This window comes from Hydrogenophaga intermedia, assembly GCF_023715105.1.
Classification (GTDB): Bacteria; Pseudomonadota; Gammaproteobacteria; order Burkholderiales; family Burkholderiaceae_C; genus Hydrogenophaga; species Hydrogenophaga intermedia_A.
Window position 1 is genome coordinate 1 of sequence record NZ_JAMBNO010000009.1, and the last position, 55629, is coordinate 55629.

Annotated in this window: 57 protein-coding genes (1 of these 57 only partly in view); 46 read left to right on the forward strand and 11 right to left on the reverse strand. The window is 67.0% G+C overall.

Annotation, left to right across the window (positions count from 1 at the left end; translation table 11 throughout):
- Window positions 1-170 precede the first annotated feature (170 nt).
- The 5 genes from groL to metK all read right to left on the reverse strand — a co-directional run bounded on the left by groL (window position 171) and on the right by metK (window position 6461).
- Window positions 171-1817: a chaperonin GroEL gene (gene groL / locus M3149_RS09680; protein ID WP_251709100.1), complete on the reverse strand. Its 1647-nt coding sequence runs from the start codon at window positions 1815-1817 to the stop codon at window positions 171-173.
- A 37-nt stretch (window positions 1818-1854) separates the two neighbouring features.
- Window positions 1855-2145: a co-chaperone GroES gene (gene groES, locus M3149_RS09685; RefSeq protein ID WP_251709101.1), complete on the reverse strand. Its 291-nt coding sequence runs from the start codon at window positions 2143-2145 to the stop codon at window positions 1855-1857.
- Between the two features lie 145 nt (window positions 2146-2290).
- A complete protein-coding gene (locus M3149_RS09690) occupies window positions 2291-3055 on the reverse strand; it encodes an SDR family oxidoreductase (protein WP_251709102.1) in 765 nt (254 codons plus the stop codon).
- 32 nt (window positions 3056-3087) lie between these two features.
- On the reverse strand, window positions 3088-5112 hold the full coding sequence (locus M3149_RS09695; RefSeq protein WP_251709103.1) for a PAS domain-containing sensor histidine kinase: 2025 nt from the start codon (window positions 5110-5112) through the stop codon (window positions 3088-3090).
- Window positions 5113-5276: 164 nt separating this feature from the next.
- Window positions 5277-6461 (reverse strand): methionine adenosyltransferase, encoded by a 1185-nt coding sequence (gene metK / locus M3149_RS09700; RefSeq protein WP_251709104.1) that lies wholly within the window; start codon window positions 6459-6461, stop codon window positions 5277-5279.
- A gap of 154 nt (window positions 6462-6615) precedes the next feature.
- Here metK and M3149_RS09705 point away from each other — a divergent pair, with 154 nt between their 5' ends.
- Window positions 6616-7449, forward strand: a complete 834-nt coding sequence (locus M3149_RS09705; protein ID WP_251709105.1) for a lysophospholipid acyltransferase family protein — start codon at window positions 6616-6618, stop codon at window positions 7447-7449.
- Window positions 7446-8369 carry a lipid A biosynthesis acyltransferase gene (locus M3149_RS09710; protein WP_251709106.1) on the forward strand — a complete coding sequence of 308 codons (924 nt, stop codon included), beginning with the start codon at window positions 7446-7448 and terminating at the stop codon, window positions 8367-8369. Before M3149_RS09705 ends, M3149_RS09710 begins: the two co-directional genes overlap by 4 nt.
- On the opposite strand, the gene M3149_RS09715 is transcribed toward M3149_RS09710, so the two are convergent.
- Together M3149_RS09715 and yihA are read right to left on the reverse strand one after the other, a co-directional pair.
- Window positions 8354-9289: an alpha/beta fold hydrolase gene (locus tag M3149_RS09715; protein WP_251709107.1), complete on the reverse strand. Its 936-nt coding sequence runs from the start codon at window positions 9287-9289 to the stop codon at window positions 8354-8356. The two genes, M3149_RS09710 and M3149_RS09715, sit on opposite strands and share 16 nt — an antisense overlap.
- Window positions 9290-9317: 28 nt before the next feature.
- Window positions 9318-10028 (reverse strand): ribosome biogenesis GTP-binding protein YihA/YsxC, encoded by a 711-nt coding sequence (gene yihA / locus M3149_RS09720; RefSeq protein WP_251709108.1) that lies wholly within the window; start codon window positions 10026-10028, stop codon window positions 9318-9320.
- A gap of 108 nt (window positions 10029-10136) precedes the next feature.
- On the opposite strand from yihA, the gene M3149_RS09725 reads away from it, so the two are divergent.
- From M3149_RS09725 to M3149_RS09745, 5 genes are all read left to right on the forward strand, one after another.
- On the forward strand, window positions 10137-10751 hold the full coding sequence (locus M3149_RS09725; protein WP_251709109.1) for a c-type cytochrome: 615 nt from the start codon (window positions 10137-10139) through the stop codon (window positions 10749-10751).
- A 96-nt stretch (window positions 10752-10847) separates the two neighbouring features.
- Window positions 10848-12989 carry a cytochrome c biogenesis protein ResB gene (locus tag M3149_RS09730; RefSeq protein ID WP_251709110.1) on the forward strand — a complete coding sequence of 714 codons (2142 nt, stop codon included), beginning with the start codon at window positions 10848-10850 and terminating at the stop codon, window positions 12987-12989.
- Complete coding sequence (ccsB, locus tag M3149_RS09735; RefSeq protein WP_251709111.1) at window positions 12986-14347, forward strand: c-type cytochrome biogenesis protein CcsB; 1362 nt, start codon at window positions 12986-12988, stop codon at window positions 14345-14347. Before M3149_RS09730 ends, ccsB begins: the two co-directional genes overlap by 4 nt.
- 94 nt (window positions 14348-14441) lie before the next feature.
- A complete protein-coding gene (msrP, locus tag M3149_RS09740) occupies window positions 14442-15431 on the forward strand; it encodes a protein-methionine-sulfoxide reductase catalytic subunit MsrP (RefSeq protein WP_251709112.1) in 990 nt (329 codons plus the stop codon).
- Window positions 15431-16069, forward strand: a complete 639-nt coding sequence (locus tag M3149_RS09745; protein ID WP_251709113.1) for a sulfite oxidase heme-binding subunit YedZ — start codon at window positions 15431-15433, stop codon at window positions 16067-16069. Before msrP ends, M3149_RS09745 begins: the two co-directional genes overlap by 1 nt.
- On the opposite strand, the gene lysA is transcribed toward M3149_RS09745, so the two are convergent.
- Window positions 16039-17304, reverse strand: a complete 1266-nt coding sequence (gene lysA / locus M3149_RS09750) for a diaminopimelate decarboxylase (protein ID WP_251709114.1) — start codon at window positions 17302-17304, stop codon at window positions 16039-16041. The two genes, M3149_RS09745 and lysA, sit on opposite strands and share 31 nt — an antisense overlap.
- Window positions 17267-17461 (reverse strand): LPS translocon maturation chaperone LptM, encoded by a 195-nt coding sequence (lptM, locus tag M3149_RS23170; protein ID WP_353056810.1) that lies wholly within the window; start codon window positions 17459-17461, stop codon window positions 17267-17269. Before lptM ends, lysA begins: the two co-directional genes overlap by 38 nt.
- A 12-nt stretch (window positions 17462-17473) precedes the next feature.
- Between lptM and cyaY the strand changes: the two genes are divergently transcribed.
- Window positions 17474-17803 carry an iron donor protein CyaY gene (gene cyaY, locus M3149_RS09755; protein WP_251709115.1) on the forward strand — a complete coding sequence of 110 codons (330 nt, stop codon included), beginning with the start codon at window positions 17474-17476 and terminating at the stop codon, window positions 17801-17803.
- On the opposite strand, the gene M3149_RS09760 is transcribed toward cyaY, so the two are convergent.
- Window positions 17793-20216: a penicillin-binding protein 1A gene (locus tag M3149_RS09760; protein WP_251709116.1), complete on the reverse strand. Its 2424-nt coding sequence runs from the start codon at window positions 20214-20216 to the stop codon at window positions 17793-17795. The genes cyaY and M3149_RS09760 overlap by 11 nt on opposite strands.
- A gap of 265 nt (window positions 20217-20481) precedes the next feature.
- On the opposite strand from M3149_RS09760, the gene M3149_RS09765 reads away from it, so the two are divergent.
- The 36 genes from M3149_RS09765 to tatC all read left to right on the forward strand — a co-directional run bounded on the left by M3149_RS09765 (window position 20482) and on the right by tatC (window position 53362).
- Window positions 20482-21561 carry a pilus assembly protein PilM gene (locus M3149_RS09765; protein WP_251709117.1) on the forward strand — a complete coding sequence of 360 codons (1080 nt, stop codon included), beginning with the start codon at window positions 20482-20484 and terminating at the stop codon, window positions 21559-21561.
- Window positions 21558-22196: a PilN domain-containing protein gene (locus M3149_RS09770; RefSeq protein ID WP_251709118.1), complete on the forward strand. Its 639-nt coding sequence runs from the start codon at window positions 21558-21560 to the stop codon at window positions 22194-22196. The genes M3149_RS09765 and M3149_RS09770 overlap by 4 nt, the downstream gene beginning before the upstream one ends.
- A 10-nt stretch (window positions 22197-22206) precedes the next feature.
- Window positions 22207-22878, forward strand: a complete 672-nt coding sequence (locus M3149_RS09775) for a type 4a pilus biogenesis protein PilO (RefSeq protein WP_251709119.1) — start codon at window positions 22207-22209, stop codon at window positions 22876-22878.
- A complete protein-coding gene (locus M3149_RS09780; RefSeq protein WP_251709120.1) occupies window positions 22878-23420 on the forward strand; it encodes a pilus assembly protein PilP in 543 nt (180 codons plus the stop codon). Before M3149_RS09775 ends, M3149_RS09780 begins: the two co-directional genes overlap by 1 nt.
- Window positions 23421-23437: 17 nt before the next feature.
- Window positions 23438-25546 (forward strand): type IV pilus secretin PilQ, encoded by a 2109-nt coding sequence (gene pilQ / locus M3149_RS09785; protein WP_435370736.1) that lies wholly within the window; start codon window positions 23438-23440, stop codon window positions 25544-25546.
- A complete protein-coding gene (locus M3149_RS09790; RefSeq protein ID WP_251709121.1) occupies window positions 25543-26100 on the forward strand; it encodes a shikimate kinase in 558 nt (185 codons plus the stop codon). The genes pilQ and M3149_RS09790 overlap by 4 nt, the downstream gene beginning before the upstream one ends.
- Before the next feature lie 36 nt (window positions 26101-26136).
- Window positions 26137-27264 carry a 3-dehydroquinate synthase gene (gene aroB, locus M3149_RS09795; RefSeq protein ID WP_251709122.1) on the forward strand — a complete coding sequence of 376 codons (1128 nt, stop codon included), beginning with the start codon at window positions 26137-26139 and terminating at the stop codon, window positions 27262-27264.
- The gene (locus M3149_RS09800; protein WP_251709123.1) at window positions 27261-28424 is read left to right on the forward strand and encodes a deoxyguanosinetriphosphate triphosphohydrolase; all 1164 of its coding nucleotides are present in this window, start codon (window positions 27261-27263) and stop codon (window positions 28422-28424) included. The genes aroB and M3149_RS09800 overlap by 4 nt, the downstream gene beginning before the upstream one ends.
- Window positions 28421-29605 (forward strand): MFS transporter, encoded by a 1185-nt coding sequence (locus tag M3149_RS09805; protein ID WP_251709124.1) that lies wholly within the window; start codon window positions 28421-28423, stop codon window positions 29603-29605. Before M3149_RS09800 ends, M3149_RS09805 begins: the two co-directional genes overlap by 4 nt.
- A gap of 24 nt (window positions 29606-29629) precedes the next feature.
- A complete protein-coding gene (locus M3149_RS09810; RefSeq protein ID WP_251709125.1) occupies window positions 29630-30316 on the forward strand; it encodes an REP-associated tyrosine transposase in 687 nt (228 codons plus the stop codon).
- A gap of 143 nt (window positions 30317-30459) precedes the next feature.
- On the forward strand, window positions 30460-35241 hold the full coding sequence (locus M3149_RS09815) for a glutamate synthase-related protein (RefSeq protein ID WP_251709126.1): 4782 nt from the start codon (window positions 30460-30462) through the stop codon (window positions 35239-35241).
- A gap of 39 nt (window positions 35242-35280) precedes the next feature.
- Window positions 35281-36747 carry a glutamate synthase subunit beta gene (locus M3149_RS09820; protein ID WP_251709127.1) on the forward strand — a complete coding sequence of 489 codons (1467 nt, stop codon included), beginning with the start codon at window positions 35281-35283 and terminating at the stop codon, window positions 36745-36747.
- Window positions 36748-36807: 60 nt separating this feature from the next.
- A complete protein-coding gene (locus M3149_RS09825; protein ID WP_435370737.1) occupies window positions 36808-37662 on the forward strand; it encodes an ABC transporter ATP-binding protein in 855 nt (284 codons plus the stop codon).
- Window positions 37659-38441 carry a lipid asymmetry maintenance ABC transporter permease subunit MlaE gene (mlaE, locus tag M3149_RS09830; RefSeq protein WP_251709129.1) on the forward strand — a complete coding sequence of 261 codons (783 nt, stop codon included), beginning with the start codon at window positions 37659-37661 and terminating at the stop codon, window positions 38439-38441. The genes M3149_RS09825 and mlaE overlap by 4 nt, the downstream gene beginning before the upstream one ends.
- Window positions 38442-38461: 20 nt before the next feature.
- Complete coding sequence (gene mlaD / locus M3149_RS09835) at window positions 38462-38959, forward strand: outer membrane lipid asymmetry maintenance protein MlaD (RefSeq protein WP_251709130.1); 498 nt, start codon at window positions 38462-38464, stop codon at window positions 38957-38959.
- Between the two features lie 36 nt (window positions 38960-38995).
- Complete coding sequence (locus tag M3149_RS09840) at window positions 38996-39727, forward strand: MlaA family lipoprotein (protein WP_251709131.1); 732 nt, start codon at window positions 38996-38998, stop codon at window positions 39725-39727.
- A 123-nt stretch (window positions 39728-39850) separates the two neighbouring features.
- Window positions 39851-40480, forward strand: a complete 630-nt coding sequence (locus tag M3149_RS09845; protein WP_251709132.1) for an MlaC/ttg2D family ABC transporter substrate-binding protein — start codon at window positions 39851-39853, stop codon at window positions 40478-40480.
- On the forward strand, window positions 40480-40758 hold the full coding sequence (locus M3149_RS09850; RefSeq protein ID WP_251709133.1) for an STAS domain-containing protein: 279 nt from the start codon (window positions 40480-40482) through the stop codon (window positions 40756-40758). Before M3149_RS09845 ends, M3149_RS09850 begins: the two co-directional genes overlap by 1 nt.
- A gap of 106 nt (window positions 40759-40864) precedes the next feature.
- Window positions 40865-41812, forward strand: a complete 948-nt coding sequence (locus M3149_RS09855) for an ABC transporter ATP-binding protein (RefSeq protein ID WP_251709134.1) — start codon at window positions 40865-40867, stop codon at window positions 41810-41812.
- Window positions 41809-42564 carry an ABC transporter permease gene (locus tag M3149_RS09860; protein WP_251709135.1) on the forward strand — a complete coding sequence of 252 codons (756 nt, stop codon included), beginning with the start codon at window positions 41809-41811 and terminating at the stop codon, window positions 42562-42564. Before M3149_RS09855 ends, M3149_RS09860 begins: the two co-directional genes overlap by 4 nt.
- A gap of 4 nt (window positions 42565-42568) precedes the next feature.
- Complete coding sequence (locus M3149_RS09865; RefSeq protein WP_251709136.1) at window positions 42569-42808, forward strand: BolA family protein; 240 nt, start codon at window positions 42569-42571, stop codon at window positions 42806-42808.
- Window positions 42809-42815: 7 nt separating this feature from the next.
- A complete protein-coding gene (gene murA / locus M3149_RS09870; protein WP_251709137.1) occupies window positions 42816-44096 on the forward strand; it encodes a UDP-N-acetylglucosamine 1-carboxyvinyltransferase in 1281 nt (426 codons plus the stop codon).
- Entirely contained in the window at window positions 44093-44731 is a 639-nt protein-coding gene (gene hisG / locus M3149_RS09875) for an ATP phosphoribosyltransferase (protein ID WP_251709138.1), read from the forward strand. Before murA ends, hisG begins: the two co-directional genes overlap by 4 nt.
- A gap of 23 nt (window positions 44732-44754) precedes the next feature.
- Entirely contained in the window at window positions 44755-46140 is a 1386-nt protein-coding gene (hisD, locus tag M3149_RS09880; protein WP_251709139.1) for a histidinol dehydrogenase, read from the forward strand.
- Window positions 46137-47237, forward strand: a complete 1101-nt coding sequence (gene hisC, locus M3149_RS09885) for a histidinol-phosphate transaminase (protein ID WP_251709140.1) — start codon at window positions 46137-46139, stop codon at window positions 47235-47237. The genes hisD and hisC overlap by 4 nt, the downstream gene beginning before the upstream one ends.
- Window positions 47234-47863 carry an imidazoleglycerol-phosphate dehydratase HisB gene (gene hisB, locus M3149_RS09890; RefSeq protein ID WP_251709141.1) on the forward strand — a complete coding sequence of 210 codons (630 nt, stop codon included), beginning with the start codon at window positions 47234-47236 and terminating at the stop codon, window positions 47861-47863. Before hisC ends, hisB begins: the two co-directional genes overlap by 4 nt.
- Window positions 47864-47882: 19 nt before the next feature.
- Window positions 47883-48530 carry an imidazole glycerol phosphate synthase subunit HisH gene (gene hisH, locus M3149_RS09895; protein WP_251709142.1) on the forward strand — a complete coding sequence of 216 codons (648 nt, stop codon included), beginning with the start codon at window positions 47883-47885 and terminating at the stop codon, window positions 48528-48530.
- Between the two features lie 18 nt (window positions 48531-48548).
- A complete protein-coding gene (hisA, locus tag M3149_RS09900; RefSeq protein ID WP_251709143.1) occupies window positions 48549-49289 on the forward strand; it encodes a 1-(5-phosphoribosyl)-5-[(5-phosphoribosylamino)methylideneamino]imidazole-4-carboxamide isomerase in 741 nt (246 codons plus the stop codon).
- Between the two features lie 6 nt (window positions 49290-49295).
- A complete protein-coding gene (gene hisF / locus M3149_RS09905) occupies window positions 49296-50075 on the forward strand; it encodes an imidazole glycerol phosphate synthase subunit HisF (RefSeq protein WP_251709144.1) in 780 nt (259 codons plus the stop codon).
- Window positions 50075-50464, forward strand: a complete 390-nt coding sequence (gene hisI, locus M3149_RS09910) for a phosphoribosyl-AMP cyclohydrolase (RefSeq protein WP_251709145.1) — start codon at window positions 50075-50077, stop codon at window positions 50462-50464. Before hisF ends, hisI begins: the two co-directional genes overlap by 1 nt.
- A gap of 4 nt (window positions 50465-50468) precedes the next feature.
- On the forward strand, window positions 50469-50837 hold the full coding sequence (locus M3149_RS09915; RefSeq protein ID WP_251709146.1) for a phosphoribosyl-ATP diphosphatase: 369 nt from the start codon (window positions 50469-50471) through the stop codon (window positions 50835-50837).
- A 16-nt stretch (window positions 50838-50853) separates the two neighbouring features.
- Window positions 50854-51243, forward strand: a complete 390-nt coding sequence (locus M3149_RS09920; protein WP_251709147.1) for a DUF4870 family protein — start codon at window positions 50854-50856, stop codon at window positions 51241-51243.
- Between the two features lie 15 nt (window positions 51244-51258).
- Entirely contained in the window at window positions 51259-51621 is a 363-nt protein-coding gene (locus M3149_RS09925; protein WP_251709148.1) for a histidine triad nucleotide-binding protein, read from the forward strand.
- 111 nt (window positions 51622-51732) lie between these two features.
- Window positions 51733-51972 (forward strand): Sec-independent protein translocase subunit TatA, encoded by a 240-nt coding sequence (tatA, locus tag M3149_RS09930; protein ID WP_251709149.1) that lies wholly within the window; start codon window positions 51733-51735, stop codon window positions 51970-51972.
- A gap of 89 nt (window positions 51973-52061) precedes the next feature.
- Complete coding sequence (gene tatB / locus M3149_RS09935) at window positions 52062-52559, forward strand: Sec-independent protein translocase protein TatB (protein ID WP_251709150.1); 498 nt, start codon at window positions 52062-52064, stop codon at window positions 52557-52559.
- Window positions 52559-53362, forward strand: coding sequence for a twin-arginine translocase subunit TatC (gene tatC / locus M3149_RS09940; protein ID WP_251709151.1), 804 nt, complete (start codon window positions 52559-52561; stop codon window positions 53360-53362). Before tatB ends, tatC begins: the two co-directional genes overlap by 1 nt.
- A 71-nt stretch (window positions 53363-53433) precedes the next feature.
- Here the strand turns inward: tatC and M3149_RS09945 are convergent, their stop codons facing one another.
- Window positions 53434-54591, reverse strand: coding sequence for a Do family serine endopeptidase (locus tag M3149_RS09945; RefSeq protein WP_251709152.1), 1158 nt, complete (start codon window positions 54589-54591; stop codon window positions 53434-53436).
- A gap of 92 nt (window positions 54592-54683) precedes the next feature.
- Here M3149_RS09945 and M3149_RS09950 point away from each other — a divergent pair, with 92 nt between their 5' ends.
- Both M3149_RS09950 and pdxA read left to right on the forward strand, forming a co-directional pair.
- Window positions 54684-55439 (forward strand): Nif3-like dinuclear metal center hexameric protein, encoded by a 756-nt coding sequence (locus M3149_RS09950; RefSeq protein ID WP_251709153.1) that lies wholly within the window; start codon window positions 54684-54686, stop codon window positions 55437-55439.
- Window positions 55436-55629, forward strand: partial view of a 4-hydroxythreonine-4-phosphate dehydrogenase PdxA gene (gene pdxA, locus M3149_RS09955; RefSeq protein WP_251709154.1) — the beginning only. It continues 850 nt past the right edge of the window; the window shows 194 of its 1044 coding nt (coding positions 1-194); the start codon lies at window positions 55436-55438; the stop codon falls past the right edge of the window. Before M3149_RS09950 ends, pdxA begins: the two co-directional genes overlap by 4 nt.

Here is a 55629-nt window from a genome sequence, read left to right on the forward strand (position 1 = left end):
GGGGTCTGCCCCCTCTCCTCCCGGAGAAGATTTCTCCTCGACCATGAAAAACGCCCCAAGTGTGACCTTGGGGCGCATTGTGGGGTCCGAAGACCCCTTGAATCAACTCCTTAACCGAACGGCTAGGATCTCTCGCGGGGCTTTTGTTTGCAGGGGACCTGCGGTCGGGCTTACATGCCCATGCCGCCCATGTCGCCCATGCCGCCCATGCCACCACCAGGCATCGCGGGCGCTTCGTCCTTCGGTGCCTCGGCGACCATGCACTCGGTCGTGAGCATCAGCGAAGCCACGGACGCGGCGTTCTGCAGCGCGGTGCGGGTCACCTTGGTCGGGTCCAGGATGCCCATCTCGATCATGTCGCCGTAGGTGTCGTTGGCGGCGTTGAAGCCGTAGTTGCCCTTGCCACCCAGCACGGCGTTGATCACCACGCTCGGCTCGCCACCGGCGTTGGCCACGATCTCGCGCAGCGGGGCTTCGATGGCCTTGAGGATCAGTTTGATGCCGGCTTCCTGGTCGGGGTTGTCACCCTTGATGGTGCCAGCGGCCTGACGGGCGCGCAGCAGGGCCACGCCACCACCGGCCACAATGCCTTCTTCCACCGCAGCGCGGGTGGCGTGCAGGGCGTCTTCCACGCGGGCCTTCTTCTCCTTCATCTCGACCTCGGTGGCGGCACCGACCTTGATGACGGCCACGCCGCCAGCCAGCTTGGCCACGCGCTCCTGCAGCTTCTCGCGGTCGTAGTCGCTGGTGGCTTCCTCGATCTGGATGCGGATCTGCTTGACGCGGGCTTCGATGTCCGCGGCAGCGCCAGCGCCGTCGATGATGGTGGTGTTTTCCTTGCCCACTTCGATGCGCTTGGCCTGGCCCAGGTCGGCCAGGGTCACCTTCTCGAGCGTCAGGCCCACTTCTTCAGCGATGACCTTGCCGCCGGTGAGGATCGCGATGTCCTCCAGCATGGCCTTGCGGCGGTCGCCGAAGCCCGGGGCCTTGACGGCGACGACCTTCAGGATGCCGCGGATGGTGTTGACCACCAGGGTCGCCAGGGCTTCGCCTTCGACTTCCTCGGCAATGATCAGCAGCGGACGACCGGCCTTGGCGACCTGCTCCAGCACGGGCAGCAGGTCACGGATGTTGCTGATCTTCTTGTCGAACAGCAGCACGAAGGGGTTGTCCAGAAGGGCAGCCTGCTTCTCGGGGTTGTTGATGAAGTAGGGCGAGAGGTAGCCACGGTCGAACTGCATGCCCTCGACGACGTCGAGTTCGTTGTCGAGCGACTTGCCGTCTTCGACGGTGATCACGCCTTCCTTGCCGACCTTGTCCATCGCGTCGGCAATGATCTTGCCGATCGATTCGTCGGAGTTGGCGGAGATGGCGCCGACCTGGGCAATCTCTTTGCTGGTGGTGGTGGCCTTGGAGGCCTTCTTGAGCTGCTCGGTCAGGGCGATCACCGCCTTGTCGATGCCGCGCTTGAGGTCCATCGGGTTCATGCCGGCGGCCACGTACTTCATGCCTTCGCGCACGATGGCCTGGGCCAGCACGGTGGCGGTGGTGGTGCCGTCACCGGCGTTGTCGCTGGTCTTGGAAGCGACTTCCTTGACCATCTGCGCGCCCATGTTCTGGAGCTTGTCCTTGAGTTCGATCTCTTTCGCGACCGACACACCGTCCTTGGTGACGGTGGGGGCGCCGAACGAGCGCTCGAGCACCACGTTGCGGCCCTTGGGGCCCAGGGTCACTTTCACTGCGTTGGCCAGGATGTTCACACCCTCGACCATGCGGGCACGGGCGTCACCGCCGAAAACCACGTCTTTAGCTGCCATGTTGAGGCTCCTTCAATTCAAACCGGGGGGAAGTGCTTTATTTCTCGACAACCGCGAACAGGTCGTCTTCCTTCATGACGAGCAGCTCGTCGCCGTCGACCTTGACGGTCTGGCCGCTGTACTTGCCGAACAGGACGCGATCGCCCACCTTGACGGTCAGGGCCTTGGTCTCGCCCTTGTCGTTGGTGCGGCCCGGGCCGACGGCAACGACCTCGCCCTGATCGGGCTTCTCGGCGGCGTTGTCGGGGATGACGATGCCCGAGGCGGTCTTGGTTTCGCTCTCGACGCGCTTGACAATCACGCGGTCGGCGAGGGGACGAAGTTTCATTGCATCTCCTGATAGGGATAGGACGGAAAAGGGTTTCGCACGGCGGTCCCGCCGTGGCCTTGGACCCGTTGTTAGCACTCAGATCCAGCGAGTGCTAATCATAAGGGCGCCAGGGGGTGTTTTCAAGAATGCGACTGGCCGGCGGTCAGAAATGGGCCAGGTAGCCGCCGTCGACCACGATCACCTGGCCGGTGACGTAGCTGGCGGCGGGGGAGGCCAGGAACACCGCCGCCCCGGCGATCTCCTGGGGTCGGCCCCAGCGCCCGAGGGAGGTGCGCCGGGCCAGCCAGTCGGCCACACCGTGGTCGTCCACCATGGCGGCGTTGGCCTCGGTGGCGAAGTAGCCCGGCGCGATGGCGTTGGCGGTGATGCCGTGCGGGCCGAGTTCGGCCGCCAATGCGCGGGTCATGGCTTCCAGCGCGCCTTTGGAGGTGGTGTAGGCGGCGTCGCCCGCGCGGGCAATCGGCCCGGCGATGGAGGTGAGGTTGATCAGCCGCCCGCGGCCCTGGCGGCGCATGGGCACGCTGGCCTCGCGGCACAGGTGCCAGGCGGCCACCAGGTTGGTCTCCAGCAGTTCGCGCAGCGCCTGTGGCGGCAGCGCGTCCAGCGGTTCGCGGCGACGCTGGCCGACGGCGTTGACCAGAATATCGATGCGCCCCGTCCTGTCCAGCACCGTGGCCAACGCCGCGCTGGCCGCGGCTTCGTCGGCCACGTCGAACGGCAGCGGGTGGGCGCGCTCGCCCATCCCGGCGGCCGCGGCCTGCAGCGTGCCGGGATCGCGCCCGCCCAGCCAGACCTCGGCGCCATGGACCACCAGGGCCTGCGCGATGGCCAGGCCCAGGCCGCGGCCGGCACCGGTGACCAGGGCCACCTGACCGCGCAGGTCGAACAACGGGCTGGGGACGGACATGGGCCGGGATTATCCCGGGCCGGCCCGACGACTCAGGCGCTGAGCGCAGCCATCGCCGAGGGCGTGAAGTCCAGCGTCGGGTCGACGCCCTCGAAGGGCAGGGTGAAGTAGAAGGTGCAACCGCGACCGGGCGCGCTTTCGCACCAGATGCGTCCGCCGTGGCGTTCGACGATGCGCTGCGACAGCGCCAGGCCGGTGCCGTTGCCTTCGAAGTCCATCGAATGGTGCTGGCGCTGGAACATGACGAACAGGTTGTGGGCCTTCTCCATGTCGAAGCCGGCGCCGTTGTCGCTGACGAAGAACATGTGCCCGCCCACCGGGTTGACCTTGCATCCCAGCTCGATGCGCGCCTTCGGGTGCTTGCGGGTGTACTTCACCGCGTTGTCCAGCAGGTTGCCCCAGGCCTGTGCCAGCAGCATGGCGTCGCCGCGCACCATGGGCAGGTCGGGGTCGACCACCCACTCGATGTTGCGCTGGGTGTTCTCCTGGCGCAGGTGCGCGATCACGCCGTGCAGCAGCGGGCCCAGCGGCACTGGCTGCGACTCGATGGCGACGCGGCCCAGGCGGGCGTACTCCAGCAGACCTTCGATCATCTGGCCCATGCGCTTGCTCGACTTGGTGATCGACTGCAGGCACTGCTGCACCATCGGGTCCTCGGCCTCGCCCAGCTGCTCGTGCAGCAGCGCGGTGAAGCTGGCAATGTGGCGCAGCGGTGCGCGCAGGTCGTGCGAGACCATGTGCGAGAAGACGTCGAGATCCTTGTTGGCGGCCACCAGCTGGCGCGTGCGCTCGGCAACGCGCTTCTCCAGCTCGCGGTTGAGGTCGTTCATCACGTCCTCGAGGTTCTTGGCGGCGGTCATGTCGCGCGTGATGCACGAGAGGCCGCGCAGCTCGCCTTGCTGGCTGCGCAGCGCGGTCACCACGCTGTGGGCCCAGAAGCGCGTGCCATCCTCGCGCAGCCGCCAGCCGCGGGTTTCCCACTGGCCGTGGGCCGTGGCCAGGCGCAGCGTCTGTGCTGCGTCGATCTCGTCCTCGCCGGCGTTCTCGGTGCACATGAGTGCACCAAAGGCCTGGCCCGTCATCTGCGCGGCGCTGTGGCCGTGCAGCCGCTGGGCACTCTCGGTCCACTCGGTCACGCGGCCCTGCTCGTCGATGAAGTAGATGCAATAGTCCTGCAGCGCACCGACCATGAGCCGGTAGCGCTGCTCGCTCTCGAACAGCTCGCTGGTGCGCTCGCGCACGCGGTCTTCGAGGTCGCGGTTGGCGTTGAGCACCAGTTCCTCGGTGTGGCGTCGTTCGCTGATGTCGTGCAGCTCGATGAAGATGCCCTTGATCTCCTGGCCCTGGTGGTCCGGCAGGTAGTGGATCTCGTAGTAGTGGCGCTGACCGGCGGCGTCCACGCGCTCCGCCTCGAAATGCTGTGCCTGCCCGCTCAGGGCCGCAGCCACGCGAGGCAGGATTTCGTGCAGCACGTCGGGCCGCACCACCTCGCTCAGGTGCGAGCCCACCATCTGTTGCGGCGATTTGCCGTAGCGCCCCGCGTGCGCGGCGTTCGCGAAGCGGCACACCAGGTCCTTGTCGTAGTAAGCCAGGCGCGCAGGAATTCGGTCGGTGATGCTGCGCAGCAGCATTTCCGCCGGCGTTGCCGCGTCGGGGCTCACCGGCGTGGTGTCCGGCGCCGGTAGCACGAGCGAGGTGCTGTGCAGGAAGTGCCCGTGGGCATCGAACACCGCGCGAGACTGCAGGCGCACGTGCAGCACCGATCCGTCTGCCTTGCGCAGGCTCAGGTCAAGCGCTTGTGGCTCGCGGGTCTGACGCAGCATGTCCAGGTGGGAGCGCAGCTGGTCCAGGCTGCCATGGTCGGCGGGCTCGATCACGTGCGCCAGCGCTTCGGCACCGGCCTGCTCGTGCCCGAGCCAGTGCAGCAGGGTGCTGTTGGCGCGCACGCAGTGCAGTTGCGCATCGAGCGCCAGCAGGCCGCAGGGGGCCTGGTCGAACGGATCGTGGCCGCCAGACGCCGTAGGGCAGGCGTCGGTGAAGGACAGGTCGAGTTCCATGAAGGCTCCGGCGTTGGGCACAGGCAAAGGGGTTCTTGCCCGTCCATATCGGCGTCGTCACGAAAAAATTCATCTCGGGTGCTGTCCCGGGCGCAATGAGCGGAAAACCGCACGAAAAAGCCCCGGGGGCTCGCGCCGCCGGGGCTGATGTTGATGCTTTCGACTTACTTCAGGCCCGCCGCTGCACGCAGCGCGGCTGCTTTGTCGGTCTTTTCCCAGGTGAACTCGGGTTCCTCGCGGCCGAAGTGGCCGTAGGCAGCGGTCTTGCTGTAGATCGGGCGCAGCAGGTCGAGCATCTGGATGATGCCCTTCGGACGAAGGTCGAAGTGCTCGTTGACCAACTTGGCAATCTGCTCGTCGGGGATCACGCCCGTGCCTTCGGTGTAGACGGTGATGTTCATCGGACGCGCCACGCCGATCGCGTAGGCGACCTGGATCTGGCACTGCTTGGCCAGGCCCGCTGCCACGATGTTCTTGGCCACATAGCGTGCGGCGTAGGCGGCCGAGCGGTCGACCTTGGACGGGTCCTTGCCGGAGAACGCGCCGCCGCCGTGCGGGCAGGCGCCGCCATAGGTGTCGACGATGATCTTGCGCCCGGTCAGGCCGCAGTCGCCCTGCGGGCCGCCGATGACGAAGCGCCCGGTCGGGTTGATCAGGTAGCGGGTGTCCTTGAGCCACTCCTTGGGCAGCACCGGCTTGATGATTTCTTCGATCACCGCGTCGATGAAGCTTTGCTTCATCTTCGTGGGCGTTTCGGACTGGTCGGGACTGTGCTGGGTCGAGAGCACCACGGTGTCGATGCTGTGCGGCTTGCCGTCCACGTAGCGCATCGTGACCTGGCTCTTGGCGTCCGGGCGCAGGAAGGGCAGGCGGCCGTCCTTGCGCAGCTGTGCCTGGCGCTCCACCAGACGGTGCGCGTAGTAGATCGGTGCGGGCATCAACTCGGGCGTCTCGTCGCAGGCGTAGCCGAACATCAGGCCCTGGTCACCAGCGCCGGTGTTGAGGTGGTCGTCGGACGCGTGGTCCACGCCCTGGGCGATGTCGTTGGACTGCTTGTCGTAGGCCACGAGCACGGCACAGCCCTTGTAGTCGATGCCGTATTCGGTGTTGTCGTAGCCGATGCGCTTGATGGTGTCGCGGGCGACCTCGATGTAGTCGACGTGCGCGTTGGTGGTGATCTCGCCGGCCAGCACCACGAGGCCGGTGTTGGTCAGCGTCTCGGCCGCCACGCGGCTGCGCGGGTCTTGCGCAAAGATCGCATCGAGGATGGCGTCGGAAATCTGGTCCGCCACCTTGTCGGGGTGGCCTTCGGACACGGATTCGGACGTGAAGAGGAAATCGCTCGCCATTTAAACTCCTGAGGGTTTGCTGATCGGCGTTGCCGGTCTGTCAGAAGTCGGCGAACGCTTTAGCGGAATTTGTGAATCGCCCCGCAATCAGTTCATCAACTCGGCGATGGCGCGATTTTAGTGCACCGCGCCGCATGCCAGACACCTGCCCCCCTTGGCCACGCTGATCCGTACCCTTTTCGCCCTCGGCAGCCGCCTGCCCCTGCTCGTGCTGCACGCGCTGGGCAGCGCACTGGGCTGGCTGAGTTTCCTGCTCTCCCCCACCTACCGCCAGCGCCTGCTGGCCAACGCGCAGCAGGCCGGCCAGCCGCGTGCCGTGGCACTGCGCTCGGTCGCCCAGGCCGGACGTCTGGTCACGGAGTTGCCACGCCTGTGGCTCGGCGCGCCGGTGTCGCTGCGCTGGCAGGGCGCCGAGCACATCGAGGCCGCACAAGCGGCCGGGCGGGGACTGCTGTTCCTCACGCCGCACCTCGGCTGCTTCGAGGTCACGGCGCAGGCCTACGCGGCGCGTTTCGGGGCCGCGCGGCCCATGACGGTGCTCTACCGCCCCTCTCGCCAGGCCTGGCTGCGCGACCTCGTCGACCACGCGCGCGAGCGCCCCGGCTTGCGCACCGCGCCCACCACCCTGTCGGGCGTGCGACAGCTGATCGCGGCGCTCAAGGCTGGCGAGGCCGTCGGTCTGCTGCCCGACCAGGTGCCGCCGCAGGGTCTGGGCGTGTGGGCGCCGTTCTTCGGCCGCGACGCCTACACCATGACGCTGTCGGCGCGGCTGGCGCGCTCGGCCGACGCCACCGTGCTGCTGAGCTGGGGCGAGCGGCTGTCCTGGGGGCGGGGTTACGTGATCCACGTGCGCCCGCTCGGTGCGGCGCTGCCCGGCGAGCCGGAGGCCGCGGCGCGGGTGGTGAACGCGGCCATGGAGTCGCTGGTGCGAGAATCGCCCGCCCAGTACCTGTGGTCGTACGACCGCTACAAGGCCCCGCGCCGATGACCGAACCCGCGCCCGCCGCCACCCCCCCCGTCCCCGAATCGCGCCTGAGCAACCGGCTGGGCGTGGGCTTCATGCGATTGCTGGCCCACCTGCCCCTGCCCTGGGTGCGTGCGCTGGGTTGGGCGCTCGGCCGGGTGCTGCACGCGGTGGCCGCGCGGCGCCGGCGCATCGCCCAGACCAACTGGGCGGCGTGCTTCCCCGACCATTCCGAAGCCGAGCGTGACGCTGCGGTGCGCCGGCATTTCGTGTGCTTCGCCCAGGCGTGGCTCGATCGCAGCTGGCTGTGGGAAGCGCCGGCGCACGTGGTCAGGCGCCGCCTGTTGCTCAAGGGCGATCTCGCCGCGCTGGAGGGCAGCGAGCCGACCGTGATCTTCGCGCCGCATTTCGTGGGCATGGACGCCGGCTGGACGGCCATCACTGCGCACCTGCCGCGGCGCTTCTGCGGTGTCTACGCCGAGCAACTCAACGCCGACGTGGACCGCTGGATGTTCCAGGGGCGCCAGCGTTTCAACAACCCGCTGGCGGTTGGCAAGCGCCAGGGCCTGCGCGCCATCGTGTCTGCCTTGCGCGACGGCCTGCCGCTGTACCTGCTGCCCGACATGGACCACGGCGAACGTGACGCGGTGTTCGTGCCGTTCTTCGGTGTCACCGCAGCCACCGTCACCTCGCTGCCGCGGCTGGCGCGGCTGGGCAAGGCACGGGTGGTGCCGGTGCTCACGCGCCTGGTGCCCGACGGCTATGAGGTCACGGTGCACTCGCCATGGGAGGGCTACCCGGGCGGCACGGTGGAGGAAGACACCGCCGCCATGAACCGCGCGCTCGAGGGCTACATCCGCACCATGCCCGAGCAGTATTACTGGGTGCACAAGCGCTTCAAGACGCGCCCGAGCGGCGCGCCGCCGTTCTACATCGGCGTCTGAACAAACCCCTCGATCAGCGCCGCCACCCGTTGCGGCTGCTCGTGCACCAGCCAATGGGTGCAGCCGGGCAGGCGCTCGATGCGCAGGTCGGGTACCACGTCCGTCAGCCCGTCCAGCAAGGTGGGCGGTAGCGCGGTGTCGCCCATGCCCCAGATCACCAGCGTGGGCACCCGCACCGTCACCGCTTCCGGGGGCAGGGTCACAGCGGTGGCGCCCGGGTCGGCCGGCGTGGGCGGGCGCAGCGGCGAGGCTGCGTAGTAGTTGCAGCCGCCCTGCAGGCCCTGGCGCCAGACCGCGCGGTAGCGCTCGCGCATGGTGTCATCGAGCCAAGCGGGCTCGGCGGGTGCAGTGCCCTGGGCCGCGAAGGCGGTGAAGAACGGCCACAGCCGGGCGAAGTCGTTCTCGGCCAGGAGCGCCGGCGCGTCGGGGCGCGCCAGGAAGTTCATGTAGGCGCTGGCGGCCTGTTGTGCGGGCGACTGCGCGAGTTCGCGCTGGAATGGCAGCGGGTGCGGGGCGTTGAGAATGACCAGGCGGGCCAGGCGCTGTGGATGCCGTGCCGAGAAGCCCCAGGCCAGTGCGCCGCCCCAGTCGTGGGCGACCAGTGCGGCCAGCCGGCCCGGCGTGGGGCTGTCGGCGCTGACGGCCTCGATCAGGGCGTCGATGTCCTGCATCAGGGGTTTGGCCCGGTACGCTGCCACTTCGGGGGGTGCGCTGGAGCGCTCGAAGCCACGCAGGTTGGGGGCCACGCACCTGAAGCCCCCGTGCGTGGGGTGGGCGAAGTGTTCGAGCAGTTCGTCCCACACGAAGGCGGCCTCCGGGAAGCCGTGCAGAAACAACAGCACCGGTCGGCCGCGTTCGCCCGCGGCACGGCAACTCAGGGTGATGCCGTGCGGCAGCACGGCGTCGAAGGCTTCGATCACGGCGGGCTCCATCGGGCCCGGCGCGGTCTCAGTCGGCGGCGGGCGGTTCGTCGTCGGTGGGGGTGGCCGGCGCCTGCGGCGCACCGTCCTCGCGGGCCCAGCGCATCAGCAGCGTCGCCACCTCGTCCAGGCCCTGCTTCTTCAGGGCCGAGAACAGTCTGACCTCGCCACCGGCGGTCTGCAGTCGCGCGATCGACAGTGCCTTGTTGGCTTCGGTGCGGGTGAGCTTGTCGGCCTTGGTGAGGAGCACCAGGAATTTCAGGCCATCTTCCACCCGCGGGCGGATGGCTTCGAGCAGGGCCTCGTCGAGTTCGGTCAGGCCCAGGCGCGGGTCGACCAGCATCACCACGGCACGCAGGTTGGGTCGGGTGAGCAGGTAGTTCGCCATCACGCGTTGCCAGCGCAGCTTGGCCTCGCGTGGCACGGCGGCATAGCCGTAGCCGGGCAGGTCGGCCAGCACTGCGTCGGTGATGCCCTGCTTTCCCAGTGTGAACAGGTTGATGCTTTGGGTGCGTCCCGGCGTCTTGGAGGCGAAGGCCAGGCGCTTTTGCTGCGCCAGGGTGTTGATGGCCGTGGACTTGCCCGCGTTGGAGCGGCCCACAAAGGCGATTTCCGGCACGTCGAGCGTGGGCAGCGTCTCCAGCGTGGGGGCGGTGGTCAAAAAGCGTGCCGTGTGCAGCCAGGCGTGGGCCAGGCGGGCATCGGCGGCGGCAGAGGCCGCAGTGGAGTGGTGGGTCATCTGAGGGGGTCTTGGTGGCGCATTGTAAAATCTGTGGGTTTTGACCGGCCGACCCTCGACAAGTCCCCACACCGAACGAACCCGTCCGACCGCGACGCACGCCCCGACATGAAATTGCCTGCCTCCTTCCTGATGGCCGCTGCCGCCGCAGCCCTCTCCCTGAACGTGCACGCGCAGCCCGCCAAGCCGGATCTGGCCAAGGGCGCTGCCGTCTATGGCAATGTCTGTGTGGCCTGCCACGCCGCCGACGGCAACTCGACCACGCCGGCCAACCCCAAGCTCGCGGGCCAGCACCCCGAGTACCTGATCAAGCAGCTTCAGGAATACAAGAGCGGCAAGCGCGCCAACGCCATCATGCAGGGCATGGCGGCCACGCTGTCGGACGATGACATGCGTAACGTGTCGTACTGGCTGGCCTCGCAGAAGCCGGCGCCGGGGTTTGCCTCCGATGCCGCGCTGGTGAAACTTGGTGAGCGCATCTACCGCGGCGGTCTGGCCGACCGAGGCATTGCCGCCTGTGCCGGCTGCCACAGCCCCAATGGCGCCGGCATCCCGTCGCAATACCCGCGCCTGGCCGGCCAGCATGCCGACTACACCAAGGCCCAGCTGGAGCAATTCCGCAGCGGTGCGCGCGCCAACAACGCGCAGATGACCGGCGTCGCCGCCAAGATGACGGATCGCGAGATCCAGGCGGTGTCGGACTACATCGCCGGCCTGCGCTGATTTTTCGCGCCGGGCATTGAACCGGCGCCGCGCATCCGCATCAGAACAAGGCGCTTGTCGAATCCCGCAAGCGCCTTTTTTCATCCCCCACCCCACATGACTGCTTCGACCCAGGGCCTGGAACTTCAGCGCGGCCCGCGCCCGCTGGCCGCGACGGTCGAGTTGCTGTCGTCGATGCGCTTTGCCATCGCGCTGCTGACGGTGATCTGCATCGCCTCTGTGATCGGCACGGTGGTCAAGCAGGCCGAGCCTTACAACAACTACGTGAACCAGTTCGGCCCGTTCTGGGCGGAGGTGTTTGCGTCGGCAAACCTGTTCACGGTCTACAGCGCCTGGTGGTTCCTGCTGATCCTGGCGTTCCTGGTGGTGAGCACCAGCCTGTGCATCGCGCGCAACACGCCCAAGATCCTGGCCGATTTCAAGGCGTTCAAGGAAAACATCCGCGAACAAAGCCTCAAGGCGTTTCCCCACCGGGCACAAGGCGAACTGGCCGAGACCCCGCAGGCAGCAGCCAACCGCATCGGTCAGGCATTGCTGGGCTCGGGCTGGAAGGTGCGCCTGCAGTCGCGCCCGCTGCCCGAGGGCGAGGGCTGGATGGTGGCGGCCAAGAAGGGCGCGGCCAACAAGTGGGGCTACCTGGCGGCGCACAGCGCCATCGTGCTGGTGTGCGTGGGCGGCCTGCTCGACGGCGACCTCATGGTGCGCGCGCAGACCTGGTTCAACGGCAAACAGATCTTCGAGGGTGGCGGCATGATCGCCGACGTGCCCCCTCAGCACCGACTCTCGGCCAGCAACCCCACCTTCCGTGGCAACCTGCTGGTCACCGAGGGCACGGCATCCAGCACGGCCATCATTTCCCAGCCCGGTGGCGTGCTGCTGCAGGAGTTGCCGTTCTCGGTGGAGCTCAAGAAGTTCATCGTCGAGTACTACGACACCGGCATGCCGCGCTTGTTCGCCAGCGAAATCGTGATCCACGACCACGACACGGGCGAAAAAAAGGAAGCGCGAGTCGAGGTGAACCACCCGGCGTTCCACCGCGGTGTGGCGATTTATCAATCGAGCTTCGATGACGGCGGCTCGCGCGTGAAGCTGCAGGCCGTGCCATTCACGCGTGGAGCCCGTCCGTTCGAGGTCGAGGGCACCATCGGCGGCTCCACCGAACTCAGCAACGGGGAGCAGAAGCTCACATTGGAGTACAGCGGCCTGCGCGTGATCAACGTGGAGAACTTCGCGGGGCAGGGCGCAGCCGGCACCGATGTGCGCAAGGTCGACCTGCGCGAGGCGGTGGAGAGCCGTCTGGGTGCTGCGCACAAGACCACGACGGAGAAGACGCTGCGCAACGTGGGCCCAAGCGTGACCTACAAGCTGCGCGACAGCGCCGGGCAGGCCGTGGAGTACCACAACTACATGCTGCCCGTGGAGCTCGATGGCCAGCGCGTGTACCTGCTTGGCCTGCGCGAGACACCGCAAGACGCGTTTCGCTACCTGCGCGTGCCGGTCGACGAGAACGACGCGATGGATGGTTTCGTGCGCTTGCGCGCTGCGCTCGACGATCCCGGCCTGCGCGCCGAGGCGGTGCGCCGCTACGCAGAGCAGTCGGTGGAGGGCGGCCGCGCCGATCTGGCCGAAGCGCTGGAAGCGTCGGCAACGCGTGCCCTGGCGCTCTTTGCCGGCGCCGAACCCGTGGCGATCCCGGCGGCTGCCGCCAATGGCTCCGCGGCGCGCGACGTCGTCGGTGGCCTGCAGGCCATCTCGTCCTTCCTGGAATCCAACGTGCCCGAGGCCGAGCGCGAACGCGCGAGCGACGTGCTGGTGCGCATCCTCAACGGCACGCTGTTCGAATTGATGCAGCTCAGCCGCGAACGCGCGGGCCTGGCGCCGTTGCCGCGCGACGAGGCCACGCAGCGCTTCATGACGCAGGCCGTCATCAGCCTGTCGGACAGCTTCTTCTACCCGGCACCCATGGCCCTGCAGCTGAAGGATTTCACTCATGTGCAGGCCAGCGTGTTCCAGGTGGCGCGCGCTCCGGGCAAGACCATCGTCTATCTCGGGTGCCTGTTGCTGATTCTGGGCGTCTTTGCCATGCTCTACGTTCGCGAACGCCGCGTGTGGGTGTGGCTGGCACCGCAAGGGCAGGGCGCCCAGGCCAGCCTGGCCCTGTCGTCGAACCGCAAGACGCTCGACACCGACCATGAATTCGAGTTGCTCAAGACCCAATTGCTGCAGGTGAAGCCATGAACACCGCCACCCAGACCATCGATCTCAAGAAGTCCAGCCACGGCGGCGGGTTGCAGCCAGGCTACTTTGCGCGCCGCGACCTTTGGGACTGGCTGTTTGCCGCCCTGGTGCTGGCGGCCGGTGCGGTCGCCTTCTGGCAATACGGCAGCGCCATGGACGTCTACGAAAAGTCCATCCTCGCCGGCACCGTGCCGACGATGGTATGGCTGGGCTGGTTCTGGCGCCCGCTGCGCGTGCTCACCGTGGTGGTGGGGGCGCTGGCGCTACTGGCCATCTGGCTTTATCAGGCCCCGGGCGGCGGTGCCGACTTGGCGCGTGCGGAGCAGGTGTTCCTGCTCAAGTATTTCATCTCCAGCCAGTCGGCCATTCTGTGGATGTGTGTGCTGTTCTTCATGAGCACCGCCTTCTATTGGGTCGGCATGTTCACGCGCGCGGGCGCCACCTTCGAGACGCTGGGCTCGCGCCTGGCCTGGGTGGCCATCGCCCTCGCGCTCATCGGTTCGCTGGTGCGCTGGTATGAAAGCCACCAGATCGGCCCCGGCATCGGTCACATTCCGGTCAGCAACCTCTACGAGGTGTTCGTGCTGTTCTGCTGGATGACGGCCGCGTATTACCTCTACTACGAAGACCGCTATGCGACGCGCGGCATGGGCGCCTTCGCCATGCTGATCGTCAGCGCGGCGGTGGGCTTCCTGCTCTGGTACACGGTGGTGCGCGAGGCGCATGAGATCCAACCGCTGGTGCCCGCGCTGCAGAGCTGGTGGATGAAGCTGCACGTGCCGGCCAACTTCATCGGGTACGGCACCTTCGCGATCGCGGCCATGCTGGCGTTCGCCTACCTCATCAAGCAGAGCGCGGGCGAGACCCGCTGGTACAAGCTCGCCCCGCTGTGGTTGCTGGGCGTGGTGCTGTGCTTCGAGCCGATCGTGTTCCGCCAAGGCGCACAGGACCAGGGGGGCAGCTACTGGTTCGTCTACTTCGGCATCTCCGCCTTGATCGTCGCCGCGATCTTGCTGGGCCGCCGTCGCATCGCCGAGCGGCTGCCTTCGTTCGAGGTGCTCGACGACGTGATGTACAAGGCCATCGCTGTCGGCTTTGCGTTTTTCACCATCGCCACCGTGCTCGGGGCCCTCTGGGCCGCCGAAGCCTGGGGCGGCTACTGGAGCTGGGACCCGAAGGAAACCTGGGCCCTGATCGTGTGGCTGAACTATGCAGCGTGGCTGCACATGCGGCTCATGAAGGGCTTGCGCGGCACCGTGGCGGCCTGGTGGGCGCTGGTGGGTCTGGCCATCACCACCTTCGCCTTCCTGGGCGTCAACATGTTCCTGTCGGGTTTGCACAGTTACGGCGAACTCTGATCGCGGAACCGGTAAGACTTCCGGGTATCACACGACCGATACCCCAGCGGGCGCGATTTCCGTCGCGCCCGTGCCTTTTTCAGGAGTGACTGCCATGATCATCCGCACCGGCCAGGACGGTTTCATCCACCCGCACAGCAGCGAGATCACGCCGCGTACAGCCTATCTGCAGCGCCGGCAGTGGCTGTTGGCCGCGGCGGCGGCAGGCGCTGCCTGGGCTGCGCGCGACGCCCATGCGCAAGGCGCGCAGCGCCCGGGCAAGCTGGCTCCGCTCACGGGCCGCCCCAGCGCGGTGGCCGGGGCCAGCACGGTGGAAAAGCCCGCGAGTTACGAGGACGCCACCACCTACAACAACTTCTACGAGTTCGGCACCGACAAGAGCGATCCGGCGCGCTACGCCAAGACGCTCAAACCCCGGCCATGGACGGTGGAAGTCGAAGGGCTGGTGAACAAGCCCGGCCGCTTCGACCTGGACGCGCTGCTCAGGCTGGCCCCGATGGAGGAGCGTATCTACCGCCTGCGCTGCGTGGAAGGCTGGTCCATGGTGATCCCCTGGGTCGGTTACTCCGTGTCCGAACTGATCAAGCGCGTGGAGCCGCAGGGCAGCGCGAAGTACGTCGAGTTCGTGACCCTGGCCGACGACAAGCAGATGCCGGGCCTGCGTTCCAACGTGCTCGACTGGCCCTATGTGGAAGGCCTGCGCATGGACGAAGCCATGCACCCGCTCACCCTGTTGGCCTTCGGCATGTACGGTGAGGTGCTGCCCAACCAGAACGGCGCGCCGCTGCGCCTGATGGTGCCGTGGAAGTACGGCTTCAAGAGCGGCAAGTCGATCGTGAAGATCCGCTTCACCGAAAGCCAACCCAAGACTTCCTGGAATGTGTCGGCACCGCAGGAGTACGGCTTCTATTCCAACGTGAACCCCGAGGTGTCGCACCCGCGCTGGAGCCAGGCGACCGAGCGCCGCATCGGCGAGGACGGTGGCGGTCTGTTCGCCAAGCGCCGCCAGACGCTGAAGTTCAATGGCTACGAGCCACAGGTGGGGCAGCTCTACGCGGGCATGGACCTGCGCAAGTTCTACTGATGAATCGCGCCGTGGTTCAGCGGGCACTGTTGCACCCGCTGGCCAAGCCCCTGGTGTTCACCGTCTGGCTCCTGCCGTTCGCCTGGCTGGTGTGGGCGGCCGTGGCCGACCGCCTGGGTGCCAACCCGGCCGAGGCGCTCATCCGAGGGCTGGGGGACTGGTCCTTGCGCGCCCTGGTGCTGGTGTTGTTGGTGACACCACTGCGCACGACGCTGGGCATGCCCGCTCTCGCGCGCTTTCGTCGCATGCTGGGCTTGTTCGTGTTTTTCTACGCGTCGATGCACTGGGTGGCCTACGTCTGGTTCGACATGGGCTTCGACTGGCAAGCGGTGCTGGTCGACATTCCCAAGCGTCCGTTCATATTGGTGGGGACGCTGGCCTGGCTGATGTTGCTGGCGCTCGCAGCCACCTCGTTCAACCGCGTGATCCGTGCGCTCGGCGCGCCGCGCTGGCAGGCGCTGCACCGGCTGGTGTACGCAGTGGCCGTGCTGGCCGTGCTGCACTTCTTCTGGATGCGCGCGGGCAAGAACGATTTCAACGAGGTGGCGGTGTACGCCGCCATCCTGGGCGCATTGCTGGGCTGGCGCCTGTGGCGCCGCCTGCGACCTCAGGCCAGCGGCATCTCCAGCCGCATCTGATCGGCCGGGCTCTCGCGGCGGCGGATCGAGGTAGCACGGGCGCCGTCAACCAGCACCTCCGCGGCGCGGCCGCGGGTGTTGTAGTTGCTGGCCATGCTCATGCAGTAGGCACCTGCCGACAGCACCGCCAGCAAGTCGCCCGGGTGCACCGCGAGCGTACGCTCACGGCCGAGCCAGTCGCCGCTTTCGCAGACCGGGCCGACGACATCCCACACCGCCGGCCGCTCGTTCTCGCGCGCACGCACGGGCTCGATGCGGTGATAAGCCTCATACATGGCGGGTCGCGGCAGGTCGTTCATGGCCGCATCGACGATCAGGAAATTCTTGTGTTCGCCGGGCTTGGTGTAGAGCACCTCGGTGAGGCACACACCGGCGTTGCCGACGATCGAGCGGCCCGGCTCGATCATCACGGTGCGATCGCCGTAGCCACGTGCATCCAGCTTGGCCAGCAGGCGCGGCCACAGGGTGTCCGCGGCGGGTGGCGTGTCGCCGTTGTAGTCGATGCCCAGGCCGCCACCGAAATCGAGGTGGTGCAGGCGCAGGCCGTCGACTTCGATCGCGGCGACCAGATCGAGCACGCGGTCCATCGCGTCGAGGTAGGGCGCCGCCTCGGTGATCTGGGAGCCGATGTGGCAATCGATGCCGACCACCTCCAGGCCGGCGCAAGCGGCGGCGTGGCGATAGGTAAGCAGCACCTCGCCATGGGCGATGCCGAACTTGTTGTCCTTGAGGCCCGTGGAGATGTAGGGGTGCGTCTTCGCGTCCACATCGGGGTTGACGCGGATGCTCACGCGCGCACGCCGGCCCATCGAGCGCGCCACCTCATCCAGCACGTCGAGTTCGCCACGGCTCTCGACGTTGAAGCAGCCGATGCCCGCGTCAAGTGCGCGGCGCATCTCGGCGCGCGTCTTGCCGACGCCCGAGAACACGATCCGCTCGGGCGCGCAGCCCGCAGCCAGTGCGCGCTCGAGCTCGCCGCCCGAGACGATGTCGAGCCCGCAACCGGCGTTCACCAACGTCTGCAGGATGGCCAGCGAGGAGTTGGCCTTCATCGCATAGCAGATCAGGTGCGAGCGGCCCGCCAGCCCGCGCTGGTAGGCTGCCAGCGACTGCAGCATGGCAGCGCGGCTGTACACGAAGAGGGGGGTGCCGTGTTCGCGGGCCAGGCGTTCGAGGGACACGTCCTCGAAATGGAGTTCACCGTGGCGATGTGTCAGGTGCGCGGGCAGGGGCATTGGCGGGCTGCTTGGGTTGGGCATCGGAGGCGGGCGGCGGCAGGTAGAGCGCGCCCTTCTGCCCGCACGCGGCCAGGCACGACAGCAACAACGCCAAGGCCATGACCCGAGCGGGGCCGAAGCCGGAACCTAGAATGCGCAGCCACCCGACGAACATTCCTGCATTCTAATGACCGATCTCGAATACCAGGACCGCGCCGAGGCACTGCTGCGCGCCATCGAACTGACGTGTGACCGTATCAATGACGAGAGCGACGCCGACATCGACAACCAGCGCGTGGGAGGCATGATCACACTGACGTTTCGCAACCGCAGCCAGATCGTCATCAACCTGCAGAAACCCTTGCACGAGGTGTGGCTCGCCGCGCGCGCTGGCGGCTTTCACTACAAGCACGATGGCCGTGTCTGGATGGACACCAAGGGCAACGGCGAATTCTTCGAGAACCTGACCCGCTACGCGAGCGAACAGGCCGGCCAGCCGCTGCGCTTCAGTTCCTGAACAGGTCCAGGATGCTGCGGCGCTCTTCCACCTGGGGCAGCGGTGCCGCGATCGGCACACCGTTGGCGTCCACCTCCATGCCCGCGGGCGCGCCGGGCCACGGGTCGCCCAGGCCGATGCCGTGCACCCCATTGCCGGGACCGAACTCTTCGTAGTACCACTCGCCGCCGACATTGATCACACCCGGTGGCACCGTCGTGATCGGGGTGATGGGCACGTCCTTGAGCATCTCCTGCATGAAGGAAATCCACATCGGCAGCGCCAGACCGCCGCCCGTCTCGCGACTGCCCAGGTTGCGCGGCGTGTCGTAGCCCACCCAGGCCGCGGCCGCCAGCGTGGGCTGGTAGCCAACGAACCAGGCATCGACGGCGTCGTTGGTGGTGCCTGTCTTGCCGTAAAGGTCATTGCGCTTGAGGATGGCCTGCGCGCGCGCTGCGGTGCCCGAGCGGGTGATCTCCTGCAGCAGGCTGTTCATGATGAAGGCGTTGCGCGGCTCGATGGCGCGCGGTGCGTTGTCCAGCGTGGTCTGGGGTGCTTCGTACAGGACGTGGCCGCGCGAGTCGGTGACGCGTGTGATGAGCACCGGAGCGACCCGGTGACCGCCGTTGGCGAACACGGCGTAGCCGGTGACCATCTGAAGCGGTGTCACCGAACCTGCGCCCAACGCCATCGTGAGGAAGGGTGGGTGCTTGTCGGCCTCGAAGCCGAAGCGCGTGACCCAGTCCTGCGCGCTTTGCGTGCCCACCAGCTGCAGCACGCGGATCGACACCATGTTCTTCGACTTGGCGAGCGCACGGCGTACCGACATCGGGCCCTCGAACTGACCGTCGTAGTTCTTGGGCTCCCACGGCTTGCCGCCGGTCTCGTTGGCGGAATAGAACAGCGGGGCGTCGTTCACCACCGTCATGGGTGTGAGGCCCTTCTCAAGCGCCGCCGAGTAGACAAAGGGTTTGAAGCTCGAGCCGGGCTGGCGCCAGGCCTGCGTGACGTGGTTGAACTTGCTCTTGTTGAAGTCGAAGCCGCCCACCAGCGCGGCGATGCGACCGTTGCGCGGATCGAGGGCGACGAATGCCGCCTCTACCTCCGGCAACTGTGTGATGCGCCAGGACTTCTCGTCCACCTTGACGATGCGCACCACGGCCCCGGGGCGGATCTTGATGTTGGGGCCTGCCTTGTCGGACAGCCCTGACTGCACCGGCTTGAGGCCTTCACCGGTGATCTCGATCGGCTCGCCGTCCTGACGCACGACCACCACGCGCCGCGGGCTCACTTCCAGCACCACAGCAGACAGCAGGTCGCCGTTGTCGGGGCGCTCTGCCAGCGCGTCATCGATGGCGGCATCGCGTTGCTGGGGATCCTCCGGCAACGTGATGAACAGCTCCGGCCCGCGGTAGAACTGACGCCGCTCGTAGTCGAGCACACCCTGGCGCACAGCCCGGTAGGCGGCCTGCTGCGCGCGCGGGTCGATGGTGGTGCTCACCACCAGACCGCGCGTGTAGGCCGCTTCACCGTATTGCGCGACGATGGCCTGGCGCGCCATCTCGGCGGCGTACTCGGCCTGCAGGTTGTCCTCGCGGGTCGGTTGGCGCAGCTTGATCGGCTGTGCCTTGGCCTGTTCCGCCTGCTCGGCGGTGATGAAGCCGTTCTCGACCATGCGGTCGATGATGTAGCGCTGGCGTGCCTGGGCCCGTTTGGGGTTGCGCACGGGGTTGTAGGCAGAAGGCGCCTGCGGCAGACCGGCCAGCAGCGCGGCCTCGGCAATGGTCACGTCCTGCAGGGGTTTGCCGAAATAGATCTGCGAAGCCGAGGCGAACCCGTAAGCGCGCTGACCCAGGAAGATCTGGTTCATGTAGATCTCGAGGATCTGTTCCTTCGTGAGCAGGTGCTCGAGCTTGAAGGTGAGCAGCACTTCGTAGATCTTGCGCGTGTAGCTCTTCTCGGCCGACAGGTAGACGTTTCGGGCCACCTGCATGGTGATGGTGGAGGCTCCCTGACTCTTGGCTTCGCGCAGGTTGGCCAGCGCAGCGCGCACCATGCCGCGGTAATCGACGCCGCTGTGTTCGAAGAAGCGGGCGTCTTCGATCGCCAGCACCGCGTTCTTCATCACGTCGGGAATCTGGTCGATCGTGAGCAGGTTGCGCCGCTCTTCGCCGAACTCGCCGATGAGTTGGCCGTCGGCCGCGAGCACGCGCAGCGGCAGCTTGGGGCGGTAGTCAGCAAGGCCGGTGACGTCGGGCAGGTTGGGATAGGCCACCGCCAACGCGATGCCGACGGCAATCAACACCGCCGCAACACCCGCCGCCGCCAGTCCGGCCGCAGCCACCACCAAGCGCCCGATGAGGGTGAGTGTGTGGGGCGCCGCAGATACTGCCTTGGCAGGAGTGCCTTTCGAAGGCTTGGTGTCTTGGGTCATTCGGATTCGTGGCGGGTAGCCCGCCATTGTAGGAGTCGGTATGCCGGGCGTCGGGAAATTGGAAGGACGGTGCCGAGGCGGGTGTGACGGGGTCGAAGCGCTTTTGTTCAATGCATCACGCAGGCCTCACGTCGCGTCGGCTTTTGACAACGTTTCGATTTGTGCATGAGGCAAAAAATCTTTGCCGCTCAATGGGCTTACTGCTAGCATTGAAGTGAATTCTTAAGTATGGCGCGGCTTTGCGCCACGCGATTTGGGGGCCACCTTGATCTCAATGGGATCGCTATTCAGCCGGGAGCCGGCGCCCTTGCTGGGCATTGATGTCAGTTCTTCCAGCGTCAAGCTGGTGGAACTCAGTCGCAATCGCGCGGGTGAATTCGTGCTGGAGCGCTGCGCCATGGAGCCCCTGGAGCGCGGCTGGATCACCGACGGCAACATCGAGAAGTTCGACGAAGTCGCCGACGCGGTGCGCCGTGTGGTGCGCAAGAGCGGCAGCAAGACCAAGAACGTCGCCCTGGCCTTGCCGGCGTCGGCGGTGATCACGAAGAAGATCATCCTGCCGGGCGGCATGTCCGACAAGGAACTGGAAGCCCAGGTCGAGTCCGAGGCCAACCAGTACATCCCTTTCTCGCTCGACGAGGTCAGTCTCGATTTCTGTGTCGTCGGACCCAGCAGCACGTCGGTGGGCGATGTCGAGGTGCTGATCGCCGCATCCCGCAAGGAAAAGGTGTCCGACCGGCAAGGGCTCGCAGAGGCAGCCGGCCTCAAGCCGGTGGTGATGGACGTGGAGTCCTATGCATCGCGGCTGGCAGCCGGCCGCGTGATCGAAACGCTGCCCAACCAGGGCGTGGACGCGCTGGTCGCGCTGTTCGAGATCGGCTCCATGACGACCAGTCTGCAGGTCATTCGCAACGACGAAGTGTTGTACGAGCGCGATCAGGCCTTCGGCGGCAGCCAGCTGACCCAGTTGATCATCCGTCAGTACGGCTTCTCGGCCGACGAGGCCGAAGCCAAGAAGCGCTCCGGCGATCTGCCCGAGGATTACCAGACGGCCGTGCTCGATCCTTTCATCGATAGCATGTCGCAAGAGATCGGGCGCGCGCTGCAGTTCTTCTTCACCAGCACGCCGTACAACAAGATCGACCACATCCTGCTCGCAGGCGGCAGTGCTGCATTGCTCGGGCTCACCGAAGCGGTCACGCACCAGACGTCTTTCGCCTGCATGCTGATCAACCCCTTCGATGCCATGGAGCTCGGCCCCGGCATCCAGGCGCGCAAGATCTCGCGTGAGTCACCGGCCTACCTCACCTCGACCGGCCTGGCGCTGCGGAGGTTCTACCAATGATCCTCATCAACCTGCTGCCCCACCGCGAGGCGGCCCGCAAGCGCCGCAAGGAGCAATTCTTCACCCAGTTGGCGCTCTCGGCCATGCTCGGCGGCGTCATCAGTGGCGCGGTGTTCACCTGGTACCAGGGCCAGATTTCTGCCCAGCAGGAGCGCAACGGGTTCCTCACGCGCGAGATTGCCAAGCTGGACGCCGAGATCAAGGACATTGCCACCCTGCAACAGCAGATCGCGTCGCTACGCGCGCGCCAGACGGCGGTCGAAGACCTTCAGGCCGGACGCAATCTGCCGGTGTACCTGCTGGAAGAACTGGTGCAGCAATTGCCCGAGGGCGTGTTCCTTCGCACCATGAAGCAAGACGGCGGGGCCGTGCTGCTCACCGGAACCGCGCAGTCGCAGGAGCGGGTCTCCGAACTGCTGCGCAGCCTGGCGAACAACCGCGGTGCGCTCACGCGCCCGGAGCTGGTTGAGATCGTGTCTGCCACCGCACCGATCAGCGGGCGCGATGCGCGCCGGGTCGCGAACTTCACCATGCGCGTGACGCTGCGCAAGCCCGAGGCGGCCGCGGCCACCGCTGCACCAGCGGGTACCAAGCCCGCTGCCGCCGTGCCCGCTGCAGCGCCCGCCAAGGTTTGAGAGGACAGAGATGGCTAAGAGGTCCGGCCTCAATATCGACACCAAGGCGCTGCAGGACAAGCTGCGCGCGCAGTTCACCGGTCTTGACCCCAACGATCCCTCGCAATGGCCCGGGTTGCCCCGCAACCTGCTGTTCCTGGCGGTCTGCGTCGGTGTGGTGGCGGTGCTGTGGTTCGCCTGGCTGAAGGGCGTCGATGAGACACTGGTGGCCGAAAAGGCCAAGGAGCAGGAGCTGCGGACGACCTATCAGAAGAAGCTGGTGCAGGCGGTCAACCTGGATGCGCTGCGCAAGCAACTGGAACAGGTCCAGCAGTACGTGACGCAGCTGGAAAAACAGCTGCCGGGCAAGGCCGAGATGGATGCCCTGTTGTCCGACATCAACCAGGCCGGCCTTGGCCGCAGTCTGCAGTTCGATCTGTTCCGTCCGGGTCAGGTGGTGGTGCGCGAGTACTACGCCGAACTGCCGATCACCATTCGCGTGACCGGTACGTATCACGATATCGGCCTGTTCGCGGGTGACATTGCCAACCTGTCCCGCATCGTCACGCTCAACAACCTCAGCCTGACGCCGATTGCCTCGCGCGAAGGCTACCTCGTCATGGATGGCACGGCCAAGACCTATCGCTACCTGGACCCCGAAGAGGTGGCGGCGCAACAGAAGGCCCAAGGAGCCAAGAAGTGATGAGTCGCTCTTTCTCCCTGTGTGCTTGCGCGTGTGCCCTGATGGTGGCGGGCTGTACCTCTTCGGGTCAGGACGAACTCCAGGCCTGGATGCAGTCGGAGCGCAACGCGATCAAGCCGTCGGTGCAGCCGATTCCCGAGCCCACGCGGTTCGTTCCGCAGCCATACGGCGTCGAGCGCGAGATACCTCCCTTCAGCGTCGAGAAGCTGGCCAGTCTGCTGCGTGGCACGCAGACGGCGACGGCAAGCAGTTCGGCCTTGATCGAGCCGGAACTGGCTCGTCGTCGTCAACCGCTGGAAGCGTTTCCCCTGGATGCCATGGCCATGGTCGGCAGCCTGGACCGAAGCGGGGAGTTGGTGGCGTTGGTCCGGGTCGACCGGTTGTTGTACCAGGTGCGTCCTGGCAACTACCTGGGTCAGAACTTCGGGCGCGTGACCCGCATTACCGAGACCGAGGTGGTTCTTCGCGAGATCGTGCAGGACGCCGCGGGCGAATGGATCGAGCGCCCGGCGGCGCTGCAGCTAGTAGAGGAAGCTAAATGAAGAACCCGGAGCAGACCATGGCTTTCGCATCCTGGGGGCGCAAGCTGTGCAAGGGGGGGGTGGCAGCCTGCATGTTGGCAAGCTCCTGGTGGGCGCATGCGCAGGTGGCCATTCAGGCGGTCACCGGCGGTGTCCAGGGTGGCGTCGAGGTGATCCGCATCACCACGAGTGAGCCGCTCAAGGCGTTGCCGGCCGGCTTCTCCATCCAGTCACCCGCGCGCATCGCCCTGGATTTCCCCGGTGTGACCAACGCCATCGGCCGCAGCACCGTCGACATCAACGAGGGCAATCTTCGCTCGGCCAATGTGGTGCAGGCGGGCGATCGCACCCGGGTTGTGGTCAACCTCAAGCAGGCTGCGGCCTATCAGACGCGGATCGAGGGCAACAGCCTGCTGGTGATCCTCGAGCGCTCGGAGGCGGTGACCGCGCAAACCAACCCGCCGGCACCGTTCGCCGAGAGCCGCAACCTGGACGTCGGCGCGCTGCGCGACATCGACTTCCGCCGCGGTACCGGCGGCAGCGGCCGTGTCGTGGTCGATCTGCCCAGCAATCAGGTCGGCGTCGACATCCGGCAGGAGGGCACCGGCCTGGTGGTCGAGTTCCTCAAGAGCACCTTGCCCGAGGGCCTGCGCCGCCGGCTCGACGTGACCGATTTCGGCACACCGGTGCGTACCGTGACCACGACGCAGAACGGTGACCGGGTGCGCATGGTGGTCGCTTCAACCGGCAACTGGGAACATTCCGCCTATCAGAGCGACAACCAGTTCGTGCTGGAAGTGCGCGAGCAACGCATCGACCCCTCCAAGCTGACGCAAGGCCCGGGCTACTCGGGCGAGAAGCTGTCGCTGAACTTCCAGAACATCGAAGTGCGGGCCTTGTTGCAGGTGATCGCCGACTTCACCAACTTCAACGTGGTGACGTCCGACTCGGTCTCCGGCTCGGTGACCCTGCGCTTGCGCGATGTACCCTGGGACCAGGCGCTGGACATCATCATGCAGGCCAAGGGCCTGGGTCTGCGCAAAACCGGCAATGTGCTGTGGATTGCGCCCAAGGACGAAATTGCGGCGCGAGAAAAGCAGGAGCTGGAAGCGCGTGCCTCGGTGGAGAGCCTGGAGCAGGTGCGCACGCAGTCCTTCCAGATGAACTACGCCAAGGCGGCTGGCATCGCGGCCCAACTGACGTCGAGGGGTGTCGGGGGAGCGGTGGGGGCAGGCAACACCAGTACTGCACGGATCCTGTCGCCGCGCGGCAGCGTGATTGCCGAGCCGCGGACGAACCAGCTGTTCGTGACCGACATTCCCTCCCGTCTGGCCCAGGTTCAGGAGCTCATCACCAAGCTCGACATCCCGATCCGCCAGGTGCTGATCGAGGCCCGCATCGTGGAAGCCGACGATGACTTCGGCAAGTCCATCGGTGTCCGGCTGGGGGGCGGCATCCGCGACTTCAGCGCCGGCTCGGCCAACGGCAACCCCGTCCGTGGCAACTTCGGCAGCAACTATTCCGCGGTGACGACGGCGCCCACCCTGACCTCGGCGCCCTTCGTGAATCTGCCCGCGTTGCCTGCCAACGCGCAGGCAGCCAGCTACGCGCTCTCGCTCTTCAGCCCCAGCGCTTCCCGCTTCCTGGCGCTTGAGATCTCTGCGCTGGAATCCGATGGCAAAGGTCGCGTGGTGTCGAGTCCGCGTGTGGTCACGGCCGACCAGGTGAAGGCCCTCATCGAGCAAGGCACCGAGTTCCCGTACCAGACGGCCACATCCAGTGGCGCAACGGCCATCGCGTTCCGCAAGGCCAACCTCAAGCTTGAGGTAACGCCGCAGATCACGCCCGAGGGCAACATCATTCTCGACCTCGACGTCAATAAGGACACCCGCGGCGAAACCACCGCCGATGGCATTGCCATCGACACCAAGCACGTTCAGACGCAGGTGCTGGTCGAGAACGGTGGAACGGTCGTGATCGGTGGCATCTTCGAGCGCACCGAGCGCAACCAGATCCGCAAGGTGCCGCTGCTGGGCGATCTGCCCGGTGTGGGCAACCTGTTCAAGTCGCGCGACATGATCGACGAGCGCTCGGAGTTGCTGATCTTCATCACCCCACGGGTGCTCGGACGCTCCGCCATCAATTGAGTCTCGCGACGTCGGTATTCCTCGTCGGATTGCCGGGATCGGGCAAATCCACCGTCGGGCGCCAGCTGGCCCGGCGGTTGGGTTTGCCCTTTGTCGATGTGGACCAGGCCATCGAGGCCCGTATCGGTTGCAGCATCCGGACCTTCTTCGAACAAGAGGGTGAGCAGGCGTTTCGCGATCTGGAGGCTGCCGTCATCGACGAGGTCAGCCAGGGGCCGACTTCCGTGATCTCCACGGGCGGTGGCGCGGTGTTGCGGCCAGAGAACCGGCAATGCATGCGCCGCCGCGGCCATGTGGTCTACCTGCGATCGTCGCCCGATGAGTTGTATCGCCGCGTACGGCATGACCGCAACCGCCCATTGCTGCAGGTGGATGACCCGATGGCGAAACTGCGCGAGCTTCACGCGCAGCGGCACCCGCTTTATACCCAGGCCGCGCATTTCACCATCGATACCGGACGCCCGTCCGTGGCCACGCTGGTCAACATGATCGTCATGCAGCTCGAACTGGCCGGTTTGACCCACCGCCCCGCAACGGACGCGAACAGCGCCTGAGCGTGGCGATGCCCGGTCGCGGCATACACTTGCGGCATGTTGTCCACCGCCATTGCCGCACACGCTCCGCTGCGCGTCCCGATAGAGCTGGGTGATCGCAGCTACAACATCCTGATCGGTGCGTCGCTGATCGATGACCCGGCTTCCTATGAAGGATTGCCGAAGGGTGGGTCCGCGCTGATCGTCACCAACGAGACCGTGGCTCCCCTGTACCTGGCGCGCCTGCAGGCGCGGCTGCAGGCGCGGCACCGGCAGGTGCACTCGGTGGTTTTGCCGGATGGCGAACGCCACAAGGAGTGGGGCACGCTGCAGAAGATCTTCGATGCGCTGCTGGCCGCGGGCTGCGACCGCAAGACCGTGCTCTACGCGCTGGGCGGCGGTGTGGTGGGCGACATGACGGGCTTTGCCGCGGCCTGCTTCATGCGCGGCGTTGCCTTCGTGCAGGTACCCACCACGCTTCTGGCCCAGGTGGATTCCTCGGTGGGTGGCAAGACAGGCATCAACCACCCGCTCGGAAAGAACATGGTAGGCGCGTTCCACCAGCCCTTGCGCGTGCTCTGCGACCTCGATGTCCTGCGCAGCCTGCCCACGCGCGAACTGAGCGCCGGCCTTGCCGAGATCATCAAGTACGGGCCCATCGCCGACATGGCGTTCTTCGACTGGATCGAGTCGAACATCGATGCGCTGCGCCGGCTCGATGGCCATGCGCTGGCGCGCGCGGTACAGCGCAGTTGCGAGATCAAGGCCGCTGTCGTCTCCAGCGACGAACGCGAGGCAGGATTGCGTGCGATCCTCAACTTCGGCCACACCTTCGGCCACGCGATCGAAGCCGGCATGGGCTACGGCGCCTGGCTGCATGGCGAGGCCGTGGGCTGCGGGATGGTGATGGCCGCTCGGCTCTCGCAAGCGGTGGGCCTGGTGGATGCCACCCTGGTGGACCGGATTCGCCGACTGGTGGAGCGCGCGGGCCTGCCCGTGGTGGCGCCGGTGCTGGACGCGCACAACAACACGCAGCGGTACCTGGAGCTCATGCGGCTGGACAAGAAGGCCGAAGGCGGCGAAATCCGCTTCGTGCTCATCGATGGACCGGGCAAGGCGGTTCTTCGCGCGGTGCCCGACACGGTGGTGGCCCAGGTGATCGCCCAGAGCTGTCAGGGCGCATGACATCGGGCCTGACCGCCTACGCCTGCGATCCCTCGCGCAGCCGGGGGAGACGTCACCCGGAGCCCGAGGCGCCCACGCGCACCGCCTTCCAGCGCGATCGCGATCGGGTCATCCACTCCACGGCTTTTCGTCGCCTGGTCTACAAGACGCAGGTGTTCCTCAACCACGAGGGCGACCTGTTTCGCACGCGCCTCACGCACTCGATCGAAGTGGCGCAGCTCGGGCGCAGCATTGCCCGCTCCCTGCAACTCAACGAGGACCTGGTCGAAGCGATCGCCCTGGCGCACGACCTGGGTCATACACCGTTCGGCCACGCCGGGCAGGACGCGCTGAACGAAGCCATGCAGGCGTTGCCCGCCGACGGTCATGCGCCCGATGGCTGGGGCTTCGAGCACAATCTGCAGAGCCTGCGCGTGGTGGACGAGCTGGAAGAACGTTACGCGAGCTTCGACGGACTCAACCTGTGCTTCGAAACGCGCGAGGGCATCCTCAAGCACTGTTCGCGCCGCAATGCCGAGCGCATCGAATCGCAGGAGCCCGGTGGGGTTGCCCGGCGCTTTCTGCAGGGCGGCTCGCCGTCACTGGAAGCGCAGCTGTGCAACCTCGCCGATGAGATCGCCTATAACGCGCACGACATCGACGACGGCGTGCGCTCCGGTCTGCTCACCCTGGAGCAACTCGAAGCCGTGGAACTGTTCGACGCCTTCCGCCGCGAGGCGCTCGCCCAGCACCCGTCGCTGCGCGGCCGGCGTCTGTTGTTCGAGAGCATCCGTCGCATGCTCAGCGAGCAGGTGTACGACGTGATCGCGGCCACCCAGCAGCGCCTGGTCGCCAGCGGTGTTCGGTCGCTGGACGACGTGCGTGCGGCCGCGCCCATCGTGCGCTTCTCCGACGGCATGCGCGAGCGCAGCAGCGCGCTCAAGTCCTTTCTGTTCCACAACCTGTATCGCCATCCGCAGGTGATGGAGACCACCGGCCGGGCCCGCCAGGTGGTGCACGATCTGTTCCAGGGCTATCTCGCTGACCCGGCACAACTGCCCGAAGCCTACGGGCGCGCTCCGGCGTTGCCGCGTGCGGTGGCCGATTACATCGCCGGCATGACCGACCGCTTCGCCATCCGTGAGCACGAGCGACTGTTCGGCGCTGCGGTGTTCCCATGAGTGTCCGGGCGCATCCCACGCCGCAGCGCGCTGCGGCCCTGGTGGTCGCGGTGGGCGTTACCTGTGCGCTGCACATCGGCAAGCTGCCGCCTGCGGTGCCCGCGCTGCAGGCGGGCCTCGGCATCAGCCTCGTGCAGGCAGGCTTCCTGCTGTCGCTGGTGCAACTGGCAGGCATGTGCCTCGGGGTCTTCGTCGGCCTGTCGGCCGATCGATTCGGACCCCGTCGCGTGATGTTGGTCGGCTTGCTGGGGTTGGCGATGGGCAGCGCCTGGGGCGCGCTGGCGGCTTCACCGGGAATGCTGCTGGCCTCGCGGGCGCTGGAGGGCCTGGGTTTTCTGCTGGCGGTGCTGCCCGCGCCCGCGCTCATCCGTCGCCACGTCGAATCACCTCGGCTGCTGTCGCGCGCCCTGGGCTGGTGGGGCGCCTACATGCCGTTGGGCACCGCGCTGGCCTTGCTGGTGGGAGCGCCGGTGATCGAGAGCATGGGCTGGCGCGTGGTATGGCTGGGTCTGTCGGCGGTGTCGTTGCTGGCGGCGCTGGGTTTGCAGGCCTCTGTGCCGCCCGACCCGCGCGCACCCGGTCAGGCTGCGCCCTGGCGACCGCGGCTGCGGCGCACACTGTCGGCGCCAGGGCCCTGGCTCGTGGCATTGGGCTTCCTGCTGTACTCCGGCCAATGGCTGGCGGTCGTCGGCTTTCTGCCGACCATCCTGGCACAGGGCGGCATGGGCGGTCTTGTGGCGGGCTTGCTCAGTGCACTCGCGGCGGCCGTGAACATGGCGGGCAACATCGGTGCCGGGCGCTGGATCGCGCATGGCGCGCGACCGCTGGTGGTGCTGCGGCTGGCCTACCTGAGCATGGCCGGCGGCGCCATGCTGGCATTCGCGCTGGACGGCCCGTTCTGGCTGCAGTACCTGGGTGTGCTGGCGTTCTCGGCCGTGGGCGGCTTGATCCCGGGCACGCTGTTCGGGCTGGCGGTGCGCCTGGCGCCAGGAGAGGACACCGTGTCCACCACCGTTGGCTGGATGCAGCAACTCTCCGCACTTGGCCAGTTTGCAGGCCCACCGCTGGTGGCGTGGCTGGCCACGCAGGCCGGTGGCTGGCACCTGAGCTGGCTGGCCACCGGCAGCGCCTGCCTCCTTGGCCTCTGGGTGGCCCAGCGCATCGACCGCGCGCTTCCATAATCGCCCAAAGCACCTGTCCCGGTCATGTCACGCCTGCCCCGCCTCACCGTTCCCGGCTACCCGCACCACGTCATCCAGCGCGGCAACAACCGGCAACCCATCGTGGTCGACGACGCCGATCGCCAGCAGCTGATGGCACTGGTGTTCGAGCACGCCCGCGCAAACCAGGTGGCGGTGCACGCCTGGGTGCTCATGGACAACCATTTCCACCTGCTGCTCACCCCCACCACGGCCGAAGGTGTGCCGCGCATGATGCAGGCCGTCGGGCGGGCCTACGTTCGTCGGTTCAACAACCGCCACGGGCGCACCGGCACGCTCTGGGAAGGGCGCTACAAGTCCACGCTGGTGCAAACCGAGCGGTACTTGCTGGCGTGCATGGCCTACATCGAGCTCAATCCTGTGCGTGCTGGGCTCGTGAGCGATCCGCGCGAGTACGCGTGGTCGAGCCACCGGCACCACATCGGGCAACTGGCCGATCGCCACCTCGCGCCCCATCCCGTGTACTGGGCGCTGGGCAACACGCCTTTCGCGCGAGAGGCGAGCTACCGCGAGTTCGTGCATGCGGGGCTGGCGACCGAGCAGGAGCGCCGCATCGTCGACGCAACGCTGCACGGCTGGGCACTTGGCGACGATGAGTTCGCGCGCAGTCTGCAACGCGCGACCGATCGCCGCGTGGTCCGTGCTGCGCGTGGGCGACCTCCCGCCCTTTGATCTGTCCCTAATTAATCGATTGACCTCGAATGTTGGATGTAAAAATAGAATCTGACCCCATTTAAAATGCTTGGCGCGCATGGTGCGATGCAATATGCTCGCGGTCCGGTTTGTTTTTGCCCCACGATGAGAAGGACCACGCCATGAGCACGTTTGGCGAGCAGCAGCACCTCCAGCAACACGGTCTGTACGACCCCGCCAACGAGCACGACGCGTGCGGCGTGGGTTTCGTGGCGCATATCAAGGGCGAGAAGAGCCACAACATCGTCACGCAGGCGCTCAAGATCCTCGAGAACCTCGACCACCGTGGCGCGGTGGGCGCCGACAAGTTGATGGGCGACGGTGCGGGCCTGCTCATCCAGATGCCCGATGCGCTGTATCGCGCCGAGATGGCGGCCCAGGGCGTCAGCTTGCCGCCTGCGGGCGAATACGGTGTGGGCATGATCTTCATGCCCAAGGAACACGCGAGCCGCCTGGCCTGCGAGCAGGAAATGGAGCGTGCCATCGCCGCCGAAGGGCAGGTGCTGCTGGGCTGGCGCGACGTGCCGGTGAACGCCGACATGCCGATGTCGCCCACCGTGCGCGCCAAAGAGCCCATCATCCGCCAGGTCTTCATCGGCCGTGGCAACGACGTCATCGTGCAGGACGCGCTGGAGCGCAAGCTCTACGTGATCCGCAAGACGGCCAGCGCGGCCATCCAGCGCCTGAAGCTCACGCACTCCAAGGAGTACTACGTGGTGAGCATGAGCAGCCGCACGGTGGTCTACAAGGGCCTGCTGCTGGCCGATCAGGTCGGCACCTACTTCAAGGATCTGCAGGACCCGCGTTGCGTGTCGGCCCTGGGCCTGGTGCACCAGCGCTTCTCCACCAACACTTTCCCCGAGTGGCCCCTGGCCCACCCGTACCGCTACGTCGCGCACAACGGCGAGATCAACACCGTCAAGGGCAACTACAACTGGATGAAGGCGCGCGAGGGGGTGATGAGCTCGCCCGTGCTCGGTGACGACCTCAAGAAGCTCTACCCGATCAGCTTCCCCACGCAGTCCGACACCGCCACCTTCGACAACTGCCTCGAACTGCTCACCATGGCCGGCTACCCGCTGGCGCAGGCCGTGATGATGATGATCCCGGAGCCGTGGGAACAACACACGCTCATGGACCCGCGCCGTCGCGCGTTCTATGAATACCACGCCGCCATGCTCGAGCCCTGGGACGGCCCGGCCTCGATCGTGTTCACCGACGGCCGCCAGATCGGCGCCACCCTCGACCGCAACGGCCTGCGCCCCTCGCGCTACTGCATCACCGACGACGATCTGGTGATCATGGGCTCCGAGTCCGGCGTGCTGCCCGTGCCCGAGAACAAGATCGTGCGCAAATGGCGTCTGCAGCCCGGCAAGATGTTCCTGATCGACCTGGAACAAGGCCGCATGATCGACGACGAGGAGCTCAAGGCCAGCCTTGCGAACAGCAAGCCCTACAAGCAGTGGATCGACAACCTGCGCATTCGCCTCGACGACGTCGAGCACCCGGTGGCCGGTGAGGCCGCGCAGGAGCTGCCGGTGGCGCAGACCGAGCCGCAATCCGGCGGCTTCGAGCGCGTCTCGCCCGAACTGCTCGACCTGCAACAGGCCTTCGGCTACACGCAGGAAGACATCAAGTTCCTCATGAGCCCGATGGCCGCCAACGGCGAGGAGGGCATCGGCTCCATGGGCAACGACAGCCCGCTGGCCGTGCTGTCGGACAAGAACAAGCCGCTGTACAACTATTTCAAGCAGCTGTTCGCGCAAGTCACGAACCCGCCGATCGACCCGATCCGCGAAGCGATCGTGATGTCGCTGGTGTCCTTCATCGGTCCCAAGCCCAACCTGCTCGACATCAACCAGGTGAACCCGCCGATGCGCCTGGAGGTGAGCCAGCCGGTGCTGGACTTCACCGACATGGCCAAGCTGCGCAACATCGAATCGGTGACGCAGGGCAAGTTCCGCAGCGTCACGCTCGACATCACCTACCCGGTGAGCTGGGGCCGTGAGGGCGTGGAAGCCAAGCTCGCCTCGCTGTGCGCTGCCGCGGTGGACGCCATCAAGGGCGGCAAGAACATCCTGATCGTGAGCGACCGCGGCGTCGGTCCGGCGCAGGTTGCCATTCCCGCCTTGCTGGCGCTCTCGGCCATTCACCAGCATCTGGTGCGCGAGGGCCTGCGCACGAGCGCCGGCCTGGTGGTGGAGACCGGCACCGCGCGCGAGGTGCACCACTTCGCCGTGCTCGCGGGCTATGGTGCCGAAGCCGTGCATCCCTACCTGGCCCTGGAGACGCTGACCGCCATCCACAAGGACATGCCGGGTGCGCTGAGCGCCGACAAGGCGATCTACAACTACATCAAGGCGATCGGCAAGGGCCTGTCCAAGATCATGTCCAAGATGGGCGTGAGCACCTACATGTCGTACTGCGGCGCGCAGCTGTTCGAGGCCATCGGCCTCAACAGCGACACGGTGGCCAAGTACTTCACCGGCACCGCCAGCCGCGTCGAAGGCATCGGTGTGTTCGAGATTGCCGAGGAGGCGATCCGCATGCACAAGGCAGCCTTCGGCGACGACCCGGTGCTGGCCTCCATGCTCGATGCCGGCGGCGAATACGCCTGGCGCACACGCGGCGAAGAGCACATGTGGACGCCCGACGCCATCGCCAAGCTGCAGCACAGCACGCGCGCCAACAGCTGGAACACCTACAAGGAATACGCCCAGCTCATCAACGACCAGAGCCGGCGCCACATGACGCTGCGCGGTCTGTTCGAATTCAAGCTCGATCCGGCCAAGGCCGTGCCGCTCGACGAAGTCGAACCCGCCAAGGAGATCGTCAAGCGTTTCGCCACCGGCGCCATGTCGCTCGGCTCCATCTCCACCGAGGCGCACGCCACGCTGGCCGTCGCCATGAACCGCATCGGCGGCAAGAGCAACACCGGCGAGGGCGGCGAGGACGAGCGCCGCTATCGCAACGAGCTCAAGGGCATCAAGATCACCAAGGGCGAGACGCTCAAGTCCATCATCGGCGAGGACGTCGTCGAGGTCGACCTGCCGCTGGAAGACGGCGACAGCCTGCGCTCGAAGATCAAGCAGGTGGCTTCGGGCCGCTTTGGCGTCACGGCCGAGTACCTGCAGAGCGCCGATCAGGTGCAGATCAAGATGGCCCAGGGCGCCAAGCCCGGCGAGGGCGGCCAGCTGCCCGGCGGCAAGGTGTCAGACTACATCGGCAAGCTTCGCTACAGCGTGCCCGGCGTGGGCCTCATCAGCCCGCCGCCGCACCACGACATCTACTCCATCGAAGACCTGGCCCAGCTGATCCACGACCTGAAGAACGTGGCACCGCACGCCAGCATCAGCGTCAAGCTGGTGTCCGAGGTGGGCGTGGGCACCATCGCCGCGGGCGTGGCCAAGTGCAAGGCCGACCACGTGGTGATCGCCGGCCACGACGGTGGCACCGGCGCCTCGCCCTGGTCGTCCATCAAACACGCGGGCAGCCCGTGGGAAATCGGCCTGGCCGAGACGCAGCAGACGCTGGTGCTCAACCGCCTGCGCAGCCGCATCCGCGTGCAGGCCGACGGCCAGATGAAGACCGGCCGCGACGTGGTGATCGGCGCGCTGCTCGGTGCCGACGAATTCGGCTTCGCCACCGCGCCGCTGGTGGTCGAGGGCTGCATCATGATGCGCAAGTGCCACCTCAACACCTGCCCGGTGGGCGTGGCCACGCAGGACCCGGCGCTGCGCAAGAAGTTCTCGGGCAAGCCCGAGCACGTCGTCAACTACTTCTTCTTCATCGCCGAAGAGGTGCGTCACCTGATGGCGCAGCTCGGCGTGCGCAAGTTCGACGAGCTGATCGGCCGTGCCGACCTGCTCGACATGCGCGCCGGCATCGCGCACTGGAAAGCACGCGGCCTGGACTTCAGCCGCCTGCTCGCCATGCCCACCGTGCCGGCCGACGTGCCGCGCCTGCACACCGAGGCGCAGGAGCACGGCCTGGAGAAAGCCCTCGACCAGGTGTTGATCCAGAAGTGCCGCCCTGCCATCGAGAAGGGCGAGCGCGTGCAGTTCATCGAGGTGGCCCGCAACGTCAACCGCTCCGTGGGCGCCATGCTCTCGGGCGAGCTCACCAAGCACCACCCCGAAGGCCTGCCCGACGACAGCATCCGCATCCAGCTCGAAGGCACGGGCGGCCAGTCGTTTGGCGCGTTCCTCGCCAAGGGCATCACGCTCTACCTGATTGGCGACGCCAACGACTACACCGGCAAGGGCCTCTCGGGCGGGCGCGTCGTGGTGCGCCCCAGCATCGACTTCCGCGGCGATGCCGCGCGCAACATCATCGTCGGCAACACCGTGCTCTACGGGGCCACCACGGGCGAGGCCTTCTTTGCCGGTGTGGCCGGTGAGCGCTTCGCGGTGCGCCTCTCGGGCGCCACCGCGGTGGTGGAAGGCACGGGTGACCACGGTTGTGAGTACATGACCGGCGGCACCGTTGTCGTGCTCGGCAAGACCGGCCGCAACTTTGCCGCCGGCATGAGCGGCGGCGTGGCCTACGTGTACGACGAGGACGGCCAGTTCGCCCAGCGCTGCAACACCGCGATGGTGGCGCTGGAGCCGGTGCTCTCCGCCAAGGAGCAGGAGGCATCGACCGACGTGGCCACCTGGCACCGCGGCCAGACCGACGAGGCGCAGCTCAAGAAGTTGCTCGAAGACCACAACCGCTGGACCGGCAGCAAGCGCGCGCGCGAACTGCTCGACAACTGGGCCCAGGCCCGCGCGAAGTTCGTGAAGGTGTTCCCGACCGAGTACAAGCGCGCCCTGGGCGAGATCCACGCCCGTCGTACTGCGGCCGAGGCCACCACCAAGGCCAAAGGCTCGGCCAAGAAGGCCGGCACGGTGCCCGCCAAATAAGCCCACGAACCCGCCCCACGCAAGCGAAGGAAGAACACCATGGGAAAAGTCACTGGCTTCATGGAATACGAGCGCCTCGAAGAAGGCTATGCGCCCGTGCCCGAGCGCATCAAGCACTACAAGGAATTCGTGATCGGCCTCGATGACGCGCAGGCCAAGGTGCAGGGTGCGCGCTGCATGGACTGCGGCACGCCGTTCTGCAACAGCGGCTGTCCGGTCAACAACGTCATTCCGGACTTCAACGACCTCGTGTACCAGGGCGACTGGAAGAACGCCATCGCCGTGCTGCACAGCACCAACAACTTTCCCGAGTTCACCGGCCGCATCTGCCCCGCACCCTGTGAGGCGGCCTGCACGCTCAACGTGAACGACGACCCGGTGGGCATCAAGTCGATCGAGCACGCCATCATCGACAAGGCCTGGGCCCATGGCTGGGTGACGCCACAGCCCGCGAAGCACAAGACCGGCCGCAAGGTGGCCGTGGTGGGTTCGGGTCCGGCCGGGTTGGCGGCCGCGCAGCAGCTCGCGCGCGTTGGTCATGATGTGACCGTGTTCGAGAAGAACGACCGTGTGGGCGGCCTGCTGCGCTACGGCATCCCCGACTTCAAGATGGAGAAGTCGCACATCGACCGCCGCGTGGCGCAGATGGAGGCCGAGGGCGTGGTGTTCCGCACCGGCGTGCTGGTGGGCTCGATGCCCGCAGGCAGCAAGGTCACCAACTGGGCGAAGGAAACCGTGAGCGCCGAGCAGCTCAAGAGCGAATTCGACGCCGTGCTGCTCACCGGCGGTGCCGAACAGAGCCGCGACCTGCCCGCACCCGGCCGTGACCTCGACGGCATTCACTTCGCGATGGAATTCCTGCCGCAGCAGAACAAGGTCAACGCGGGTGACAAGCTCAAGGCGCAACTGCGGGCCGACGGCAAGCACGTCATCGTCATCGGCGGTGGCGACACCGGCTCCGACTGTGTGGGCACCAGCAACCGCCACGGCGCCGCCAGCGTGACCCAGTTCGAGGTCATGCCCCAGCCGCCTGAAGAAGAGAACAAGCCCCTGGTGTGGCCCTACTGGCCGCTCAAGCTGCGCACCAGCTCCAGCCACGAGGAGGGCTGCGTGCGCGAGTTCGCCATCTCCACCAAGGAGTTCATCGGCAAGAACGGCAAGGTCACGGCCCTGAAAACCGTGCACGTGGAGCTCAAGGACGGCAAGTTCGTCGAGATTGCCGGCACCGAGAAGGAATACAAGGCCGACCTCGTGCTGCTCGCCATGGGCTTCACCAACCCGGTGGGCACCGTGCTCGAGGCTTTCGGTGTCGACAAGGACGGTCGCGGCAACGCCAGGGCCACCACCGATTTCACCGGCGGCTACGCCACCAACGTGCCCAAGGTGTTCGCCGCCGGCGACATGCGCCGCGGGCAGTCGCTGGTAGTCTGGGCGATCCGTGAGGGCCGCCAGGCCGCCCGCGCCGTGGACGAGTTCTTGATGGGCTACTCGGACCTGCCCCGCTGAACACACGATTACCAAATCGTAAGGGGGTCACGGGATTCGGGTTTGCCCGATTCCCGTATCATGCGACGGCCGGGTTCATCGCCCGGCTTTTCTTTGATGAGCACCGCCACCCCCCCTTCGCTGGTCGAACTGCGCGGCCTCACCTTCGGCTACGGTGAGCGCGTCATCCTCGACAACATCTCGCTGACCGTGCCGCGCGGCAAGGTCACGGCGCTCATGGGCGCCTCCGGCGGCGGCAAGACGACGGTGCTGCGCCTCATCGGTGGCCAGATCCGTGCGCAGCGCGGGCAGACCCTGTTCGACGGCGCCGACATCACCACCATGGACCAGCGAGCGCTTTATGCCGCGCGCCGGCGCATGGGCATGCTGTTCCAGTTCGGTGCCCTGTTCACGGACATGAGCGTGTTCGACAACGTGGCCTTCCCCTTGCGCGAGCACACGCAACTGCCCGAAGCCCTCGTGCGCGACATCGTGCTGATGAAGCTCAACGCCGTGGGCCTGCGCGGGGCGCGCAACCTCATGCCCAGCGAACTCTCGGGCGGCATGGCGCGCCGCGTGGCGCTGGCGCGCGCCATCGCGCTCGACCCCGAACTCGTGATGTACGACGAGCCCTTTGCCGGCCTGGACCCGATCTCGCTGGGCACCGCCTCGCGCCTGATCCGCGAGCTCAACGACGCCATGGGCCTCACCAGCATCGTCGTCTCGCATGATCTGGACGAGACCTTCGGCATCGCCGACCAGGTGATCGTGCTGGCCAACGGTCGCATCGCGGCGCAGGGTACGCCCGACGAAGTTCGCCACAGCACCGATCCGCTGGTCGAGCAGTTCGTGAACGCCAGGCCCGAGGGCCCGGTGCGCTTCCACCACCCGGCGCCCTCGCTGGCCGAGGACTTCGGCAACGGGGGGGCGCGATGAATATCCTGCACCCGACCCGCGTGGGCGCCGCCGTGCGCCGGCAACTCACTGCCATCGGCTTTGCCACGAGGCTGTTCCTGCGCCTGGTGGCGCTGGCCGGCGTGGCGCTGCGCCGCTTCGGCCTGGTGCGCGACCAGATCCATTTCCTGGGCAACCATTCGCTGTCCATCATTGGCGTCTCCGGCCTGTTCGTCGGCTTCGTGCTCGGCCTGCAGGGCTACTACACGCTGCAGCGCTATGGCGCCACCGACGCCCTGGGCGTGCTGGTGGCCCTCTCCCTGGTGCGCGAGCTTGGGCCCGTGGTGTGCGCGCTGCTGTTCGCCGGTCGCGCAGGCACCTCGCTCACGGCCGAGATCGGCCTCATGAAAGCGGGTGAGCAACTCAGCGCCATGGAGATGATGGCCGTCGATCCGGTGCGCCGCGTGCTCGCACCCCGCTTCTGGGCCGGGGTCATCGCCATGCCCCTGCTCGCCGCGGTGTTCAGCGCCGTCGGCATCATCGGCGGCTGGCTGGTCGGCGTGGGCCTCATCGGGCTGGATGGCGGCGCCTTCTGGAGCCAGATGCAGGGCGGTGTGGATGTCTGGTCCGATGTCGGCAACGGCGTGATCAAGAGCGTCGTGTTCGGCTTTGCGGTCACCTTCATCGCGCTGCTGCAGGGCTTCCTGGCGCACCCCACGCCCGAAGGCGTTTCGCGCGCCACCACGCGCACCGTCGTGATGGCTTCGCTTTCCGTGCTGGGCCTCGACTTCGTGCTCACCGCGATGATGTTCAGCATCTAAAGGATCACGGGAGAACCTCCATGACCGCTTCCAAGAACGATTTCTGGGTCGGCCTGTTCGTGCTCATCGGCGGCGCGGCCATCCTGTTCCTCGCCCTGCAATCGGCCAACCTGCTCAGCCTGAGCTTCGAGCCCACGTACCGCGTCACCGCGCGTTTCGACAACGCCGGTGGTCTCAAGCCCGGTGCGGCGGTGCGCAGTGCCGGTGTGGTGGTGGGGCGGGTCGAGAACATCTCGTTCGACGACCATACCTTCCAGGCCAGCATCACGCTCTCGCTCGAGAAGCGCTACGGCTTCCCGAGGGACAGCTCGATGAAGATCCTCACCAGCGGGCTGCTGGGTGACCAGTACATCGGCATCGAGCCCGGCGGTGATCCCGACAACCTGGCCGACGGCGCCGTGGTCACGCAGACGCAGTCGGCGCTGGTGCTGGAGAACCTCATCGGCCAGTTCCTCTTCAACCGGGCTGCCGAAGGTGCCGATAAACCGGCAGGCGACGCACCGCCCGCGTCGCAATGAACCATTCGCCTTGAGCGTTTCGCAGGGAGTCACGACATGAGCCATCCGATCACCCGCCTTCCGTTCGCGCGCGCCCTGACCGCTGTGGCCCTGGCGGGCCCGCTCGCCGGCTGCGCCACCGGTCCCGATGCCGATCCGCGCGACCCGCTGGAGCCGTTCAACCGAGGCGTGCAGCGCTTCAATGACACGGTGGATGACGCGGTGCTCAAGCCCGTGGCGCAGGGGTATGTGGCGGTCACGCCGAGCCCGGTGCGCACCGGCGTGAGCAACTTCTTCAGCAACCTCGGCGACCTGTGGTCTGCCGTGAACGCCGGCCTGCAATTGCGGCCACGCGAGACGGCCGAGAACCTGATGCGTTTCAGTGTCAACACCGTGCTCGGTTTCGGTGGTCTGCTCGACATCGCCAGCGAAGCGGGCATCCCGCGCACGCGAATCGATTTCGGCCAGACGATGGGCCGCTGGGGTGTGCCCGCCGGCCCTTATCTGGTGCTGCCGCTGATGGGGCCGTCGTCGGTGCGTGACGGGCTGGGCACGGTGGTCGATGCCGAGGGTGACCTCGTGCGCCAGGTCGACCACGTGCCCACGCGCAACAGCCTCTACGGGCTGCGCATTGTCGACACGCGGGCACAACTGCTCAGCGCCACCAACCTGCTCGAGGAGGCCGCGCTGGACAAGTACAGCTTCACCCGCGACCTCTATCTCAACCGGCGCCAGCGCCAGATCGACGACATGATCGACAAGGGCATTGGTCTCGGCGACGGGAACTGACGCCAAAGTGAGCGCCAACCCAGGATACGAATCGCAACCTTTGGGGCGGAACCCGACACAGAAGCGCCGCCTCCGATGCCTACCATTGCCCGCACGGCCCAACGGCCTGCAAAGGAGTACCGAATGAATCGACTGCAACGACGCGGCTGGATCGCCGGCGTGTCCCTGGCCCTTGCTGCGCTGGCCCTGCCCGCCGCTGCCGCCGAAGCCCCCGACGCCCTGGTCAAGCGCATCGCCACCGAGGTCATGGACGCCATCAAGGCCGACCCGGCCATCCAGGCGGGCGACACCAACAAGATCATCGCCCTGGTGGACAGCAAGATCATGCCCAACGTGAACTTCACGCGCATGACCGCCTCGGCCGTCGGCCGCCACTGGCGCCAGGCCACGCCCGAGCAGCAAAAGCGCCTGGAGGCCGAATTCAAGGCCTTGCTGGTCCGGACCTACTCCGGAGCGCTCGGCGAGGTGAAGGACCAGACCCTGACCTTCAAACCCATGCGCATGCGCCCCGAGGACACCGAGGTGGTCGTGCGCTCCGAGGTGAAGGGCAAGGGCGATCCGATCCAGCTCGACTACCGGCTCGAGAAGGTGGGCGACAGCTGGAAGATCTACGACCTCAACGTGCTCGGCTTGTGGCTGGTCGAGACCTACCGCACCCAGTTTGCGCAGGAAATCAATGCCAAGGGCATCGACGGCCTGATCACCGCGCTGGCCCAGCGCAACAAGGGCGGCGCGACCGCCAAGGCCAACTGATGACGAGCGCCGCCCGGCTGCCCGAGCGCCTGACCCTGGACGAGGCCGCCGCCACGCTGGCTGCGCTGCGCACGGCCGTGGCGGGGCAGGGCGCCGCGGGCGACGTCACGGTGAACGCCGGGGCCTTGCGGCATTTCGATTCGTCGGCCGTGGCGGTGTTGCTGGAGCTGCGGCGCGACCTGCAGCCGCAGGGCAGGGCGCTGCGGGTGCAGGACTGGCCGCCGCGGTTGCAGGATTTGGTGCGCGTCTACGGCGTGCAGGAACTGCTGCGCGACTGACCCTCGGCCCCGCCGCCAGCGAGGTCGGAGCACGCCACGTAAAATCGCGGGTTCGCCCACGCCCCGGATGTCCCGCGGGCCTGTGGCGGCCCAACGGTGTCGCTGCATGCCTGCCGTCTCCTTCCAGAACGTATCCAAGACCTACCCAACCTCGCGCGGCCCGCTGCACGCACTGCGTTCGGTGTCGTTCGACATCCAGCCCGGCGAGTTCTTCGGTCTGCTCGGGCCCAACGGTGCGGGCAAGACCACGCTGATCAGCATCCTGGCCGGCCTGGCGCGCGCCAGCGAAGGGAGCGTCAGCGTGCACGGCCACGACGTTCAGCGCGACTACCAGGCCGCCCGCCGCCAGCTCGGCGTGGTGCCGCAGGAACTCGTGTTCGACCCGTTCTTCAACGTGCGCGAGACGCTGCGCATCCAGTCGGGCTATTTCGGCATCCGCCACAACGACGACTGGATCGATGAGCTGCTCACCGGTCTGGGCCTGGCCGACAAGGCCAGCGCCAACATGCGCCAGCTCTCCGGCGGCATGAAGCGGCGCGTGCTGATCGCGCAGGCGCTGGTGCACAAGCCGCCGGTCATCGTGCTCGACGAACCCACGGCGGGTGTCGACGTGGAGCTGCGCCAGACCCTGTGGCAGTTCGTCTCGGGCCTGAACAAGCGCCTGGGCAGCACCGTGCTGCTCACCACCCACTACCTCGAAGAGGCCGAGGCGCTGTGCAGCCGCATCGCCATGCTCAAGCAGGGCCAGGTGGTGGCGCTTGAGTCGACCTCGGCGCTGCTCGCGCGCGCGGCCGCCAACGTGCTGCGCTTCAAGACCGACGCCGCGCTGCCCGCCGATCTCGCGGCGCAGGCGCGCATCACCGGGCGTGTGGTCCAACTGCCCGCGCTCGACGCAGCAGCGGTGGAGCATGTGCTGGCGCGCCTTCGCGAAGCCGGCGTGACGCCCGAGGACATCGAGGTGCGCAAGGCCGACCTGGAGGATGTGTTCCTCGATCTCACAGGCAGCAGCGCCCCGGTGCAGCCCGCTGCCACGAAGCCGGAGGTGGCGGCATGAGCGGCTGGCAGACCCTGTTCTACAAGGAGGTGCTGCGCTTCTGGAAGGTGTCGTTCCAGACCGTGGCCGCGCCGGTGCTCACCGCGCTGCTCTACTTGCTGATCTTCGCCCACGTGCTCGAAGACCGCGTGCAGGTCTACGACTCGGTGAGCTACACCGCCTTCCTGCTGCCCGGGCTGGTGATGATGAGCCTGCTGCAGAATGCGTTCGCCAACAGCAGCTCCTCGATCATCCAGAGCAAGATCATGGGCAGCCTGGTCTTCCTGCTGCTCACGCCGCTGTCGCACCGTGCCTGGTTCGTGGCCTATGTGGGCTCGTCGGTGGTGCGCGGCCTGGCCGTGGGGGCGGGCGTGATGGCGGTGGCCTGGTGGTTTGCGCAGCCCACGCTGGTGGCGCCGCTGTGGATCCTTGCGTTCGCCATCCTGGGTGCGGCCTTGCTCGGCGCGCTGGGCCTGATCGCCGGCCTGTGGGCCGAGAAGTTCGACCAGATGGCCGCGTTCCAGAACTTCATCATCATGCCCATGACCTTCCTCTCGGGCGTGTTCTACTCCATCCATTCCCTGCCGGCCTTCTGGCAGCAGGTGAGTCACCTCAATCCCTTCTTCTACATGATCGACGGCTTTCGCTACGGCTTCTTCGGCCGCAGCGACACCTCGCCGTGGCTCAGCCTGGCGCTGGTGAGCGTGGCGCTGGCCGTCGTGAGCGCCATTGCGCTGCACCTGCTGCGCACCGGCTACAAGGTGCGCCACTGACGCCATGACCGCTGAACAACTGCAAACGCTCATCGCCGCGGGCCTGCCCTGCGAACACATCGAGGTCACCGGCGACGGTCGTCACTGGTCGGCCGTCATCGTCTCGCCCGCCTTCGAGGGCAAGCGCGCCATCCAGCGTCACCAGGCGGTGTACGCCACGCTGGGCACGCGCATGCACACCGACGAGGTGCACGCACTCTCGATGAAGACCCTCACGCCGGCCGAGTGGGCCGCGCAAGCCTGACCCACGCATGGACAAACTCCTGATCCGCGGTGGCCGCAAGCTCAGCGGCGACGTCACCATCTCCGGCGCCAAGAACGCGGCACTGCCCGAGCTGTGCGCTGCGCTGCTCACCGAAGAGCCGGTCACCCTGACCAACGTGCCGCGCCTGCGCGACGTGGCCACCATGCGCCAGCTGCTCACGCACATGGGCGTACAGACCGAGACGCACGGTGAGCGCGGCGGCATGACGCTGAACGCGCGCGGCGTGCTCAAGGCCGAGGCGCCGTACGACCTGGTCAAGACCATGCGCGCCTCGGTGCTGGTGCTGGGCCCGCTGCTGGCGCGCTTCGGTGCAGCGCGGGTGTCGCTGCCCGGTGGTTGCGCCATCGGGTCGCGTCCGGTGGACCAGCACATCAAGGGCATGCAGGCCATGGGTGCCGACATCGTGGTCGAGCACGGTTACATGGTGGCGCGCCTGCCCGCTGGCCGCTCGCGCCTGCACGGCGCGCGCATCGCCACCGACATGGTGACCGTCACCGGCACCGAGAACTTCCTGATGGCGGCCGCCCTGGCCGAGGGCGAGACGTTGCTGGAAAACGCGGCGCAGGAACCCGAGGTGACCGACCTCGCCGAGATGCTCATCAAGATGGGCGCAAAAATCGAGGGCCACGGCACCAGCCGCATCCACGTGCAAGGCGTGGAGCGCCTGAGCGGCTGCACGCACGACGTGGTGGCCGACCGCATCGAGGCCGGCACCTTCCTGTGCGCTGTCGCTGCCACCGGCGGCGACGTGGTGCTGCGCCAGGCGCGCGCCGATCATCTCGACGCGGTGATCGACAAGCTCACCGAGGCCGGCGCCGAGATCGAGGCCGGCCGCAACGCCGCGGGGCCCTTCATCCGCGTCCGCGCCGACGGGCGCATGAAGGCGCAGTCCTTCCGCACCACCGAGTACCCGGGCTTTCCGACCGACATGCAGGCCCAGTTCATGACGGTCAACGCCATCGCGGAGGGGGCAAGCAAGGTCACCGAGACCATCTTCGAGAACCGCTTCATGCACGTGAACGAACTCGTTCGCCTGGGCGCGCGCATCCAGACCGAGGGCAAGGTGGCCATGGTCGAGGGCGTGTCCCGGCTGTCGGGTGCCACCGTGATGGCGACCGACCTGCGGGCCTCGGCCAGCCTCGTGATCGCCGGCCTGGTGGCCGAGGGCGAGACCATCGTCGACCGCATCTACCACCTCGACCGCGGCTACGACCAGATGGAAGTGAAGCTGCGCGCGCTCGGCGCCGACATCGAGAGGATCAAATGATCACGCTCGCGCTGTCCAAGGGCCGCATCTTCGATGAAACCCTGCCGCTGCTGGCCGCGGCGGGCATCGAGGTGCTGGAGGATCCGGAGAAGTCGCGCAAGCTCATCCTGCCGACCAACCAGGCCGACGTGCAGGTGGTGCTGGTGCGCGCCACCGATGTGCCCACCTACGTGGAGCACGGCGGCGCCGACCTGGGCGTGACCGGCAAGGACACACTCATCGAGCACGGCGGCCAGGGCTTGTACCAGCCGCTGGATCTCAACATCGCACGTTGCCGTGTGAGCGTCGCGGTGCGCGCCGATTTCGACTACGCCTCGGCGGTGCGCCAGGGCTCGCGCCTGCGCGTGGCCACCAAGTACACCGCCATCGCACGCGAGTTCTTCGCCTCCAAGGGCGTGCACGTGGACCTGATCAAGCTCTACGGCAGCATGGAGCTTGCGCCGCTCACCGGTCTGGCCGATGCCATCGTCGATCTCGTGTCGACCGGCAACACGCTCAAGGCCAACAACTTGGTGGAGGTCGAGCGCATCATGGACATCAGCTCGCGCCTGGTCGTGAACCAGGCGGCCCTCAAACTCAAACAGGCGCGCCTGCGCCCGCTCATCGACGCCTTTGCCGGCGCCATCACCGCCTGAGCCATTCCAGCCATCGCCAACGCATGAACGCCCAGCCCCTTCGCCTGTCCACCGCCCAGCCCGATTTCGAGGCGCGCTTTGCGGCGCGCCTGCATTGGTCGAGCGAGACGGACCACGCGATCGAGCAGCGCGTGGCCGACATCCTGGCGCATGTGCAGACGCGGGGCGATGCTGCCGTGCTGGAGTACACCGCGCGCTTCGACGGCCTGCAGGCCGCGAGCGTGAGCGAACTCGAGCTCACGCAGGCCGACTTCAAGGCGGCCTTCGACGCGCTGCCTGCTGCGCAGCGCGAAGCACTGCAAGCCGCCGCCGCGCGCGTGCGTCGCTACCACGAGGCGCAGAAGAAAGCCAACGGCGAAGGCTGGAGCTACCGCGAAGAAGACGGCACCTTGCTGGGCCAGAAGGTCACGCCGCTGGACCGTGTGGGCATTTACGTGCCTGGTGGCAAGGCGGCCTACCCATCGAGCCTGATCATGAACGCGGTGCCCGCGCACGTGGCGGGCGTGCCCGAGATCATCATGGTGGTGCCCACGCCGGTGCGCGGCAGCGTCGCCACCGGTGGCACCGGCACCACCACCGCGGCCCGCGGCGAGCGCAATGAACTGGTGCTGGCGGCGGCCCATGTCGCGGGCGTCACGCGCGCCTTCACCATCGGCGGCGCGCAAGCCGTGGCCGCACTGGCCTACGGCACGGCCACCGTGCCCAAGGTCGACAAGATCACCGGCCCCGGCAACGCCTACGTGGCCAGCGCCAAGAAACGCGTGTTCGGCACGGTGGGCATCGACATGATCGCGGGCCCGAGCGAAATCCTCGTGCTGGCCGATGGCAGCACGCCGGCCGATTGGGTGGCCATGGACCTGTTCAGCCAGGCCGAGCACGACGAACTCGCGCAGAGCATCCTGTTGTGCCCGGACGCCGCCTACATCGACGCCGTGCAGGCAGCGATCGATCGCCTGCTGCCCACCATGCCACGCGCAGCCATCATCACCAAGAGCCTCAACGACCGTGGCGCGCTGATCCTCACGCGCAGCATGGAAGAGGCCTGTGCCATCAGCAACCGCATCGCGCCCGAGCACCTGGAGGTATCAAGCGCCGAGCCGCACCGCTGGGAGCCGCTGCTCAAGCACGCCGGTGCCATCTTCCTGGGCGCCTACACCAGCGAAAGCCTGGGTGACTACTGTGCCGGCCCCAACCACGTGCTGCCCACCAGCGGCACGGCCCGTTTTTCCTCGCCGCTGGGGGTGTACGACTTCCAGAAGCGCAGCAGCCTGATCGAGGTCAGCGCCGCGGGCGCGCAGACGCTGGGCACCGTGGCGGCCGAACTCGCCTATGGCGAGGGCCTGCAGGCCCATGCGCGCGCGGCCGAGCTGCGCCTGAACACCGTGCCGCCGATGCGAGAGCCGACATGAACACCCCGCTCAACACCAACCCCATGGCCCGCATCCGCCAGGACGTGCAGTCCATGCACGCTTACGCCGTGCAGGACTCGACCGGCATGCTCAAGCTCGACGCGATGGAGAACCCGTTCGCGCTGCCGTTGCCGCTGCAAGCCGAGCTGGGCCGCCGGCTGGGTGCCGTCGCCATCAACCGCTACCCTGGCGGCCGCATCGATGACCTCAAGCGCGCACTGGAGCGCCACATCGGACTGCCCGCGGGGCACGCGCTCATGCTCGGCAACGGCTCCGACGAGCTCATTTCGTTGCTGGCGATGGGTTGCGACCTGCCCGGCGCCAGCATCCTGGCGCCGCTGCCCGGGTTCGTGATGTATGCGATGAGTGCGCAACTGCAGGGCCTGGCCTTCCACGGTGTGCCGCTGACCGCCGATTTCGAGCTCGACGAACCCGCCATGCTGGCGGCGATGCGCGCGCACCGGCCCGCCATCACTTACCTGGCCTACCCCAACAACCCCACCGCCAACCTGTGGGACGCGGCGGTGGTGCGCCGCCTCATTGCCGAGGCCGCCACCTTTGGCGGCCTGGTGGTGATCGACGAGGCCTACCAACCGTTCTCCAGCCGCACCTGGCTCGACGAGATGCGTGCCCAGCCCGAGGCCAATGCACATGTCTTGCTCATGCGCACGCTCTCCAAGTTCGGCCTCGCGGGCGTTCGCATCGGCTACCTGGTGGGCCCGCAGGCCATCGTGCGCGAGATCGACAAGCTGCGCCCGCCCTACAACGTGAGCGTGCTCAATGCCGAATGCGCGCTGTTCGCGATCGAACACGCGCATGTGTTCGCCGATCAGGCCGCGCTGATCCGGGAACAGCGCGAAATGCTGATCGACGCCTTGGGCAAGCTGCCTGGCGTGACGCCGTTTCCCAGCCAGGCCAACATGGTGCTGGTGCGCGTGCCCGATGCGAAGCGCAGCTTCGAGGGACTCAAGGCGCAAGGTGTGCTCGTGAAGAATGTTTCTACAATGCACCCGCTGCTGGCCCAGTGTCTGCGGCTCACGGTGGGCACCCCCGACGAAAACGCCCAGCTTCTCCGCGCCCTGCAGACCGCCCTATGACGACCCCCACGCCCGTTTTCCCCATCCCGGGCCCCGGTGACCGCGCTGCCGACGTGCAGCGCAACACCAGCGAGACCCGCATCCGCGTGCGCGTCAACCTCGACGGCACAGGCGTCGCCGTGCTGTCCACCGGCATCGGCTTCTTCGACCACATGCTCGACCAGATCGCGCGCCACGGCCTGATCGATCTGGAGATCCACGCCCAGGGCGACCTGCACATCGACGGCCACCACACGGTGGAGGACGTGGGCATCTCGCTCGGCCAGGCCTTCGCAAAGGCCGTGGGTGACAAAAAGGGCATCCGCCGCTACGGCCATGCCTACGTGCCGCTCGATGAAGCGCTTTCGCGCGTGGTGATCGATTTCTCCGGCCGACCCGGCCTGCACATGCGCGTGCCGTTCAAGGCCGGCATGATCGGCGGCTTCGACACCCAGCTCACCTACGAATTCTTCCAGGGCTTCGTGAACCACGCGGGTGTCACGCTGCACATCGACAACCTGCACGGCGAGAACGCGCACCACCAGGCCGAGACGGTGTTCAAGGCCTTTGCGCGTGCCGTGCGCATGGCGCTCGAGCGCGATCCGCGGTTGGGCGACGTCATTCCTTCCACCAAGGGTTCGCTCTGAACCGTCTGCGGTCTGCGAGATGAACGTCAGGACGGTCGCGGTCGTCGACTACGAAAGCGGGAACTTGCGCTCGGTGTCGCAGGCGGTGATGCACGCCGCGCGCGGCAGCGGCCTGGAAGTCATCGTCACGCAGCGCGCCGAGGACGTGATGGCCGCCGAGCGTGTGGTGCTGCCCGGCCAGGGCCACATGGCCGACTGCATGCGCGCACTGGCTGCCTCCGGCATGAAGGACGCCGTGCTCCACGCCTGTGCGAACAAGCCCTTGTTCGGCGTCTGCGTGGGCATGCAGATGCTGCTCGATCGCAGCGAGGAGGGCCCGACCGACGGTCTGGGCCTGATCCCCGGTGAGGTGCGGCGCTTCCGGCTCGAGGGCCGCCTGCAGCCCGACGGCAGCCGCTTCAAGGTGCCGCAGATGGGTTGGAACCGGGTCTTCCAGCGCCCGCACCCCCTGTGGGCCGGTGTGCCCGAAGGCAGTTACTTCTACTTCGTGCACAGCTACTACGCCGCGCCGGCGCAGGCAGCACACGAGGCCGGCGAATGCGATTACGGCGGCCGCTTTGCAGCCGCGGTGGCGCGCGATAACATTTTTGCGACCCAGTTTCACCCCGAGAAGAGCGCCGACCAGGGCCTCGCGCTCTACCGCAACTTCCTCTCCTGGAACCCCTGACCCGCGCCTGCGAAGACCATGCTGCTGATTCCCGCCATCGATCTCAAGGACGGCCACTGCGTTCGCCTCAAGCAAGGCGACATGGACCAATCCACGGTGTTCAGCGAAGACCCGGCCGCCATGGCGCGCAACTGGGTCGACAAGGGCGCGCGCCGCGTGCACCTGGTCGATCTGAACGGCGCCTTCGCGGGCAAGCCGAAGAATGAACAGGCCATCCGCGCCATCCTCAAGGAAGTGAGCAGCGAGGTGGACGTGCAGCTCGGGGGTGGCATCCGCGACCTCGACACCATCGAGCGCTACCTCGACGCCGGCCTGCGCTACGTGATCATCGGCACCGCCGCGGTGAAGAACCCCGGCTTCCTGCAGGACGCCTGCACGGCGTTCGGCGGTCACATCATCGTCGGCCTTGACGCCAAGGATGGCAAAGTCGCCACCGATGGCTGGAGCAAGCTCACCGGCCACGAGGTGGTCGATCTCGCGAAGAAGTTCGAGGACTACGGTGTCGAATCCATCGTGTACACCGACATCGGTCGCGACGGCATGCTCACCGGCATCAACATCGAGGCCACGGTCAAGCTGGCGCAGTCGCTCAGCATTCCCGTCATCGCCTCGGGCGGGTTGTCCAACCTCGAAGACATCCGCAAGCTGTGCGCGGTGGAAGACGAAGGCGTCGAGGGTGTGATCTGCGGGCGCTCCATCTACAGCGGTGATCTGGATTTCGAAGCGGCGCAGAGACTGGCCGACGACCTCAACGGCTGAAGATCCATGCTCGCCAAACGCATCATCCCCTGCCTGGACGTCACCGGTGGCCGGGTCGTCAAGGGGGTGAACTTCGTCGAGCTTCGCGACGCGGGCGATCCGGTGGAGATCGCGGCGCGCTACAACGAACAGGGTGCCGACGAACTGACGTTCCTCGACATCACCGCCACCAGCGACGGCCGCGACCTGATCCTGCCCATCATCGAAGCCGTGGCTTCGCAGGTCTTCATCCCGCTCACCGTCGGTGGTGGTGTGCGCACGGTCGACGATGTGCGCCGCCTGCTCAACGCCGGGGCCGACAAGACCAGTTTCAACTCCGCGGCCATCGCCAACCCCCAAGTGATTCGCGACGCCTCCGACAAATACGGTTCGCAGTGCATCGTGGTCGCCATCGACGCCAAGCGCCGCTCGCTCGAGGAGGCCGCGGTGCGCGGCGAGGGCTGGGACGTCTACAGCCACGGCGGGCGCAAGAACACGGGCCTGGATGCGGTGGCCTGGGCGAAGCAGATGGCCGATTTCGGCGCCGGCGAGATCCTGCTCACCAGCATGGACCGCGACGGCACCAAGTCCGGTTTCGACCTCGCGCTCACGCGCGCCGTGGCCGACGCGGTCGATGTGCCCGTCATCGCCTCGGGCGGCGTCGGCAACCTCGATCACCTGGCCGATGGCGTGCAGCAGGGCCGGGCGGACGCGGTACTCGCCGCGAGCATCTTTCACTACGGCGAATACACCGTGGCCCAGGCCAAGGCGCGCATGGCCGAGCGCGGCATTCCAGTGAGGCTCTGATGGACTGGCTCGACACCGTGAAGTGGGATGACCAGGGTCTCGTGCCCGTGATCGCCCAAGAGGCTGCCAGCGGCGACGTGCTGATGTTCGCCTGGATGAACCGCGAGGCCCTGCAGAAGACGGCCGAACTCGGTCGCGCGGTCTACTTCAGCCGCTCGCGCGGCAAGCTCTGGTTCAAGGGGGAGGAATCCGGCCACGTGCAGACGGTGCACGACATCCGGCTCGATTGCGACAACGACGTCGTGCTGCTCAAGGTCACTCAGCTCGGCCACGAGCCCGGCATCGCCTGCCACACCGGGCGGCATAGCTGCTTCTTCCAGCGCTACGACAATGGCGCGTGGCACACCGTCGAGCCGGTCCTCAAGGACCCCGAATCCATCTACAAGTGACCCCATGACCAGCAGCACCGACGACCTGGCCCGTCTGGCCGCCGTGATCGAGAGCCGCAAGCCGGCCCACGGCGGCGATCCGCAGAAGAGCTACGTCGCGCGCCTGCTGCACAAGGGGCCCGATGCCATCCTCAAGAAGATCGGCGAAGAAGCCACCGAGGCGGTGATGGCCGCCAAGGATCTGGAGCACGGCGGTGATCGTCAGAAGCTCGTGAACGAGGTCGCCGACCTGTGGTTTCACTGCATGATCGCGCTGGCGCACCACGGGCTCGGGCCGGCCGACGTGGTGGCCGAACTGGTGCGCCGCGAGGGGCTCAGCGGCCTGGAAGAGAAGGCCCTGCGCAAGCTGCGCGAACGCGAAGCCGGGGAATGAGCCAAGGAGCGATGCCATGACCGACGTGATCGACGTGGAAACCACCGACAACGAAAAGGCCCAATCGCTCAAGAGCGTGGGCTGGCTCAGCTACATCCTGCACCTCATCGTCGCCGTGGGCGCGGTGCTGCCGGGCACACAGCCGGGCGTGGCGCTGCTGATCATCGCTCTGGTGATCGATCTCGTGAAGAAGGGCGAGGCCGAGGGAACCTGGCAGGCCAGCCACTTCTCCTGGCGCATCCGCTCGGTCATCTGGGCCGCCATCCTCTACCTCGTCACCGCGCCGCTGTGGGCCCTGTTCTTCGTCCCGGGCTGGATCGCCTGGGGCCTGATCTCGATCTGGTTTCTCTATCGCATCGTGCGCGGCATGGTCAACATGAACGACAACCGGCCCATGCCTCGCTGAGCCCCAGGTCCACCCATGAGCGCACACGACCCGAACTGCATCTTCTGCAAGATCATTGCCGGCCAGATCCCCTCGAAGAAGGTCTACGAAGACGAGGACATCTTCGCCTTCCACGACATCCACCCCTGGGCGCCGGTCCACTTCCTGATGGTGCCCAAGCAGCACATTGCGTCGATGGCCCAGGTCGGCCCCGAGCACGAGCGCCTCATGGGCCGCCTGCTCACGCTGGCGCCCCGCCTGGCCATCGAGCAGGGCTGCAATCCCTATCCCGAAGGTGGTTTTCGCATCGTGTGCAACACCGGCACCGAGGGCGGGCAGGAGGTGCATCACCTGCACATCCACGTCATGGGCGGCCCGCGCCCCTGGCTGCGGGGTTGATCCCTCGCGGTGCCCGGGGCCGCAATGCCCCGTGACCGGCGGTTGAACCCCCACCCGGCCTTAGAATCCCAGGATTGCGCAAGCGCTCCCCCACCCCCTCTGGAGATTGACATGGGTACGTTTTCCATCTGGCACTGGCTGATCGTGCTGCTGATCGTGGTCATGGTCTTCGGCACCAAGAAGCTCAAGAACATCGGCTCCGACCTCGGTGGCGCTGTCAAGGGCTTCAAGGACGGCATGAAGGAAGGTGGCCAGTCCGCCGCGACGCCCGCCGGCCAGGCACCCCAGGTCACGCAGAACAGCGCGGCCGACAAGGGCACGATCGACGTCGAAGCCAAGCAGAAGAGCTGAGTCGCCCGCCCGCGACCCTCTTTTCCTTCGTTGGTGAGGTCGTGCGGGGCTGGTACACAGCCCCGAACCGTCTCTGCAAGGTCTGATTCATGATCGATCTCGGCATCTCCAAGCTCGCGCTCATCGGCGCCGTGGCGCTCGTCGTCATCGGCCCCGAGAAACTGCCGCGCGTGGCGCGCACGGTGGGCGCGCTGCTGGGCAAGGCGCAGCGCTACGTCGCGGACGTCAAGGCCGAGGTCAACCGCTCGATGGAGCTCGAAGAGCTCAAGAAGATGAAGGACTCGGTGGAAAACGCCGCACGCGACGTGCAGACGTCCGTCGAGTCCGGCGCCAGCGATTTCGAGAAGTCCTGGTCCGAGGCCACCGCGGGCCTCGATGAGCCGCTGCGCGAACCCGGTGAGGCCGATGCACTGCAGTCGCTGGGTCAGCCGGTGTTCCCGGTCTACAAGCACCCGAAGAAGAACTTCCGCCTGAAGCAGAAGGCCGTGCCGCAGTGGTTCAAGGCACGCTCCGGCATTCGCACGCGCACCCAGTCGGGTGCCGCCCGCGTGGCGCGCTTTCGGCCCCGCCCGTTCCAGAAACCCTGATGTCCGACAAGCCCGATTCCGCCGACGAGCTCGCCGGCACCGAACAGCCGTTCGTGCAGCACCTGATGGAGCTGCGCGACCGTCTGCTCTACAGCGTCATCGGCCTGGCCATCTGCATGGCCTTGCTGGCCTTCTGGCCCGGGCCCAGCGGCCTCATCGACCTCATCGCGGTGCCGATCCGCGCCCACATGCCGCCCGATGCGCGCCTGATCGCGGTTGGTGTGTTCTCGCCCTTCTTCGTGCCGCTCAAGGTGCTGGCCATGGCCGCGGTACTGCTCTCGCTGCCGTGGTGGATGTACCAGCTCTGGTCCTTCATCGCGCCCGGGCTGTACAGCCACGAGAAGCGCTTTGCCGTGCCCTTGATCGTGCTCGGCAGCGCCTTGGCCTACCTGGGCATCGCCTTCGTGCAGTTCTTCGTGCTCGACAAGATGTTCGGCTTCATCCAGAAGTTCACGCCCGCCAGCGTGGCCGCCACGCCAGACATCGCTTCCTATGTGGAGGCCATTCTCGGTCTCTACCTCGCCTTCGGTCTGGCCTTCCAGGTCCCCATCGTGGTGGTGTTGCTGGTCAAGATGGGCATGGTCTCGATCCAGAAGCTCAAGGATTTCCGCGGCTATTTCATCGTGATCGCGTTCATCATCGCGGCCATCGTCACGCCGCCGGACGTGATCTCGCAACTGGCCCTGGCGGTGCCCATGTGCATCCTGTACGAACTGGGCATCTGGGGCGCACAGCTCTTCATCAAGAAGTCCGCGACCGACGCCGAGGGCAACGAGGCGGACGAAAAGAAAGCCGCTTCCTGAGCGGCTTTTCCCGAGGGACTTTGCGGTCCTGAGGGGCTTAGCGGAAGTGCCCCCCGGGGTGGCCGCTCCGGTCAGCGCCGGTTCATGGCTTGACGCGCGAGATTGCGCCGGCCCGGTGTCACCTCGATCTTGAGCGTTTCAGCGCGGCGCAGCACGTCGACCTCGGCTTTTTCGCCGGGCGGCAGTGCGGCAACGGCCGCCAGCAGCTGCGGCACGTCCTTCACCTCCCGCCCCTTCACGCGCGTGATCACGTCGCCCGGGCGGATGCCGGCCTGCGCGGCGGGGCCGTTCTGCAGCACGCCGGTGATGATCACACCGCTGCCGACGCCCACGCCGAAGCTTTGGGCGAGTTCCGGGGTCAGGTCCTGCGGCTCGACGCCGATCCAGCCGCGCGTGACCTGGCCGTCCTTCACGATCGCCTCCATCACGCTGCGCGCGGTGGACGTGGGAATGGCAAAGCCGATGCCCATGGAGCCACCCGAGCGCGAGTAGATGGCGGTGTTGATGCCCATGAGATGGCCATTGACGTCCACCAGCGCGCCGCCGGAGTTGCCGGGGTTGATGGCAGCGTCGGTCTGGATGAAGTTCTCGAAGGTGTTGATGCCCAGCTGGGTGCGGCCCAGGGCGCTCACGATGCCGCTGGTGACGGTCTGGCCGACACCGAAAGGGTTGCCGATCGCCAGCACCGGATCGCCGATCTCCAGCGCGTCGGAATTGCCGAGGGTGATCACGGGCAGCTCGGTCAGATCGATCTTGAGCACGGCGAGGTCGGTCTCGGGGTCGGTGCCGATCACCTTCGCGATGGCATTGCGTCCGTCGGTCAGGCTGACCTGGATTTCGTCCGCTTCCTCGATCACATGGTTGTTGGTGAGCACGTAGCCCGCCGGGCTCAGGATCACGCCGGAACCCAAACCGGTCTGGGGCTGGTTGTCCATCTGGTCGCCGAAGAAGAAGCGGAACCAGGGATCGGCGCTGTTGGGGTTGTTGGCCGGTGCCTTGCTGGTGTTGATGCTCACCACCGCCGGCGAAGCCGCCTTGGCCGCTGCGCGCAGGCTCACGGTGCCCGGGTCGCCGGCGGCGGGTGAGCTGCCCGGGGCGGCTTCGAACACCGGCACCACCGAGGGCAGGGCGCGCCGCCCTAGCCACTGCGGCTGCAGGGTGGCCACGACGAAAAACACCGCCACCAGCACGGTGACGGTTTGGGCAAACAGAAGCCAGAGGCGTTTCATGCGAAGTCGGGCGGGGTGAAACCACGGATTGTCCTGCATCCGCATGCCGGCAAGTGGCTGTCAGAATGCCGTTTTCAAGCCGCCAGTCATCCATGAGCACCACCCGCGACGCGCTGGAGCGCGCCTTCGACTCCTTGCTGCAGCCCTCGGCCTTCAAAGACTATGGCCCGAACGGCCTGCAGGTGGAGGGTCGCACCGAAGTGCGACGTCTGGTCAGCGGTGTCACGGCCAGCCGGGCCTTGATCGATGCCGCCATCGCCGCCGGGGCAGACGCCATCATGGTGCATCACGGCCTGTTCTGGCGTGGCCAGGACGGGCGCGTGACCGGCTGGATGAAGCAGCGCCTGGCGCGCCTGCTGGCGCACGACATCAGTCTCTTCGCCTACCACCTGCCGCTGGATGCACACCCGGCGCTGGGCAACAACGCGCAACTCGCCCGTGTGCTGGGCATCGAGCTCGAAGACGGCGTGCGCTTCGGTGACCAATCGCTCGGCTTCGTCGGCCAGCACACGCCCGTCCCGGCGCAAGCCCTGGCCGATCATGTGCAGGCCACGCTCGGTCGCGCCGTCACCCTGGTGGCCGAGCCCGACCGCCAGGTGCGTCGTATCGGCCTGTGCACCGGCGGTGCACAGGGCTATTTCGAGGCGGCCATTACCGCCGGCGTCGATGCGTTCATCACCGGGGAGATCTCCGAGCCGCAGGCGCACTACGCGCGGGAATGCGGCGTGGCGTACCTGGCCTGCGGCCACCACGCCAGCGAGCGCTACGGCGCACCCGCGGTGGGTGCGCATGTGGCGGCCGAGCTCGGCATCGAGCACCTGTTCATCGACATTCCCAACCCCGCATGAGTTCGTTGCCCGTCGTGGTGAGCATGGGCGATCCCGCCGGCATCGGCCCCGAGATCGTGATGCGCGCGCTGCGCGAGCGCCGCGCGCTGCGCGATCAGCTCGTGGTGCTGGGGGATGTCGCCACATTGCACCGTGCCGCACGACTGAGCGCCCCGGCGGGCGCCAGCGATGCCGCGTCCGATGCGCTCGT

Bases quoted from the DNA above. Each gene is read 5' to 3' on its own strand.
- hisD (WP_251709139.1), top strand. From the start codon at position 44,755: ATGAACGCCCAGCCCCTTCGCCTGTCCACCGCCCAGCCCGATTTCGAG.
- M3149_RS09855 (WP_251709134.1), top strand. From the start codon at position 40,865: ATGCCTGCCGTCTCCTTCCAGAACGTATCCAAGACCTACCCAACCTCG.
- hisB (WP_251709141.1), top strand. From the start codon at position 47,234: ATGACGACCCCCACGCCCGTTTTCCCCATCCCGGGCCCCGGTGACCGC.
- tatA (WP_251709149.1), top strand. From the start codon at position 51,733: ATGGGTACGTTTTCCATCTGGCACTGGCTGATCGTGCTGCTGATCGTG.
- M3149_RS09710 (WP_251709106.1), top strand. From the start codon at position 7,446: ATGACCGAACCCGCGCCCGCCGCCACCCCCCCCGTCCCCGAATCGCGC.
- groES (WP_251709101.1), bottom strand. From the start codon at position 2,145: ATGAAACTTCGTCCCCTCGCCGACCGCGTGATTGTCAAGCGCGTCGAG.
- mlaD (WP_251709130.1), top strand. From the start codon at position 38,462: ATGACCGCTTCCAAGAACGATTTCTGGGTCGGCCTGTTCGTGCTCATC.
- M3149_RS09860 (WP_251709135.1), top strand. From the start codon at position 41,809: ATGAGCGGCTGGCAGACCCTGTTCTACAAGGAGGTGCTGCGCTTCTGG.
- hisI (WP_251709145.1), top strand. From the start codon at position 50,075: ATGGACTGGCTCGACACCGTGAAGTGGGATGACCAGGGTCTCGTGCCC.
- M3149_RS09920 (WP_251709147.1), top strand. From the start codon at position 50,854: ATGACCGACGTGATCGACGTGGAAACCACCGACAACGAAAAGGCCCAA.
- M3149_RS09945 (WP_251709152.1), bottom strand. From the start codon at position 54,591: ATGAAACGCCTCTGGCTTCTGTTTGCCCAAACCGTCACCGTGCTGGTG.
- M3149_RS09865 (WP_251709136.1), top strand. From the start codon at position 42,569: ATGACCGCTGAACAACTGCAAACGCTCATCGCCGCGGGCCTGCCCTGC.
- groL (WP_251709100.1), bottom strand. From the start codon at position 1,817: ATGGCAGCTAAAGACGTGGTTTTCGGCGGTGACGCCCGTGCCCGCATG.
- M3149_RS09695 (WP_251709103.1), bottom strand. From the start codon at position 5,112: ATGGAACTCGACCTGTCCTTCACCGACGCCTGCCCTACGGCGTCTGGC.
- M3149_RS09915 (WP_251709146.1), top strand. From the start codon at position 50,469: ATGACCAGCAGCACCGACGACCTGGCCCGTCTGGCCGCCGTGATCGAG.
- M3149_RS09815 (WP_251709126.1), top strand. From the start codon at position 30,460: ATGAGCACGTTTGGCGAGCAGCAGCACCTCCAGCAACACGGTCTGTAC.
- M3149_RS09725 (WP_251709109.1), top strand. From the start codon at position 10,137: ATGAAATTGCCTGCCTCCTTCCTGATGGCCGCTGCCGCCGCAGCCCTC.
- M3149_RS09820 (WP_251709127.1), top strand. From the start codon at position 35,281: ATGGGAAAAGTCACTGGCTTCATGGAATACGAGCGCCTCGAAGAAGGC.
- hisA (WP_251709143.1), top strand. From the start codon at position 48,549: ATGCTGCTGATTCCCGCCATCGATCTCAAGGACGGCCACTGCGTTCGC.
- murA (WP_251709137.1), top strand. From the start codon at position 42,816: ATGGACAAACTCCTGATCCGCGGTGGCCGCAAGCTCAGCGGCGACGTC.
- metK (WP_251709104.1), bottom strand. From the start codon at position 6,461: ATGGCGAGCGATTTCCTCTTCACGTCCGAATCCGTGTCCGAAGGCCAC.
- hisH (WP_251709142.1), top strand. From the start codon at position 47,883: ATGAACGTCAGGACGGTCGCGGTCGTCGACTACGAAAGCGGGAACTTG.
- M3149_RS09690 (WP_251709102.1), bottom strand. From the start codon at position 3,055: ATGTCCGTCCCCAGCCCGTTGTTCGACCTGCGCGGTCAGGTGGCCCTG.
- M3149_RS09925 (WP_251709148.1), top strand. From the start codon at position 51,259: ATGAGCGCACACGACCCGAACTGCATCTTCTGCAAGATCATTGCCGGC.
- M3149_RS09825 (WP_435370737.1), top strand. From the start codon at position 36,808: ATGCGACGGCCGGGTTCATCGCCCGGCTTTTCTTTGATGAGCACCGCC.
- M3149_RS09760 (WP_251709116.1), bottom strand. From the start codon at position 20,216: ATGACCCAAGACACCAAGCCTTCGAAAGGCACTCCTGCCAAGGCAGTA.
- M3149_RS09745 (WP_251709113.1), top strand. From the start codon at position 15,431: ATGAATCGCGCCGTGGTTCAGCGGGCACTGTTGCACCCGCTGGCCAAG.
- aroB (WP_251709122.1), top strand. From the start codon at position 26,137: ATGTTGTCCACCGCCATTGCCGCACACGCTCCGCTGCGCGTCCCGATA.
- mlaE (WP_251709129.1), top strand. From the start codon at position 37,659: ATGAATATCCTGCACCCGACCCGCGTGGGCGCCGCCGTGCGCCGGCAA.
- tatB (WP_251709150.1), top strand. From the start codon at position 52,062: ATGATCGATCTCGGCATCTCCAAGCTCGCGCTCATCGGCGCCGTGGCG.
- ccsB (WP_251709111.1), top strand. From the start codon at position 12,986: ATGAACACCGCCACCCAGACCATCGATCTCAAGAAGTCCAGCCACGGC.
- M3149_RS09770 (WP_251709118.1), top strand. From the start codon at position 21,558: ATGATCCTCATCAACCTGCTGCCCCACCGCGAGGCGGCCCGCAAGCGC.
- M3149_RS09845 (WP_251709132.1), top strand. From the start codon at position 39,851: ATGAATCGACTGCAACGACGCGGCTGGATCGCCGGCGTGTCCCTGGCC.
- lptM (WP_353056810.1), bottom strand. From the start codon at position 17,461: ATGTTCGTCGGGTGGCTGCGCATTCTAGGTTCCGGCTTCGGCCCCGCT.
- M3149_RS09805 (WP_251709124.1), top strand. From the start codon at position 28,421: ATGAGTGTCCGGGCGCATCCCACGCCGCAGCGCGCTGCGGCCCTGGTG.
- yihA (WP_251709108.1), bottom strand. From the start codon at position 10,028: ATGACCCACCACTCCACTGCGGCCTCTGCCGCCGCCGATGCCCGCCTG.
- hisF (WP_251709144.1), top strand. From the start codon at position 49,296: ATGCTCGCCAAACGCATCATCCCCTGCCTGGACGTCACCGGTGGCCGG.
- M3149_RS09840 (WP_251709131.1), top strand. From the start codon at position 38,996: ATGAGCCATCCGATCACCCGCCTTCCGTTCGCGCGCGCCCTGACCGCT.
- tatC (WP_251709151.1), top strand. From the start codon at position 52,559: ATGTCCGACAAGCCCGATTCCGCCGACGAGCTCGCCGGCACCGAACAG.
- M3149_RS09775 (WP_251709119.1), top strand. From the start codon at position 22,207: ATGGCTAAGAGGTCCGGCCTCAATATCGACACCAAGGCGCTGCAGGAC.
- lysA (WP_251709114.1), bottom strand. From the start codon at position 17,304: ATGCCCCTGCCCGCGCACCTGACACATCGCCACGGTGAACTCCATTTC.
- M3149_RS09800 (WP_251709123.1), top strand. From the start codon at position 27,261: ATGACATCGGGCCTGACCGCCTACGCCTGCGATCCCTCGCGCAGCCGG.
- hisG (WP_251709138.1), top strand. From the start codon at position 44,093: ATGATCACGCTCGCGCTGTCCAAGGGCCGCATCTTCGATGAAACCCTG.
- msrP (WP_251709112.1), top strand. From the start codon at position 14,442: ATGATCATCCGCACCGGCCAGGACGGTTTCATCCACCCGCACAGCAGC.
- M3149_RS09950 (WP_251709153.1), top strand. From the start codon at position 54,684: ATGAGCACCACCCGCGACGCGCTGGAGCGCGCCTTCGACTCCTTGCTG.
- M3149_RS09810 (WP_251709125.1), top strand. From the start codon at position 29,630: ATGTCACGCCTGCCCCGCCTCACCGTTCCCGGCTACCCGCACCACGTC.
- hisC (WP_251709140.1), top strand. From the start codon at position 46,137: ATGAACACCCCGCTCAACACCAACCCCATGGCCCGCATCCGCCAGGAC.
- M3149_RS09850 (WP_251709133.1), top strand. From the start codon at position 40,480: ATGACGAGCGCCGCCCGGCTGCCCGAGCGCCTGACCCTGGACGAGGCC.
- M3149_RS09730 (WP_251709110.1), top strand. From the start codon at position 10,848: ATGACTGCTTCGACCCAGGGCCTGGAACTTCAGCGCGGCCCGCGCCCG.
- cyaY (WP_251709115.1), top strand. From the start codon at position 17,474: ATGACCGATCTCGAATACCAGGACCGCGCCGAGGCACTGCTGCGCGCC.
- M3149_RS09780 (WP_251709120.1), top strand. From the start codon at position 22,878: ATGAGTCGCTCTTTCTCCCTGTGTGCTTGCGCGTGTGCCCTGATGGTG.
- pilQ (WP_435370736.1), top strand. From the start codon at position 23,438: ATGGCTTTCGCATCCTGGGGGCGCAAGCTGTGCAAGGGGGGGGTGGCA.